The organism is Chitinophagales bacterium, from assembly GCA_017303415.1.
GTDB lineage: Bacteria > Bacteroidota > Bacteroidia > Chitinophagales > Chitinophagaceae > SpSt-398.
On sequence record JAFLBJ010000001.1, the window covers coordinates 2,825,899 to 2,883,569 of the forward strand.

At 45.5% G+C, this 57,671-nt stretch carries 50 protein-coding genes and 2 tRNA genes (2 of these 52 only partly in view); 24 read left to right on the plus strand and 28 right to left on the minus strand.

Going from position 1 to position 57,671, the window contains the following annotated elements; translation table 11 throughout:
- Window positions 1–219, minus strand: partial view of a glycosyltransferase family 2 protein gene (locus tag J0M30_12235; GenBank protein ID MBN8668263.1) — the 5' end (the start) only. The gene continues 840 nt to the left of window position 1, outside the view; only the first 219 of its 1,059 coding nucleotides appear in the window; the start codon lies at window positions 217–219; its stop codon lies off the left edge, out of view.
- Between the two features lie 28 nt (window positions 220–247).
- Between J0M30_12235 and J0M30_12240 the strand changes: the two genes are divergently transcribed.
- Together J0M30_12240 and J0M30_12245 are read left to right on the plus strand one after the other, a co-directional pair.
- Complete coding sequence (locus tag J0M30_12240) at window positions 248–1,411, plus strand: HAMP domain-containing histidine kinase (protein MBN8668264.1); 1,164 nt, start codon at window positions 248–250, stop codon at window positions 1,409–1,411.
- A gap of 36 nt (window positions 1,412–1,447) precedes the next feature.
- A tRNA-Leu gene (locus tag J0M30_12245) sits at window positions 1,448–1,531 on the plus strand.
- A gap of 36 nt (window positions 1,532–1,567) precedes the next feature.
- Here J0M30_12245 and J0M30_12250 read toward each other — a convergent pair.
- The 13 genes from J0M30_12250 to J0M30_12310 all read right to left on the minus strand — a co-directional run bounded on the left by J0M30_12250 (window position 1,568) and on the right by J0M30_12310 (window position 22,922).
- Complete coding sequence (locus J0M30_12250; GenBank protein ID MBN8668265.1) at window positions 1,568–2,515, minus strand: glycoside hydrolase family 5 protein; 948 nt, start codon at window positions 2,513–2,515, stop codon at window positions 1,568–1,570.
- A 6-nt stretch (window positions 2,516–2,521) separates the two neighbouring features.
- Complete coding sequence (locus tag J0M30_12255; protein ID MBN8668266.1) at window positions 2,522–4,519, minus strand: glycoside hydrolase family 97 protein; 1,998 nt, start codon at window positions 4,517–4,519, stop codon at window positions 2,522–2,524.
- A gap of 1 nt (window position 4,520) precedes the next feature.
- The gene (locus J0M30_12260; GenBank protein MBN8668267.1) at window positions 4,521–5,603 is read right to left on the minus strand and encodes a hypothetical protein; all 1,083 of its coding nucleotides are present in this window, start codon (window positions 5,601–5,603) and stop codon (window positions 4,521–4,523) included.
- 10 nt (window positions 5,604–5,613) lie between these two features.
- Window positions 5,614–8,472, minus strand: a complete 2,859-nt coding sequence (locus J0M30_12265; protein ID MBN8668268.1) for a DUF5110 domain-containing protein — start codon at window positions 8,470–8,472, stop codon at window positions 5,614–5,616.
- Between the two features lie 24 nt (window positions 8,473–8,496).
- Entirely contained in the window at window positions 8,497–10,236 is a 1,740-nt protein-coding gene (locus tag J0M30_12270; GenBank protein ID MBN8668269.1) for an alpha-L-arabinofuranosidase, read from the minus strand.
- A 12-nt stretch (window positions 10,237–10,248) separates the two neighbouring features.
- Window positions 10,249–11,457: an AGE family epimerase/isomerase gene (locus tag J0M30_12275; GenBank protein ID MBN8668270.1), complete on the minus strand. Its 1,209-nt coding sequence runs from the start codon at window positions 11,455–11,457 to the stop codon at window positions 10,249–10,251.
- A complete protein-coding gene (locus J0M30_12280; GenBank protein ID MBN8668271.1) occupies window positions 11,457–12,680 on the minus strand; it encodes a glycosidase in 1,224 nt (407 codons plus the stop codon). The genes J0M30_12275 and J0M30_12280 overlap by 1 nt, the downstream gene beginning before the upstream one ends.
- A 17-nt stretch (window positions 12,681–12,697) precedes the next feature.
- On the minus strand, window positions 12,698–14,527 hold the full coding sequence (locus tag J0M30_12285; protein ID MBN8668272.1) for a Na+:solute symporter: 1,830 nt from the start codon (window positions 14,525–14,527) through the stop codon (window positions 12,698–12,700).
- Window positions 14,528–14,564: 37 nt separating this feature from the next.
- Window positions 14,565–15,680, minus strand: a complete 1,116-nt coding sequence (locus J0M30_12290; GenBank protein MBN8668273.1) for a beta-mannosidase — start codon at window positions 15,678–15,680, stop codon at window positions 14,565–14,567.
- Window positions 15,681–15,706: 26 nt separating this feature from the next.
- Window positions 15,707–16,996 (minus strand): hypothetical protein, encoded by a 1,290-nt coding sequence (locus tag J0M30_12295; protein ID MBN8668274.1) that lies wholly within the window; start codon window positions 16,994–16,996, stop codon window positions 15,707–15,709.
- A gap of 98 nt (window positions 16,997–17,094) precedes the next feature.
- Window positions 17,095–18,129 carry an IPT/TIG domain-containing protein gene (locus tag J0M30_12300; GenBank protein ID MBN8668275.1) on the minus strand — a complete coding sequence of 345 codons (1,035 nt, stop codon included), beginning with the start codon at window positions 18,127–18,129 and terminating at the stop codon, window positions 17,095–17,097.
- A 36-nt stretch (window positions 18,130–18,165) separates the two neighbouring features.
- Window positions 18,166–19,734 (minus strand): RagB/SusD family nutrient uptake outer membrane protein, encoded by a 1,569-nt coding sequence (locus tag J0M30_12305; protein ID MBN8668276.1) that lies wholly within the window; start codon window positions 19,732–19,734, stop codon window positions 18,166–18,168.
- Between the two features lie 26 nt (window positions 19,735–19,760).
- On the minus strand, window positions 19,761–22,922 hold the full coding sequence (locus J0M30_12310; GenBank protein ID MBN8668277.1) for a TonB-dependent receptor: 3,162 nt from the start codon (window positions 22,920–22,922) through the stop codon (window positions 19,761–19,763).
- A 218-nt stretch (window positions 22,923–23,140) separates the two neighbouring features.
- Here J0M30_12310 and J0M30_12315 point away from each other — a divergent pair, with 218 nt between their 5' ends.
- The 3 genes from J0M30_12315 to J0M30_12325 all read left to right on the plus strand — a co-directional run bounded on the left by J0M30_12315 (window position 23,141) and on the right by J0M30_12325 (window position 25,884).
- Window positions 23,141–24,019 carry a helix-turn-helix domain-containing protein gene (locus J0M30_12315; protein ID MBN8668278.1) on the plus strand — a complete coding sequence of 293 codons (879 nt, stop codon included), beginning with the start codon at window positions 23,141–23,143 and terminating at the stop codon, window positions 24,017–24,019.
- A 197-nt stretch (window positions 24,020–24,216) separates the two neighbouring features.
- Complete coding sequence (locus J0M30_12320) at window positions 24,217–24,654, plus strand: hypothetical protein (GenBank protein ID MBN8668279.1); 438 nt, start codon at window positions 24,217–24,219, stop codon at window positions 24,652–24,654.
- A gap of 33 nt (window positions 24,655–24,687) precedes the next feature.
- Window positions 24,688–25,884, plus strand: coding sequence for a DUF2130 domain-containing protein (locus J0M30_12325; GenBank protein ID MBN8668280.1), 1,197 nt, complete (start codon window positions 24,688–24,690; stop codon window positions 25,882–25,884).
- Between the two features lie 59 nt (window positions 25,885–25,943).
- Here J0M30_12325 and J0M30_12330 read toward each other — a convergent pair whose 3' ends face one another.
- The gene (locus tag J0M30_12330; GenBank protein MBN8668281.1) at window positions 25,944–26,558 is read right to left on the minus strand and encodes a 4'-phosphopantetheinyl transferase superfamily protein; all 615 of its coding nucleotides are present in this window, start codon (window positions 26,556–26,558) and stop codon (window positions 25,944–25,946) included.
- Between the two features lie 63 nt (window positions 26,559–26,621).
- Here J0M30_12330 and J0M30_12335 point away from each other — a divergent pair, with 63 nt between their 5' ends.
- The gene (locus tag J0M30_12335; GenBank protein MBN8668282.1) at window positions 26,622–27,158 is read left to right on the plus strand and encodes a dCTP deaminase; all 537 of its coding nucleotides are present in this window, start codon (window positions 26,622–26,624) and stop codon (window positions 27,156–27,158) included.
- Window positions 27,159–27,423: 265 nt separating this feature from the next.
- Here J0M30_12335 and J0M30_12340 read toward each other — a convergent pair whose 3' ends face one another.
- A complete protein-coding gene (locus J0M30_12340; protein MBN8668283.1) occupies window positions 27,424–28,506 on the minus strand; it encodes a DUF3810 domain-containing protein in 1,083 nt (360 codons plus the stop codon).
- 157 nt (window positions 28,507–28,663) lie between these two features.
- Here J0M30_12340 and J0M30_12345 point away from each other — a divergent pair, with 157 nt between their 5' ends.
- From J0M30_12345 to J0M30_12360, 4 genes are all read left to right on the plus strand, one after another.
- A complete protein-coding gene (locus tag J0M30_12345) occupies window positions 28,664–29,212 on the plus strand; it encodes a DUF177 domain-containing protein (GenBank protein ID MBN8668284.1) in 549 nt (182 codons plus the stop codon).
- 26 nt (window positions 29,213–29,238) lie between these two features.
- The gene (gene rpmF / locus J0M30_12350; protein MBN8668285.1) at window positions 29,239–29,430 is read left to right on the plus strand and encodes a 50S ribosomal protein L32; all 192 of its coding nucleotides are present in this window, start codon (window positions 29,239–29,241) and stop codon (window positions 29,428–29,430) included.
- Window positions 29,431–29,521: 91 nt separating this feature from the next.
- Window positions 29,522–30,463, plus strand: a complete 942-nt coding sequence (gene plsX / locus J0M30_12355) for a phosphate acyltransferase PlsX (protein MBN8668286.1) — start codon at window positions 29,522–29,524, stop codon at window positions 30,461–30,463.
- Between the two features lie 9 nt (window positions 30,464–30,472).
- Window positions 30,473–31,249: a hypothetical protein gene (locus tag J0M30_12360; protein MBN8668287.1), complete on the plus strand. Its 777-nt coding sequence runs from the start codon at window positions 30,473–30,475 to the stop codon at window positions 31,247–31,249.
- Here J0M30_12360 and pcaF read toward each other — a convergent pair.
- From pcaF to J0M30_12405, 9 genes are all read right to left on the minus strand, one after another.
- The gene (gene pcaF / locus J0M30_12365) at window positions 31,246–32,448 is read right to left on the minus strand and encodes a 3-oxoadipyl-CoA thiolase (GenBank protein MBN8668288.1); all 1,203 of its coding nucleotides are present in this window, start codon (window positions 32,446–32,448) and stop codon (window positions 31,246–31,248) included. The genes J0M30_12360 and pcaF overlap by 4 nt on opposite strands.
- Window positions 32,449–32,492: 44 nt before the next feature.
- Window positions 32,493–34,172 (minus strand): FAD-dependent oxidoreductase, encoded by a 1,680-nt coding sequence (locus tag J0M30_12370; protein ID MBN8668289.1) that lies wholly within the window; start codon window positions 34,170–34,172, stop codon window positions 32,493–32,495.
- 82 nt (window positions 34,173–34,254) lie between these two features.
- Window positions 34,255–36,291, minus strand: coding sequence for a family 43 glycosylhydrolase (locus J0M30_12375; GenBank protein ID MBN8668290.1), 2,037 nt, complete (start codon window positions 36,289–36,291; stop codon window positions 34,255–34,257).
- A gap of 880 nt (window positions 36,292–37,171) precedes the next feature.
- Complete coding sequence (locus J0M30_12380; GenBank protein MBN8668291.1) at window positions 37,172–39,271, minus strand: DUF5110 domain-containing protein; 2,100 nt, start codon at window positions 39,269–39,271, stop codon at window positions 37,172–37,174.
- A 5-nt stretch (window positions 39,272–39,276) separates the two neighbouring features.
- A complete protein-coding gene (locus J0M30_12385) occupies window positions 39,277–39,783 on the minus strand; it encodes a DUF4968 domain-containing protein (GenBank protein MBN8668292.1) in 507 nt (168 codons plus the stop codon).
- 29 nt (window positions 39,784–39,812) lie between these two features.
- On the minus strand, window positions 39,813–42,242 hold the full coding sequence (locus tag J0M30_12390) for a DUF5110 domain-containing protein (protein MBN8668293.1): 2,430 nt from the start codon (window positions 42,240–42,242) through the stop codon (window positions 39,813–39,815).
- A 114-nt stretch (window positions 42,243–42,356) separates the two neighbouring features.
- Window positions 42,357–43,085, minus strand: a complete 729-nt coding sequence (locus J0M30_12395; GenBank protein MBN8668294.1) for a hypothetical protein — start codon at window positions 43,083–43,085, stop codon at window positions 42,357–42,359.
- Window positions 43,086–43,101: 16 nt separating this feature from the next.
- Entirely contained in the window at window positions 43,102–44,040 is a 939-nt protein-coding gene (locus tag J0M30_12400) for a hypothetical protein (protein MBN8668295.1), read from the minus strand.
- A gap of 164 nt (window positions 44,041–44,204) precedes the next feature.
- Window positions 44,205–44,777: a hypothetical protein gene (locus tag J0M30_12405; protein ID MBN8668296.1), complete on the minus strand. Its 573-nt coding sequence runs from the start codon at window positions 44,775–44,777 to the stop codon at window positions 44,205–44,207.
- A 432-nt stretch (window positions 44,778–45,209) separates the two neighbouring features.
- On the opposite strand from J0M30_12405, the gene J0M30_12410 reads away from it, so the two are divergent.
- From J0M30_12410 to J0M30_12420, 3 genes are all read left to right on the plus strand, one after another.
- Complete coding sequence (locus J0M30_12410; GenBank protein ID MBN8668297.1) at window positions 45,210–45,824, plus strand: hypothetical protein; 615 nt, start codon at window positions 45,210–45,212, stop codon at window positions 45,822–45,824.
- A 234-nt stretch (window positions 45,825–46,058) separates the two neighbouring features.
- The gene (locus J0M30_12415) at window positions 46,059–46,352 is read left to right on the plus strand and encodes a nucleotidyltransferase family protein (GenBank protein MBN8668298.1); all 294 of its coding nucleotides are present in this window, start codon (window positions 46,059–46,061) and stop codon (window positions 46,350–46,352) included.
- Window positions 46,353–46,380: 28 nt separating this feature from the next.
- Entirely contained in the window at window positions 46,381–46,674 is a 294-nt protein-coding gene (locus J0M30_12420) for a DUF86 domain-containing protein (protein ID MBN8668299.1), read from the plus strand.
- Between the two features lie 239 nt (window positions 46,675–46,913).
- Here J0M30_12420 and J0M30_12425 read toward each other — a convergent pair whose 3' ends face one another.
- Complete coding sequence (locus J0M30_12425) at window positions 46,914–48,149, minus strand: DUF4440 domain-containing protein (GenBank protein MBN8668300.1); 1,236 nt, start codon at window positions 48,147–48,149, stop codon at window positions 46,914–46,916.
- Window positions 48,150–48,188: 39 nt separating this feature from the next.
- Window positions 48,189–49,268 (minus strand): aldo/keto reductase, encoded by a 1,080-nt coding sequence (locus tag J0M30_12430; protein MBN8668301.1) that lies wholly within the window; start codon window positions 49,266–49,268, stop codon window positions 48,189–48,191.
- Between the two features lie 278 nt (window positions 49,269–49,546).
- Here J0M30_12430 and J0M30_12435 point away from each other — a divergent pair, with 278 nt between their 5' ends.
- From J0M30_12435 to J0M30_12470, 8 genes are all read left to right on the plus strand, one after another.
- Window positions 49,547–50,443: a helix-turn-helix transcriptional regulator gene (locus J0M30_12435; GenBank protein MBN8668302.1), complete on the plus strand. Its 897-nt coding sequence runs from the start codon at window positions 49,547–49,549 to the stop codon at window positions 50,441–50,443.
- Between the two features lie 102 nt (window positions 50,444–50,545).
- Window positions 50,546–50,902: a VOC family protein gene (locus J0M30_12440; protein MBN8668303.1), complete on the plus strand. Its 357-nt coding sequence runs from the start codon at window positions 50,546–50,548 to the stop codon at window positions 50,900–50,902.
- A 156-nt stretch (window positions 50,903–51,058) separates the two neighbouring features.
- Window positions 51,059–51,979: an alpha/beta fold hydrolase gene (locus tag J0M30_12445; GenBank protein ID MBN8668304.1), complete on the plus strand. Its 921-nt coding sequence runs from the start codon at window positions 51,059–51,061 to the stop codon at window positions 51,977–51,979.
- Between the two features lie 262 nt (window positions 51,980–52,241).
- Window positions 52,242–53,030: a sterol desaturase family protein gene (locus J0M30_12450; GenBank protein MBN8668305.1), complete on the plus strand. Its 789-nt coding sequence runs from the start codon at window positions 52,242–52,244 to the stop codon at window positions 53,028–53,030.
- 164 nt (window positions 53,031–53,194) lie between these two features.
- Complete coding sequence (locus J0M30_12455; GenBank protein ID MBN8668306.1) at window positions 53,195–53,557, plus strand: hypothetical protein; 363 nt, start codon at window positions 53,195–53,197, stop codon at window positions 53,555–53,557.
- A gap of 133 nt (window positions 53,558–53,690) precedes the next feature.
- Window positions 53,691–54,278 carry a hypothetical protein gene (locus tag J0M30_12460; protein MBN8668307.1) on the plus strand — a complete coding sequence of 196 codons (588 nt, stop codon included), beginning with the start codon at window positions 53,691–53,693 and terminating at the stop codon, window positions 54,276–54,278.
- Window positions 54,279–54,342: 64 nt separating this feature from the next.
- Complete coding sequence (locus J0M30_12465) at window positions 54,343–54,837, plus strand: VOC family protein (GenBank protein MBN8668308.1); 495 nt, start codon at window positions 54,343–54,345, stop codon at window positions 54,835–54,837.
- Between the two features lies 1 nt (window position 54,838).
- A complete protein-coding gene (locus J0M30_12470) occupies window positions 54,839–55,420 on the plus strand; it encodes a YdeI/OmpD-associated family protein (protein ID MBN8668309.1) in 582 nt (193 codons plus the stop codon).
- 188 nt (window positions 55,421–55,608) lie between these two features.
- On the opposite strand, the gene J0M30_12475 is transcribed toward J0M30_12470, so the two are convergent.
- A tRNA-Lys gene (locus tag J0M30_12475) sits at window positions 55,609–55,681 on the minus strand.
- A gap of 169 nt (window positions 55,682–55,850) precedes the next feature.
- Between J0M30_12475 and J0M30_12480 the strand changes: the two genes are divergently transcribed.
- The 3 genes in view from J0M30_12480 to J0M30_12490 are tightly spaced (at most 12 nt apart) and all read left to right on the plus strand, a layout consistent with a single transcriptional unit that may run on beyond the window.
- Entirely contained in the window at window positions 55,851–56,660 is an 810-nt protein-coding gene (locus tag J0M30_12480) for an SDR family oxidoreductase (GenBank protein ID MBN8668310.1), read from the plus strand.
- Between the two features lie 12 nt (window positions 56,661–56,672).
- A complete protein-coding gene (locus J0M30_12485) occupies window positions 56,673–57,500 on the plus strand; it encodes an SAM-dependent chlorinase/fluorinase (protein MBN8668311.1) in 828 nt (275 codons plus the stop codon).
- A gap of 12 nt (window positions 57,501–57,512) precedes the next feature.
- Window positions 57,513–57,671: the 5' end (the start) of a 5'(3')-deoxyribonucleotidase gene (locus J0M30_12490; protein ID MBN8668312.1), read on the plus strand. 372 nt of this gene lie beyond the right edge of the window; 159 of the gene's 531 nt are visible here — the first part of the coding sequence; it begins with the start codon at window positions 57,513–57,515; the stop codon falls past the right edge of the window.

Genomic DNA, 57,671 nt, shown 5'->3' on the forward strand with positions numbered 1-57,671 from the left:
CTTAAACCGGATGAGGCGGAGAGACGGGAATTGCTGATCCAGAAAAGCGATCGAATCATCGGTGGATGCATTGTCCGCTATCACCACCTCGGCGATCCCTTCTGCAGAGCTGACGACAGCAGGAAGAAACTGTTCCATGAATTTCCTTCCATTGAAATTCAGGATGACGATCGCGACCTTGGGTTGTAATGGATTCAACGGGTAAAATAATTTGATCAAAAATAACTATCCTTCCTAAATTCGAAATATGTTTCAGACATTTTGGAATTGGAGGACCCTGCTGGCTTTGGTAGCCATGATCATCGTAACGGGTACCATTTTTTATTCCAAATACCTGAGTGAAAAGATCGATCGTGAGGAAAAGGTCAAAGTGACCGCATTCGCGGAATCACTTAAAATAAAAGCTTTGTCCAACGATGAAAATGTGATCCGGTTTACCAACCAAATTGCGGTAGATAATACCGAGATTCCGATCATTGAAACAGATGAAAAGGATAACCCTTCCGGAATTTACGCCAATCTTGACTCCCTGAAAGTAGCCAATGATACCCAGTATCTGCGAAAAATGGTGGCGGAGTTCAAGTCCATTCACGATCCGGTACGGGTAGAGATCACTAATGAGCCTGTTACGTACAATAAATATTACTACGGAAACACGCGATTGCAACAGGAAGTACGGTATTATCCCTTGGTTCAGCTCCTGATCGTAGCCTTGTTTATTCTGGTGACCATTCTAGCCTTGCGCAGTAGTTACCGTTCTTCGCAAAACCAGGTTTGGGCTGGCATGGCCAAGGAAACGGCCCACCAACTGGGTACGCCGGTTTCCTCTCTGGAGGGTTGGGTGGAAATGATGAAACAGGACCCTAACAACGAAAAGATCGTCTCCGAACTGGAAAAGGATGTCAATCGCCTTCGCCTTGTTTCCGACCGTTTTGGCAAGATCGGCAGCATCCCCCACCTGGAAGAAAGGGATATTATAGGCCAGGTACGGGAAATGATGGAATACATGAAAAAACGGGCTGCCGGGAAGGTTCAATTTTCGCTCAACACCCATGGCGAGAGCAGGTTGATAGCCCCCATTTCAGGCCCGCTGTTCGATTGGGTGATCGAAAACCTGCTCAAAAATGCCCTGGATGCATTGGAAGGAAAAGGCGCCATTCATGTAGATATTCATAAACACCATCAGGATATCCAGATCGATGTCAGCGATACGGGTAAAGGGATAAGCAAACAGCATGTTGCCCGTATCTTCAAACCCGGTTTCACCACCAAGAAACGCGGGTGGGGACTGGGGCTCAGTCTTTCCAAACGGATCATGGAACAATACCATAAGGGTGAGATCTTTGTAAAAAGCTCTGAACCCGGAAAAGGAACTACGTTCAGAATTGTTTTGAAAGCCGCAAATCCTTAATTTTGCCGTCCCTTAACCTGAAAGGGTTGAATTGGGGCCCGGGTGGCGAAATTGGTAGACGCACCACCTTGAGGTGGTGGCGCTGGAAACGGCGTGCTGGTTCGAATCCAGTCTCGGGCACAAAAAAACCTTCAGCAAAACTGAAGGTTTTTTCATTTAATATTTCTGTAGGTACTGCCTTACTACCTTCCCCCATTTTTTTATCACCTCATCATTCCATTTTCCATTTGAATTTGCAGCAGGCAAAAGCACTGAGCATGTCTCATTCTTATCGGATACGGACCAGGCTACCCAACTTATTCCTCTTTCATCCATCCAACGGACATACGCATCCCATTCCACTTCATCAAGGGGGCCATCCCCTGTAGCTTCCATACCGGCACATTCGGAAACAAAAATGGGAAGCCCGGCTTTAATGGCTTCATCTGTACGATCACGCAACCACTTCTTATGTGTACCTGCATAAAAGTGCATGGTGTACATCAGATTTTCATATCCTTTGATGGGATCGGCTGCGGGCAACAGGATGTCCTGGTCCCACTTAGGGGAACCTACTAAAATGATATTATCCGGGTCATGCTTTCTTATCGCCGCGATCACTTTTTCTGAATACGCTTTCACCTCAGGCCAGGTTTCATAATCAGGTTCATTGAAAATTTCCCAAATGACATGGGGATTGTTCCCATAGTCTGAGGCTAATCTGGAAAAAAAATCAACAGCCTCTTTCTCGTGAATATTGTGGTCATGCCAATCCACTATCACATATACATTCTCCCGGATACAGGCTTCGATCACCCGACGCATCAGCTTTTCTGAATAACCAGGGGATTTGAGATAACCACTGTCATTGAGTTGTATACCCATAGAAGCACGCACGACCGTGCTTTTCCATTGGGTGACCAATTCATGTACGGCATTCTTATTGTAAAAACGAGGCCAGAGATTGTGCCAGCCAAAACTCATTCCATGCAATACAACAGGCGCCCCCTTTTCATCAACAAGCTGTGTTCCTTTTACCGATAATGCTCCATGTTCCTTAACAGGCTGTCCAAAAACGGACAGAAAAAGAACGGCAGACAAGAAGGTCAAAAGTGCTTTTCGCATGATCGATTAATTTAAGGGTGTTAGTTTAATCGCAAATCCTCCACCGGGGGCCAGGTGAAAGGTATATTTCCCGGGTGTGATCGTCCTTTCTTCGCGAATAAAATCTGTCGCATCGCGGGTGGCATTTATTCCATCCCTAAAAATCAATGCCTGGTATTTTCCGGAAGGAAGAAAAGAAAGATCCAATACCAGGTCTCTTTCTGTCCAGTTACCCAATGCACCAACATACCAATCCTGTCCTTTTCTTCTGGCCATCACCACATATTCTCCAAATTTCCCATCGAGGGCATTGGTCTCATCAAAAAAAGTAGGCACTGCCGCGATAAAATCTGTACAGGCCTGCTCTTTGGAATAAATAGTGGGATTGTCGGATAACATCTGCAACGGTGCTTCGTAAACAATATACATGGCCATTTGGTTACAGCGGGTACCCAGGCTCTGGGGAAGGGAATTGCTCGGAACAGCATTTTTCCTCGTGCGGTTTCTAAATGCACCGGGGGTATAATCCATCGGGCCTGCCATCATACGAAGAAAAGGAAGCCGTACTGCATGTTCAGGCACCCGGTCATCGGCACTCCACTTCATGTATTCCATTCCCCGTACTCCTTCAAAATTGACCACATTGGGCCAGGTGCGTTGTAAACCTTGCGGGGCAAACATGCCATGAAAATCGAGCATTAGTTTGTTGCTGGCGGCTACAGAAGCGATCTCGTAGCAGGACCTGATGGCTTTCTGGTCATTGCGGTCGATAAAATCAACCTTAAAACCTTTTACACCCATCGCGGCGAATTCCGCGCAATACTTTTCAAGGTCACGTGTAATGGCATACCAGGTAGACCAAAGTATGATGCCCACATTTTTACTTTTGGCATGCGCAATGATCGCCTGAAGGTCGATTGATGCATTTCGTTTTGTAAGGTCCCAATCATCACTCCACCCTTCATCCAATATCACGTATTCAAGTCCGTTTTTCGACGCGAAATCGATATAATGTTTGTATGTTTCCGTATTGATACCGGCCTTAAAATCAACCCCTGTTATATTCCAGTCATTCCACCAGTCCCAGGCTACTTTACCAGGTATTATCCAGGTGGGGTCCGTGATCTTGGAAGGTTCTGATAATTGTTGAACCAGGTCATTATTCAGCAGTTCAGCATCCCTGTCACTGATGGCAATGACCCGCCAGGGAAAGGATCGGGTTCCACTGGTTTTGGAAATATATTTCTCCCGGGCAGTCACTGCATAATTGATCCAGTACTTTGCTCCGGCTTCCTCCCTGGCTGGATAAGGTGCAAACACGCCTTTAAGGGCATCGGGTCCTGTTCCATCTTTCTGTATAAACATAGCCGGGTAATCCTGAACATCAGCTTCAAGCAAAACAGCTTTGAGGGAATCATTCACCACCACCATCATGGGAAGATAACCCAATGTATCACTCGGAATAGCGGACACCGGCAGCCGGGTATAGAATTCCTCAAAGGCACAAGAGTACCTTTCACCCTGTCGTATATCCGACGTAAATGGGATAAACATCGTTTTATCTCCGTCAAAATTAAAACTTACATTTTCCTGCATCACGACCTGCTCACCTGGCTTCCTGGTAACAAAGCGATAAGCTACCCCGTTGTCATAGGCCCGAAAAATAATACTATGGTCCCCTTTGCAAAACAATTCCATTTCATTGAATTGGTTCACCACAATAGATTTCTTGTAGGCAACAGTCCGGATGGTATCTGTTACCGATCTGTATTTAACCTTGACCACCGGCGCGGTACCAGGGTAAATATCCCAACCCTGTCCTTCCAGGGAAAGGGGGGACGGCTTGAGGATCCTTACCCCATCATGGGTTACAGACCATTTAATGCCCCCGTCAAATACAACCTGGATCTGGTTCCCCTTATCAGGCGAACTCAATTGCCATGTCTTTTGCTTTTGTGCCTGTACCCCGGTCAGGGTTAACAAAAAAAAGGTGCTGAGTACAGCACGGAATAATATTCTTTTCATCCTATTTCCATTTCATGAATGATTGAATGACAGGTACCAGCTCCGCGGCGATCTGCGCATGTTCATCGACGGAGGGGTGGTAGTCACATCCGCCAATGTAGGACTTCTCAAAAATATGAAACCTGATTTTCCTCTCCCCCTCCCCTGTTTGTTGTTCCACCACAGCCTTTAAACTTGACCGGTGGAATTCGCGGAGCCTTGTGTCCGCCATGGGACTGCTGAGTAATAATATCTTCGCTCTGGGATAATATCCCCGTATCCGTTTTACAAACAGGATATAATTGCTCACAAAGCGGGCAGAATCCTGAATGCCATCATTTTGCCCCAAACAAATCGTAACCAGGTCAGGTTGATAACGACTAAAATTCCATTGAATCGTATCATTGCGCATACTCACCTTATCATACACCTGCGGCATGAGAATCTCCATATTGCAACAACTCCTTATCAACCCGATTCCGGAAACCGAAGAAAGGTGAACATTGGCGTTCATTTTACGGGACATCACCGCACCATAACTCATCCAGGCATTGTGCTGGTCCTGCCATTTTCCTTTCCCACACGGCATACCCGAGAGATCAGCGCTGGCCCCGCAGGTAATGGAGTTTCCGATACATTCGATCTTTCGCTTGGGGGATTTAGTGGGTTTTACCAACCGCGCGCAACGGACCCCGGCAAATTCAAGGTAGCCGATATTGGCCTCTGTATTCTTACAAAGTATGACCGTGTGTACGTCTACATCCATTAGCCACTCCTTCACAGAAATAGTGTCTCTTTTCCCTTTAGTTTGCATCCTGATCTCGCGCCCATCCACCACCAACTCGAGGTAATTCTGGTTAGTTCCCCACAATTGTTCATCCTGCAGATAGATCAGGGCATCCTCCCCTATGAATCGAAACGAGACGGTAACACCGGGTTGCCAGAACCTGGGTAATTGGGGGTTGGTAAAATCAATTCGACCCATATACCGGATACGCGGGTCATCAGGTGCATAGTAGTTCAGGTCGGAGGCGAAAGTCTTTGCGCATAGGCCACTGACCAAAAGCAAAAATAAAATCCGTTGTAATGGAGCAGTCGTTTTCATGATCCGTTCCTCATTTTAATTTGACCACTATTTTCTTTCCATTATAGCTGATCTTTTTACCTGGCGTACCTGCCAGGTCAAAACCTGCCGGTTTCTGCGGGCTTATCAATTTTATATAGAAAACACGGTTCCTGAGCATACCTTCAAATTCTCCTGACCGGTCACCAATGGTCAGTGTTTTGGTCGCCTGATCGAAGGTGAATACTATTTGTGCGAATTTGCCTTTTTCATAATTGTAGTTCACCCCTTCATCTTCATAAAGTGTAAAGGAGGCATCTTTCCCACTATACACATAAAGCGTCAGCGGGTCGGCGGGTTTCTCATCCGTATACTGCAGGGAAGGCCCGGCAGGGATTATCGATCCTTCTTTTACAAATACAGGCAACTGATGGTAGGGCGCCTCTGCCTGAATGGTTTGTGCTCCTGCATAAAATCTTCCACTATAAAAATCATACCATCCCTGTCCGCCAGGCAGGTAAACAGATCGAGATACCGCTTTGTATTGATAAATGGGATTGATCAACAAGGAAGGCCCGCACATGAATTGGTCGGATACGGACAAGGCGGCCCTGTCAACACTAAAATCCATGTTCAACCCACGGAGAATGGTATAATCCTTATGATAGGCCCATCCGGCAAGCGAATAGTAGTAAGGGAGTAAACGATAACGAAGTTGGTTATAATACAACATGCTTTGGTAGGACTGATGCCCTTCGGGAGCGATGTTAAAAGGCTCGCGTAACGGAAATTGTCCGTGAGAGCGGAACAGAGGAAGGAAACTTCCCCATTGATACCACCTTGTTTGCAGTTCACGCCACTCTTCTTCATCCCCTTTATCCATCGGTACTTTATTGTACCGGGTCTCTGTAGCAAAACCACCGATATCCAGGGTCCAGTAAGGTAATCCCGACATGGAATAATTAAGGCCTGCAATGATCTGGGTACGCATATCTTCCCAACGTGCGCCGATATCACCACTCCAGATGCTGGCGGCATAGCGTTGTGAACCGGCAAATGCCGAGCGGGTTAGCAGGAAAACACGTTTGCTGCTGTCACTTCCCCGTTGTCCTTCATATATACCTCTTGCATTCATCAGCGGGTAGGCATTCATGAATTCGGCTGCTGTTCCCGATGCAAGTGGCTGCATCTGTTGTTTTCTTTTCTCAGGAGAAACATTGGATAAAATATCAGGTTCACTGGCATCCATCCACCAGGCATCCACATTCTTACTAAACAGATTCTTTTCTAATAATGACCAAAAGCCTTTCCGGGCATTTTCATTAAATACATCGTAGAAGGTGGAAATATAACCCGGGCCAACCCAGTCTTTCTGGCGGTCGGCTATGTTGCGTGTATAGAGCCATCCATTTTTCATAAAGGCCTCGTAATTGGGAATGCCTTCATAGAACTTAGGCCATACAGAGATCATAAACCGTGCATGGTATTTATTATGCAGGGTGGCGATCATGCTGTCCGGTTGTGGAAAACGTGCTGGGTCAAATGACTGGCTGCCCCACTCATTTTCCTTCCAATAAAACCAGTCCTGTACTATATTGTCAATGGGGAAACGCCGCTTTCTGAATTCGGCCACGGTATTCAGTACCTCATCCTGCGACTTATACCGTTCCCGACTTTGCCAGTAACCCATCGCCCACCGAGGAACAATGGGTGCCTTACCGGTCAGGTTACGGTATCCTTTGATCACCGCATCTGCATTGGCACCCTGGACAAAGTAATAATCAATTTGCTTTGCTGCTGTGGATAAAAAGGCAAACGTATGGAGCGCTTCGTCCACCGCCGGTGGGAGGAATTGGGCCGAGAGATAGGATTCACCTCCGTCTGGTATCCATTCCAGGCGGATATCATACTTCCTCCCCTTTTCCATAACCAGGTCAAACAGCGCTGTGCCCGGGTTCCAGGCCTGACGCCATTTATCAAAGGTCAATTTCTCATTAACATATGCTTTGAAATATCCGCCATAGGTAAACCGGAATTGATAGTTACCGGATTGTCCGGCGGACATTTTTCCTTCCCAAACGATCTTTCCTGTTGCAGGCTTGAATTCCTTTGGCATTTTTTGAAGCAGGTCATTGATATAAGGATAATCGATCTCCGATTCTGCTTTTTCAAAAAGCAATTGCCCCCGTACATTCTTATCGTTATAATAAGAGGCGGTCAACCATCCGGGTTCCCCATATTTACTTTCGAGCTGAAGGGCTGAAAGCGGTCGAAGGGGACGCACATCACCGGCTTCCCCATACGAATAATTATCCCAGAGAAGGCCATAATTCTTGCTGGATAAAAGAAAGGGTACAGCGACCTCTGTATTATTTTGAAAAAAAATTGTTTTTCTTCCCTTGTAATTCCAGACATCATCCTGGTGTTGTCCCAGGCCAAAATAATATTCATTGGGGTCGGAAGAAAAATACTGAGTCAATTTATACAAGGGCTTTCCTTCTTCCATTACAGGAACGGCTATCCGGCCCTGGTTTCTTTTTTCCGCAAGGATTGTTTCACCCGCCAGGTTCTGAAAGGTGACCGCTCCCGATGCCAGTTGAACCAATACCCGAAGCTGTTTTCCGATAAGTTCTACCTGGTTATCGGATTTGACCACTTGAAATTCTGTGTTTAGGGGAGACAGGGTAACCACTTCGCTTTGCGCTGTTGCTAAAACCACTCCGGGTGCTGCTGTTACGCGTACGATCTGGTCATTCACCCATTGTACACGCACGATACCAATACTGCCCGACAAGGACTGATCCGGATAAACGATCACTCCATCAGATGTAGCTGTGTATCTGGGCGTCTGGCCCCAGGCTCCTGTCAGGGTAAACAGACAAAAGGCCATCCCCCAAAAAAATCTCTTCATATTGCTTGCTTTGAAAGGTTATGATCATGGTTTGGCTACCACCACAAACACTGCAGCTCTTGCCGGCACGGTCACCCGAATGCCATTGGATGTAGGAGCTGAATAGGGACTTAGTGCTTTATAATTTGCCGGGCCACCCGCTGCCAGGCTGGTTCCCGTTCCATTGACCAGCGTCTTTCTCGAAAATTCACCATTGTCACCACCACCCGTCAATGTATAATAATAGAATCGGCTACCCTTCTTGAAATTCCTGATCACGATCTCCACGGTTACTGGATTAGCGGATTTATTGACCAATGATACGCCTGTTTCTCCAGAACTAAAAGAAGAAGCATAGGATACTATATCGGGTTGACTGGAGGTAGAGGACACCAATCGGTCGCCCAGGTATTTTTGAAAGAAATACATATGGTAAAAAGCGGGACGTGGGTTCCACTTGGGTACTCCATCAGGTTCGTCTCCAATATTGAACATCCCATGATCATCACCGTTACTCCAACCATTGGCGAGGTCCCAGCGGGCCGTAAGCCCAAATTTGTTCTTGAGTGATTCACCCAGTACCATCACGGCATGCAAGCCATTGATATGAGACACGGCTTGTTTGGATCCGGAGGAAAAAATATTCCACTCACCCAGGATCATGGGTTTTTGGGTGATCCCTGCCCCGGAAATCGTTTGTTTCACATAATCCATCATGGTTTGTGTAACAGGTATGGGGGTGTTCAGGATCACATCGGCATTGGCATTGGTCAGGTAGGGTGTGTAGTAATTATGTACAATATAAAAATCAGGAGAATTTCCCGCCGCGGACAATAAACCACTGTTCCAGGTGGTGGCTGTAGGTGTCCACCAGGATAAGGGTGCAGATTCAGACATCACCGCACCGATATAGATGGTCTTTCCGATCTCCTGCGCTGCTTTGCGCATGGAATCCGCATATACTTTAAAGTGTTGTCCATAGAGCTGACCGGAAAGAAATTCAGGTTGACCATCCTGATTAGTGGCTGTATTGATGCGATATCCGGCTTCCCAATCTCCAAAATTCTCATTCCCGATCTCCCAGTATTTGGTACGGCCATTATCATATCTTACCCAATCTGCTGCCAGATGGGCCGCACTGGCTACCGGGTTTGGACCGGTTCCATACCGCGCATAACCATAGTTGATGGTGATCATCCCCTTGTTGCCTGTGGTCTGGAGCATGCTGTAGTAATTGTCGACAGAAAAGGTCCAGCTGGCAGTATTCTTTCCATACCAAAACCCAGCCGCAGAAGATGACCCATTGGCTTGCACCAATTGAGCCGGCGCATCGGCCGGTGGTGTATTGGGTTGGGCATTCCAGAAAAACACATCGCTGATACTTCCTCCCGGGAAACGAATGATATGCGGATGTATTTCGGTGATATGATTCAACAGGTCCGTTTCGGTCACCATCTGTCCCATCCATATATTCGAATTATTCGCCGCAAAGGACCTGGGAATTTTGGTGATCACATTGCTTCGGTCAACCGTTACCGTTACACCTGCCCCGGCAGGCACCGTTGTATTGGTAAAGGTGCCGGGTAAGGTAAAATTGCGGGGTTCCCAGTCATCCAAAAAGAAACCGATGGTAGAAGCAAGGGCCGGGTCAACCTGGGGATTTACCGTGGTAGTATCTCCTGGATCTGTTGGAATGGGTGTACTGCTCTTCTTTTTGCAGGCATCCAGCAAGGGCCAGCAGCAGAAAAGAGATGCGGATAGAAAAAGTGCATGGATCGTTTTCATATGTCAGTTCCTTTATTGGTATTCTTTCAATAATTCAAGCATGGCCCTGCTATTGTGATAGGGGCATTTCCAAAATCCGGCCTTGTCTTTTTTCATGATCGTGTGGTCCAGCATAACTCCCCAATACCACTCCCCTGCTTTTTTATCCTTTATAAATTCCTGAATGAATTGCCAGGTTTGGCGCATATTAAACAGATATTTGCCTGTGCCGCTTTGTTTCCATGCATGATAAAAACCCAATAATGCTTCTGCCTGGGGCCAGGAATGTTTTTCCATGACAAGCTGTTGGGTTTCCGGATCAAACTCATACCAGAGCCCTCCATCTTCATCCACCCCTCTGGCAGCGGCATCCGTAATGCGGACAGACAATTTATTAAAATGGTCCACCCATCCTTTATCCCCAATAACTGCAGCACAATAAGGCAATAACCAAGCCGCTTCTATATCGTGACCATAAGAAATGAGTTTAGACTTTGATTCCCAGTCATCATTAAAGAACAGGTGAAGGTGGCCGGTTACGGGATCCACAAAATGCCGGTCAAACAAGGCCAGCAGGTTCTGAACTCTTTCCCTGAGTTTATCATCGGGCCATACGCTGTACAGATTAGCATAGGCTTCCACCACATGCAGGTGGGTATTCATCGTCTTTCGTTCATTCTGGTCCTTTTCACTCAGCCGCAGGTCTCCCATCTCCATCCATTGCCGGGTAAAGGCTTCGATATAACCATTCTTTTCTGTATCAAATCCATACTTTTCAATCAACCGGTACAACTGTTTCGCCAGCTCCAGCGATTTGGGGTCCTGGCTTATGCGATAGTATTCTGAGAGGCCATAAATACAAAAGGCCAATCCATAAATCTGTTTCTTACCATCTATGATATTACCGTTTCGTCCAACAGACCAGTAAACACCTCCGTACTCCCCGTCCAGAAAATCACGGATGATCCCTTTGAGGGCCAGTTCCGCCATGACCTTATACTCGGGCTTTCCTGTATGTCCAAAGGCTGCGGAAAATGCCCAGAGTACGCGACTATACATGACAATTCCACGTGGAGCGGAACGATCAGGTATATCCTGAAAATCGACTGAGCCAAACAGGTTTCCCGTTTCGGGGTCTACCACCTGCCGCAGCCAATAGCTTAGGATACTGTCCAACTCGGCAGACAATTCTTCCCGACTGATGGGAAGCTCTCTTTTTTCATTTTTGGTCAGCGCTTCCATTAATTGGTCAACGTAGATCCATTGCCCTTTCCGGAGGCGGTGGATAGTTCTGAAAGGTTTTTCCCGATCAATTGATTCAAGGTGTGTACCGAAGCTGCGGAACTGTGGCCATCTGGCTGGGTGTTCATTACATAATCCAGCAATCGGTCTACTGTGGAGGTGGCCACATGCATTCTTGTATCGGAAGAAGCATAGTAGATGAAAACCGTTTCATCTTCATCTACGATCCATCCATTACTGAATACTACATTCGATACATCCCCGGTTCTTTCCTCGCCTTCCGGGGCCAGGAAATAACCGGCGGGTTTATAGATCACCTTGGTGATATCAACCAGATCGGTCATGAACAGATAAAGTACATAACGTAAACCGGCTGCAGTATTTCGAACACCATGTGCCAGGTGCAGCCATCCTTTTTCAGTTTTTATCGGTGCGGGGCCCAGGCCATTCTTCATTTCATAAACAGTATGATAGACGCGCGGGTCGATCACTGATTCCTCCTGGATAACAGCCGGGTTCATACATTTACTCAGACCAAACCCGATACCACCCCCTTTACCGGCTTCAATGAAATTATCCTGTGGCCGGGTATAGAATGCGTAACGGTCTTTGAAATATTCCGGATGGAGTACCACATTCCGCTGTTGGGGTGAGGGTGTTTTTAAGTCTGGTAAACGTTCCCAGTTGATCAAATCCCGGGTGCGTGCGATACCACATTGGGCGATTGCGGCAGATTGGTCGGAAGCAGGTGCGGCAGGGTCACGGCGTTCGGTACAGAACAAACCGTAAATCCAGCCATCTTCATGCTGGATAAGGCGCATATCATAAATATTCGTATCGGGATCTTCTGTTTCAGGCATGCTGACCGGATAATCCCAGAATCGGAACTGGTCAATCCCATTGGGGCTTTCGGCCACTGCGAAAAAAGATTTTCGGTCGGCCCCTTCCACCCGGGCCACCAACAAGTATTTGCCATTCCATTTGATGGCTCCTGCATTCAATACCGCATTGATCCCAAAGCGTTGCAACAGGTTTGGGTTTGAATCCGGGTTCAGATCATATCTCCAGAACAAAGGCGTATGGGCGGCGGTCAATACCGGATACTTGTACCGTTCAACGATACCATTACTCCATTCCTCCAACTGCCTTTCATTTTTTCGCCCGATCAGCGATTGATGGGCCTTTTCCATGGCGGCCAGACGGCTGTAAAAATTCTCTTGCATAAAAACGAATTAAAAATTCAATCTTCCAATTTATCCCACCAGGTTTTCTTTAGGATCAGTATGATTATTAATAAAATAATGACCGTGACCACCAAAGGCAGGTGCATAGATAATACGATATACATAGGGAGGATCGTCATGCAGAGCTGGGCGATGATCCCCAGCACTACATTGAACATATCCAGTTTAAAACGTCGATTGGGTTGAAATCCCGGGTTGTCTTTTACTACTTCATCATGCACCGGCTTCCAAAATCCCCAGGGGCGTACCGTTGCATAGAATTTCTTCAGGGTCTCCATATCTGTGGGTGGCGCCATGAACGTGCCTGCTATGCTACCGATCACCGACAGGAGGAATAACAAGGGGAAATAATACAGAAACTCAATGCCGGTGAATAACCTGGAAAAGACCAGGGCGCCGGCAATACCTGTCAGCATACCCCAATAAAATCCATTGGCATTAAAACGCCACCAGTACCATTTCAGCACATTCGCAGCGATATAACCTCCGTAGAGTGCTGAAACAATCCATTGGAGGATGCTGTTCACATCCTTGGCAAAAAATCCAAGTACTACGCCGATCGCGACCACCACAACCCCCACGATATAATTCATCCGTATCACCGACCGGGTAGAGGCAGATGGATTGATATGTTTAAGATAAATGTCATTAACGATATAGGCCTGGGCAGCATTCAATGTACCGGAGAATGTGCCCATGAACGCGCCTAATAAGCCGGTGAGAACCAATCCCAGAATTCCAACAGGCAGAAAATTATTGATGGCCCCGGGAAGTATCCGTTCAAAATCCACACCACCGCTTCCGTTGCTTAAATTCAGTTGGTTAAAATACAATAACCCCAATACGGTCAATCCGATCACCATTGCGTACCTCACGGGTAACAGGACAATGGAAACAAATCCGGTCATTTTGGAGGCTTCTTTGGGAGAGCGGGTAGAAAGGATCTTCTGCATATCGTAATTGGGAGCAGGACCTGCACCGGCAGCGAATACTCCTTTGAACAGCATCATCATAAAGAGAAGGCCAAACAAATCATATCCGTCATCCTTGATCTTCTGGTTGGCTGAATCTACGATACCACCCCAGTCAAGTCCCAGGTTCCATCCAAAAAAGGGGTCTGACCAACCTTTCGGCACATTCAAGGATTGCCCATCCAGGTGGATCATGGCGATCACCGCAATGGCGATACAGCCAATGGTCATGATCGCGTATTTGATCAGGTCGCCAAGTACAATGGAGTGCATTCCCCCCAGAATGGAATAGAACATGGCAAACAAGGTAAAAATGATGCCATAGAAATGAGGTACATATTGGGGAGATACGGAGAAGGGAATATAGTCCTTCACCAGATCCCAGGGAACAAAAATCTCAATGAACTTTCCTAATCCGATAAAGCCATAGGCCAGAAAACCAAGACAACCAATCAGGGCAAAGGCCACCACAATGCTATGCGAACCTTTTACTCCTCGTCCTATTGAGCCAAACCGGGTTGCGAGCCACTCGGCTCCGGTATTCGCATTAGACCGGCGAAGCCATTTACTCAGGTACATCATATTGAATACCTGATTGAAAACGGGCCACAGCCAGGGTATCCAGATACTTTTCACCCCGTACACAAAACACAGGGCTACCATCCACATGGTACCGCTAATATCAAACATATCCGATGCGTCACTCAACCCGAGCATGTACCAGGGCAATTTCTTTCCTCCCATCAGATAACTCTCCTTGTTCTCCCTTGCCTTGCGACGCAGGAACCAGCCCAGCATCAGCATCGTGATCAGGTAGGCAACTATGATACTTATATCGATCCAGGTTAAATGCATGCAAGTACTTTATGGGTGCTGATTATCATTTTTACTTTCATTGGTACAGGTTCTCCTTCTTAGCATCCTTTTCAAAAAATGTTCTTTCCAATTCATAGAATTTCCTGAAATCGGCTTCTGAAACCTGTCCGTGATAAGGCGCATAATAATGCATTTTTCGCGTATCGGCCATCAGCCCATGGTTTCGCCATACCAGCACCCACGCGATCTTGTTTTCACCAATGGCATCCACCAGGGTCTTGGTCCACCATTCCGGATAAGGAATGGCTTCATAACCGGTCTCCGCCAATGCAAATAATTTATTCTTTTCTTCGGCTATTTTCCCAATAATATTCAGTTTGGTCTTTGTTTGAACAGCAAACCAGTCTTCTTTTGCCGGGTCGCCATACTGGTAGGTATCAAAACTCAGGGCATCACATTTATCATCACCCGGGTATCGCTCAAGGAATTCTTCGGCGTTATTAAATTCTCCCCCGGTATTATACACCCAAAGCAGATTATGTAATTTCTTTTCCTCGGTCAGGTAATAGTAGGTAAACCGCCACAGGGTCTGATATTCAAAAGGGGTGCAATGGGTTTTGCCCCACCAGAACCAGCCGCCCGTATGTTCATGAAAAGGCCGGAAGAGAACGGGGATCATTTCTCCCTTTGATCCCTTGAGCGACGAGAGGAAACCGGCCACGCGGTCAAGCCATTCTTTATATAATACATGATTGCTCCCGCCTGGATTGACAGAAGCAACAGATCCTTTCGTGGTATCCCATGCTCCGGCAGGAGCACCAAATGGGCTGGCCAGATGCCAACTGATCGTGATCACACCTCCCCTTTCATATCCTTGACGAATGAATTGTTTCATTTTCTTAAAAGGCACTCCATCCAGATTCACATCTCCTTTTTCTATTCCTCCCAGGTCCCAACCATAGATGCCAGGATAATCACCGGCCGATTCCAATACATCACTTCTGTTTTCCTTGTATCTCCACTCTACTCCATAGGCCAGGTCATCCTGATGTCCAAAGAGGTAACCTTTCTGTGATAATTTTTTCAGGTTTCGAAATAATTGCACTGTTTCACGTGTGGCATTTTTATCCGCGGGCAGGTTCTCCTGCGCATGACAAGCATAGCCGGGCAGGATAGCGATCAGAAAATATATGATGAATCCCTTTTTCATGTGTATTACTATTTTTTCAACCGCGATGAACAGGAATATACAATATTCCAGGTGCTTCTGTCTGTATCAAAAACTGAATTTAGGCCTTGCTCTTCTACAGGCGGATCACCCAGCCAGTCATCACCTTTTGACCAGAGTAATTGTTTATGCGAAGCCCTGCCGATTCCACTAAAGGTCCAAAAATTGACACCAGAAACAGGGCCTCCTTCGGTCATATCATTTAATAAAAAATCAAATACAAAAGAAAAATACCGATCGCGAAATGCTGTGGTGGATCCAGGATCAAAGGCATGTCCATCTCTGGGCAAACCAAATTCTTCAATCACCAATGGTTTTCGGATCGCCCTGGCCACTTCCTGGTGACGACGGATATACTCACCTGTTTTCAATAAAACATTGTCAAATCCCGCGGCAATGGCCGTATCCTTAAACCAACTCCAGTTCTTGGGCCAGATATGAATAGTGAGATAGTCTATAACGGGGTCCTTATGAACTGTTTTAAAATTATCCATCGTTTCACTCCCCATCTCTCCTTCGGAGCCGGTCGTGACCAGATGGTTCTTATCCAGCTTGTGAATGAGAGAGGCCGTGTGATGGATAAAATGACGATACGCTTTTATGGCGTATGGCCGCATGGGACGAGGTTCGTTGGCGATCTCCCAGGACATGATGGCGGGGTCATCAGCATATTTCTGACCGGTCAATTGATTGACTCGGTTAATCAGCTTCCGAAGTTGAGCTTCATATTGCTGCATACAGGGCATACAGGAATAGAACTGGCTCACATAATCCCGCATCTCATCCCAGCTAAGCTTTCGCCGGAGGATGGAATCGGGAATGAGCCCGTTCCAGTTCAGGTATTGTAAAAAACCTCCACTCCATTCCCAGTTGTTACTGATGAAGATAACGGCTTTCATCTGGCGCTTGTTCATTTCAGCCAGAAGGTAGTCCAACCCATTCAGCAGGTCATCATTAAATACTCCCTGCGTGGGTTGAAAAGCTGGTTCCACTCTGGGAACACCATTGATCTGGCCTGTACCTTCAGCACCGGCAAGTACCCGTAGGTTTTTCACTCCCATTGAAACCAAAAAATTCAGCTCCTGCTCAACTCTTTTTTTACCGGCAGGATCATTTCCAATCAACCCGCCATACCAGTAATTCACACCCACGTAACGGTAAGGTTGCTCTCCCTGCATGAACCGTCCATCTTTAATGGTAACAAACGGGGATTGCGCGAAACTACTGAGTGATAGCCACCCGAGCAGCGCCAACAACCATATGTGCCGATAGTTGATCATGGTAAAAGAAAAGCCATTTCTGGCATCGCAAAGGCGTTCAGAAACGGCTATTTCTATTGACTGCTTATGCCAAAGTTCACCCCGCTTTCGCGGGATTATTATTTAAAGAAAATGATGTTATCAAAAAAGATCGTCTTACCCGCATCAAAAATCTGGAAGGTGACATTATTGATCGGGTTGATCCCTGCATAATTGGTCGCCAGTTCATATTTGAAATAGGTCCATTTATTGGCGGGGATCGTGATCACTTTTACATTTGACCAATTGAGGTAGAACTGAACGTTCTTGTCCACATCGGCTCCTTTTGCCCAGAAGGCAAAGTATTTGTAGCCGGAGACATCAATTGAACCTCCATTGCCCAACTGCATACCACCCCAGGCACCACCCGGGTCATAAGCGGCTTTCAGGCCATTGGTACCAGTGATCTTATCTTCCGGAGAAGCGGCAAAGGTTCCACCCCATCCCCAGTTCTCAAAGCCATTATCCAGTTGCTCTCTGAAAACGGAAAGGGCTCTGTCGACATTGACAAATTCCATATCTGTGATCCGGTTACCGGATGAATTGGTGATCTTCAGTTTGGCCCGATCCGCTGTGCTGACGGGCATACTGATCACCATTTGCCTTCTTGACTGAGATACGATGGTGCAGGCATCCGTAGTTCCTTCCAGCAATACCTCGGTTACATCATCCAGGTTGTTACCGGTCAGTGTGATCTCCGAACCAGCCTGAAAATCGGTGGGGAATGCACTGGTTACATTGGGCAGGGCAATGACGCTGAAAGGCACACTGAGAGTCTTGCCATCTGCATTCGTGAAAATAACATTCTGTGGTCCACCATAGGCTGTATCAGGGACCCGGAAGATCAGGTCACTGGCTGTATTAAGGGTGGAGGTAAAGGGAGCCGGCACATTGTTTTTATCAAATACAATGGAGCGGATCTGTCCAATACCAGAGCCTGTAAGAGTAACCACCTGTCCGCCGGCCGCAGAGCCGGGGTTAAGTTCGCCGGAGGACATGGATCCGGTGTCCACTTCCGGACTGCCATCCTTATCCTTTTCGCAACCGGTGATAACCAGGGTGCTGAACAGGAGGAATAACCCGAAGCTCAGAAGGTTTTGAAAGTATTTTTTCATGATTTGCATCTTTATTTGGTATGAATGGGGTTCGTATCAATAATAAGGTACTGGTGGTAATCCCAATGCGGGATCCTGTAAAACCTCACCAGCCGGTATCGGCAGGTGCATATAATTTTCGGTGAAGGTCACGTAGGCCGGAAATTCAAACGTTCCGCGGTTCTGTGCTTCGATGATCTGTTTTGCTTTGGCAAATCCCTGACGTTGAATATCGAACCAATAATCTCCTTCAAACGCAAATTCTACCCGACGCTCATGGAGAATATCATCCATGGTGATGCTGGTCAGTGTATTCAATCCGGCGCGCGTTCTTACCTTATTGATCGCAGCAAGGGCAGTGGCATCCGATGTGGAGGCACTGGAACCAAGTACCGATTCTGCGTAGATCAGCAGGATATCCGCATAGCGCAACATCATGGTGTTGATACCGGTGTTCATACCCAGTACCGACTCTCCACCATAAGCCGCGCCAGGCCCTACCACATATTTCACGATATTGGCACGAACGGCATTCTTTTGTCCGCCATCTCCCACAGGTTGGAGGGTATCATATTTATATCCACCCGCCATAAAGGAATTATACGCCGCATTGCTGTTCTTTGGTTTCCATGCCAGGTTTTCCCAGCCATGTTCCATGATCGAACCTTTTCGGCGAAGGTCACCGGATTCATATTCTTCGATCACGTCGCGACTTGGTGTGTACAGTTCCCACATACTGGCTTCCGAGGTTTGCAGGTTGGCTGGTCCACGGTCAGGGTTCTTCTGGTTACCGGAACCCCAGGGGTTACCAGTCAACTGGTGTTGGATAGAGAAGAGGGATTCGATGTTGTTATTATGCGCGCTGGACATGAACATGGCTCCATAATTGGGGAAAAGGTCATATTTCCCGGAGTTCATCACCTCGAGGGCTTTGGTCTTGGCGCTATCATAATCTTTGCGATAGAGGTATAATTTGGCCATCATCCCTTTGGCAGACCATTTGGTTACGCGACCAGGAATATCTGTATCAGGAAGACCGGCTTCGGCTTTTTTCAATTCCTCCAGGGCAAAACGAAGTACATCCGCTTTGTAGTAACGGGGGATATTGAAGTCACCCGACAAAATAGTACCTCCCGGATCGTTTACGATAGGGGCATCGCCCCAGATACGGGCGATATAGAAGTAAACGGTTCCTTTGAAGAAATGACATTCGGCGATAGCCGGATCAAGAATGGTAGCATTCCCACCTTTGGATTTTTTCAATTCCAGGGCGTTCATGTATTCACTTGTCCAACCGCCTATTTTATAAAATACTTTCCAGGCATCAGCGATGCGCACAGAAGTGGAGGCAAAAGAAAAATTCAGGAAGGGAGGATCATCTGCCCCACCGGTATATTCATTTCCGGCCATCACATCACCGATGGCATCCATGGCGCGGTTCTCATACCCCGACCATGGTAATCCGTAAAGCGTGCTGGTAAGACCACGCACTTCCTCCGCGGTATTGTAATAGTTGTCCAGCGTCGTGCTGTCCTGTGCCGGTTTATCCAGGAATTGCTTCCTGCAGGATAACAGGAGGGCCACCGGCAAGATCAGAATGGCTGTATAACGAATCAATGTTTTCATATCAATGGTGTTATAGAGTTATTGTATTAGAATTCAAGGTTAATGCCTGCTGTAAAGCTCCTCGGATTCGGATAGTGACCGGCATCCACATTCGTCAACCGGATATTATTATTGAATACCCCAACTTCCGGATCATATCCACTGTATTTCGTGAAAGTGTGCAGGTTCTGAATGGACACATACACACGGGCAGTGGTGATCTTCAGTTTAGATACATAACGCGCGGGGACACGATAACCGAGCGAAATATTCTGGATACGCAGGTAAGAACCATCCTCTACATAACGGTCTGACATGTACACGTTGTTTACGTTGGTATTGGTAAACCGGGGCAATGAACCATCCGGATTAGCATCGGTGTAACGATCCAATACCGAACGAAGTTGGTTGTAGTATGGATTGTCCATTTTTTCCAACTGCCAACGAAGGAAGTTGAATATTTTGGCGCCATAACTTCCTTGCAGGAAGATCGAGAAATCAAAATCCTTATAGTTCACCGTATTGGTAAACCCATAGGTGAATTTGGGAAGCGGGCTGCCTATGAATGTGATATCGCTTTCGTTGATGATACCATCAGGTTTGCCATCTGTACCACCGGCGATGTCTTTGAAACGGATATCACCCAGCCAGGTATGGGTTTGGTCAACCGGATATCCAAACTGGGGCAGACTATTATTAAGATCATCCTGTGTACGGAATAAGCCGTCTGTTTTCAAACCAAAGAAAGAACCCACGGCATACCCGGGAATGGTACGGGTGATCAGGTAGTTGTCGTAATAGATCCGTCCATACAGGGCGGCCAGGTCACCTGCCACTTTCTCCAATTTATTCTTGAATTGAGAGAAGATGATATTGGTCTTCCAGGACAGATCCTTTGTTTTGATATTGGTAGAGGTGATGCTGATATCAATACCTGTGTTTGACATGCGTCCGGTATTGATCACGGGTCCTTTCAGGTCATCCCATTGGTCACCCACGCCGATCAAACGAGGACCGGTACCGATCAACAACATGGCAGTAGTTGTTTTCTTATATACATCAAAGGCAGTTTCAATACGGCCATTGAGGAAGGAAACATCAAGACCTACGTTTTTGGTTACCACCGATTCCCAGGTCAGGTTCGGGTTGGCTACACCAAACAGGTAGTTGGAGCTGCCAAATCCAACTGGGCCAGGCCAGAATGAAACAACAGAAGTATAGGGAGGATTGGGAGCCCCATTGGGCAGGTTGGTATTCCCGACCTCACCGTAACCAACACGCAGTTTCATGAAATTGATCGTCTTCTTCCAATTCTCGGCAAATCGCTCATTGGTGATCGTCCAGGCCACAGAAGCACCCGGGAAATTACCCCACTTATTATCTCCAAAGAAGCGCGAAGAACCATCGCGACGAAGGCTCAGGTTGAGTGAGTAACGATTATCGTACGAATAGGTAGCGCGAATGAAATAGGACTCAATGGTATTGTCTGATTTACCACCACCGAGTTCCCAGGTGTCACGGTCACTGCTACCGGCATTCAGGTCAAGAATATTATTCTGGAGGTCAACTTTTTTACCGTTGATACTTTCCCAATAATTGTACTGTGCCTCATGGCCTGCCGTACCTGTAACTGAATGTTTGCCAAAATTCTTATAGTAATTGAAATAATTTCTCAGGGCATAGTAGTATCCATTGCCGCGGTAATCGAATAACTGACTACGGAGACTGGTATTACCAAAACTTCCTGATTTCTGGAAAGCCAGGTTATTATAAAGACTTACGCTGTAGGCAAATTCATTCCGCAGCGTGAATCCTTTAAAGAATTCAACATCGGCATAGAGCTGGCCAAATACATTGGTACTGGTTGACTTGTTTCCCCGGTAATAGCTCCGTGCGATCGGGTTGTCCTGACCGTATTGAAAACCTCCAACGGTTTGTCCGCCACCACCCCAACTTCCATCCAGGTTTTTCACGGGGATGAGCGGGCTTTGGATCACACCCCACCAGATGGTACCTTCTGCCGCATCGGCAAGTGTTACATTCTGGATACTTCTTGAAGCATTGGCACTTACCCCGATCTTCATCCAGCTTTTGATCTGGTGGTCGAGGCTAAAGCGGGTTGAGTAACGTTTAAAATCGGATCCGATAAGAATACCCTTCTGGGTAAAATATCCGGCCGACAGATAATAATTGGTTTTATCCTTTCCTCCACTAAAACTAAGTTGGTGGCTTTGCACTGTACCTGTGCGGAACATGGCATCCTGCCAATCGGTACCTGTACCCAGTTTTGACAGATCGGCAAACTCATCACTGGGGGTTTGTCCCAGTAAGGGTGCTACTTCGTTCTGATATTGGGCAAATTCGCGGAGGTTCATGACGTCGAGTTTCTTCTGGACCATCTGATTTCCCGCATACATTTCATAGCTCACTTTCCCTTCGCCTGTCTTACCTTTTTTGGTGGTGATCAGGATGACCCCATTGGCGGCCTGCGAACCATAAATGGCCTGGGCAGAGGCATCTTTCAGGATATCGATGGACTCAATATCATTGGGGTTGAGGGTGGCGAGAAAACTGTTACCGGTTTGACCATCGGAACCACCCAATCCGGCATAACCGGAACTGAACTTGGTATTGCTGGTAAAGATCACCCCGTCCACTACGATCAGTGGATCATTGGCATTAATGGTGGTTACACCGCGAATACGCAACGAAACACCACCACCGGGCTGACCACTATTATTAATAACGGTTACGCCAGCTACCTTTCCCTGGATGGCCTGGTCAATCCCTGCCACAGGCAGGTCCTTCAGGTCCTTGGCCTTCACCGATGATATCGCAGATGATACATCGGCCCTTTTGGCAGTACCATAACCGATCACCACTACTTCACCGAGTTTATTATCGGTGACGTCGAGGGTAGCGATCACATTGGACTTACCTTCTAGTGAAATTTCTTTGTTCTTGGCCCCTACGTAGGAGATGATCAGGGCGCTGGCATTCGACGGAACGGTGATCTTGAAGACCCCGTAATTGTCGGTAACCACAGAAGTGTTTCCTCCCTTTACAGAAACAGTAGCACTCGCCAGGGGAACTCCGCTCTGGTCGGACACCACACCTGTGATGACCCTGTTCTGTGCGCTAAGTGTAAAGGAGAAGAATACAAACGCAAGGAATATCACGTTTGCACGGAAGAATCGTGTCTTTCTCATACAGCAAGAAGATTTAGGTACAAAAGTACTCCAGCCCCTTTGTCAATAAGTAGTATCATTTTATCTACTTTTTGTATTTTATGTCCATTAAACAAGCACAAATCAAAAAAAATTATTATTTCCTCTATGAATAATGCAACAAACTCATAAATTTGTTGCACTGAATGATGATACTATTTTGACTTAGCGCTTGTACCTTTACTCCAATTGCGGCCATTATGAACAAGAATATCATGCGGGAGATTATCCCGCTTACCCCGGCAGATTGCTTTACAATCTTTACCCGCGTTAAGTCTGATTTCGATTTTCCCCTGCATTACCACGAAGAACTGGAACTCAATTTTGTCCATAATGCCAAAGGCGCTCGTCGTGTGGTGGGTGATCATATTGGAGAGATCGATGATTTCGAACTCGTACTGGTGGGTTCAAACCTTCCACATGTATGGCAAACCCACAAAACCAAGAGCAAAAAGATCACGGAGGTGACCATTCAGTTTCATAAGGATCTGTTTGACGAAAAATTCCTGCGGCGAAACCAACTTAGTTTTATCCGGACCATGCTGGAACGGTCTGCAAAGGGCATCCTGTTTTCCAAATCCACGGCCCAGCAGGTAATGCCCCGTCTATTGCAATTGGGACAAAAACAGGGCTTTGATTCTGTACTTGAACTGATTTCCATCCTCCACGATCTTTCTGTTTCAAGAAATATGCATACGCTCTCGGATTCCACCTTTAGCAATGCCGAACTGTCTTACAATAGCCGACGGATCGATAAAGCCCTGGAACATATGCATCAGAATTTTCACCGGAACATTACCTTATCCGAGGTGAGCCGGCTGGTCAATATGACCGATGTTTCATTCAGCCGTTTCTTTAAAGCCAAGACCGGTATCAATTTTATCGACAGTCTACTGGAATTACGCTTAGGCCAGGCCTCGCGCCTGCTCATTGATACTTCCGATTCAGTCTCCGAGATCGCCTATGATTGCGGATTTAATAATATCTCCAATTTCAACCGGCTCTTTAAAAAGAAAAAAGGCTGTACCCCCAAAGAATTCAGGGAGAGTTATAGTGTGGGGACGAGGGTGTTTATTTGAGGCGGATTTCGCGAGTTTCGTGAGGTGTGAGGCGTGAAACGTGAGTTTCGTGAGACGTGAGTGGTGAGGTCTCTCACGATTCACGTCTCACGTCTCACGTCTAACGTCTCACGAAACTCACGTCTCACAATTCACGCCTCATATCTCACGATCGGTATTTTCCCCAAAACGCCTATATTTACGACTAAAGAAAACCTATGTCCTCCCCTGCTCCTGCCAAGACCAGCCGCTTCCTCCTTTTTCCCTGGGGTCTCCTCAGCATTGTGGTCATTTTGATCCTGAATTCCTCGGTTAGCAGCACCTGGTTCTCCCGGAACTGGGGATGGGTAGCTCTTGTCCTGATCATACCGGCGGCCATTCTGGAAAACCTGAAAGTGGGATACAGCAATATGCGGATCATGTTCCTGAAGACCTTGTATACGATGCTTTCCTTTCTGGTGGTAGGACTGGCTGGCGGATTAGCAACCGCCGGATGGTATTATGAAAAATTCAAAGATTATAAGGGCATCCCCCGTCTCGATATCCCCTGGTATGTATTACTTGCACTCGTTGTACTTTTGCTGATCGAACTGGTCCAGATATTCAGTATGTTAAAGGCCGTCAAACGGGAGTTCATGCAGTTCTCCCCTGAATAGATCCTGGATAACAGCGGTACAATCATTTTTTTCATCCAAAAACGAAAGGTCTTGGAAAGTATCAAGTGCCCCAATTGCAATCATGTGTTTGAACCCACCGATACCATCCGTGATGAGGTGGAACGTGAATTACGTACCAAAATGATCACCTGGCAAAAAGAAAAGGAGAAACAATTTTCGGAAGAAAAGAATAAGCTCCTGAAAGAAACAGAGGAATCCATTCGTAAGAATATCGCGGGTGATTTTGAAAATAAACTCCGACTCCTGGAACAGAATAACAAGATCAATGAGGAGAAACTGAGACTATCGCGGGAAAAGGAATTGGAATTTCTGCGTAAAGAGCAGGAACTTCAGACAAAGGAAAAGGAACTGGAAATTGAAATTCAGAAAGTATTATTGGCGGAAAGGGCCAGGCTGTCGGAAACGATCCGGAAAGAGGAATCCGAACGCAATTCCCTTAAAGAAACAGAGTTTCAACTCAAGATGAAAGAGATGGAGGAGAAACTGGAGGCCCAGAAGAAACTGGCCGAGGAAATGAAACGCCGGGCTGAACAGGGACTTACGCAGTCGCAGGGAGAAGTACAAGAATTATTACTGGAAGAAATGTTACGTACCAGTTTTCCTTTCGACCTGGTGGAAGAAGTGGGCAAAGGGGTAAAGGGAGCTGATTGTATCCAGACCGTGCGAAATAGCGTTGGACAGGATTGTGGTAAGATCATTTATGAAAGTAAGAGGACCAAGGAATTTGTGAATGACTGGATCGATAAATTAAAACATGATATGCGGAGCCAGGCTGCGGATGTGGCTATTCTTGTAACCCAGACCTTCCCGCGGGGCATGACCTCCTTTGGTGAACGCAATGGTATCTGGATCTGTGGATATGCAGAAGCCCGTGCTGTGGCCTTCCTCCTTCGTGATAGTTTAATCCGTGTAGCTAATGCCTCCCGTAATGAAGAGAACCGGGGCGATAAGATGCATATGTTATATGGTTATTTAACCAGCAATGAATTTGCCGAACAATGGAAGGCCATCCGGGAAGGCTTTATGAGTATGCGATTGTCCATTCAAAAGGAAAAGGACATGATGGAAAAGATCTGGAAGGCCCGGGAAAAACAATTGGAAAAGGTATTACTGAATGCCGCACACATAAAAGGCTCAGTGGAAGGCATCGCCGGACAAGATTCGGTGGATTTGAATTTGTTGGAAAGCGGGGAGGAAAGTGAGGCGTGAGTTTCGTGAGACGTGAGACGTGAGGCGTGAGGCGTGAGATGCCTCACGTCTCACGAAACTCACGTCTCACGCCTCACCAGCCAACACACCGCCAACCCCTCCAGCCAGGTAAACGCTATATCAAAATTTAAGTTTGTCTTTGTAAAATAGCCAGATATCTGCTGGTTAACCGGGTCGTATTTCTTCAGTTGAATATGCTCCCGAAAATCTACCTGGCCTTTACCATACCATTTGAACACGGTTTCCTTTGCCGACCAGATAAGGGTCAGGTTGGATAAGCTTTCATCCGGGAAAAGGGCCCTTTCTTCCACGGTAGAAAATTTTTCCTTTAAGTTCACCAGTTTTCCTACCGGTTTTTCGATATCGATACCCACGCGTTGGTCGGGGCTGATGATCACCGCAGCAAAATCACCACAATGAGAGATGGAAAAATGAAAGGCATCGTTGGGGAGATAGGGTTTCCGTGTATCTGCGATCTGGATCAGTTCGTAAGGAAAGGAAGGGAAAAGGTAACGTAGAAGAAAACGTCCCGCAAGATGCTGTAATCGTTTATGCGGATGACTTACTTCCCGGTGTACCGGTACAGAATCCTTGAAGAAACCTTCGGATTCTTCGATTTTCCATACCCCGATCCGGGTGCTATCGTTGACAGTATGTTGAAAAAAAATGGGCATGGGACAGGAATCAATCCTTACTTTGCTGGCCTGCAAATTGATAATTAAAAAGCATAACAAAAAATGATCCTTTCTGACCTGCGGATTTTGGAGGAAATCAATAAGGGAACGATCAAACTCGATCCTTATGACCGGGAATGCCTCGGAAGCAACAGTTATGATGTGCATTTGGGTAAATGGCTGGCCACTTACCGCGAGCATATCCTGGATGCCAAAAAACACAATGAGATCGAGTACTTCGAAATACCCGAAGAGGGTTTTGTTCTCTATCCCCATGTCTTCTACCTGGGTGTAACCCTTGAATATACCGAGACCCATGCCCATGTTCCCTTTCTGGAAGGAAAATCATCCACGGGACGCCTTGGTATCGATATCCATGCTACCGCTGGCAAAGGAGATGTTGGTTTCTGTGGTCACTGGACCCTTGAGATCTCCGTAAAACAACCAGTGAAAGTGTATAAAGGAATGCCGGTGGGCCAATTGATCTATTTTCCGGTAGATGGCGAGATCGAAATAGCTTATAACAAGAAGAAAAATGCGAAGTATAGCATGCAGGGGGATAAGCCGGTGGAGAGTATGATGTGGAAGAATAGGTTTTGAATTCAGATGACGGATGACGGAGGACAGATGACAGATGGCGGAGGCTTGCTGTGCGAGACCTCTGGTCTTGCACGATTGTCTTGTCGCCTCTGGCGACTCGAATTACAACCTTTTCTTTTTTTATCTAATCTGCGATAGCCGCCGGAGGCGGCATTCTAGAAGTGCGAGACCGGAGTTCTCGCACAGCAAGCCTCCGCCAACTGTCATCTGTCCTCCGTCATCTGTCCTCTGTCATCTGTCATCCAACCTCCGACCTGCCTCCCTTTCACAACGCCTCTTCCCCGAATTTTTTCCCATACGCCACCAACCAGGCCACGATCCGGTTATAACTCCGCTTTCCTTCGGGTTGTCCATTGGCTTTCAGGTATTGTCCATATAAATTGGAGATGACCGGTTCGATCGGGTTACGATATCCCTTATAAAAATTCACCAGGTCCTTTCGGTGTTTCTTTACCAGCGGGTCCAATTGGTCAATGTACTTTTTAGCCGCCACACTGTCCTGTCTATACAGATCATCAATTGTATAGTGAAGCATATCAAAATAGAGGGAATACCGGAAAACAGGATTATCATAGTTCCGGCAAGCCAGAAAGGCAATGAAATTGGCCTCATATTCCCGGGCATACCCCAATTGATGCCCGATCTCGTGACAGGCTACAAAGGGCTCCAAAAATGGAGGGATCGTGGTATTGACCTGCCCCTCCCCGGAAAAAGGATTGTAATAGCCTTGAAAACCGAGGTAGTTTCCCAGGTAGCTGTAAAGGGAGGGTTTTATGGATTTGGGTTCATACCGGAGAAAGGGATATGTTTTTTCCAATTCCCTGAATGCTTCCCGGCTTTCCTGAAACAGTTTACGCTTTTTTCGGAAGCCTGAAAGCTCTTCATCCGATACCTGGACGGCATATTGGTTCACCCGCCCAACCAGGGTTTTGGTAAGTGAATCCAGTTCGGCCACCTCATACTTTTTAATTTCCAAACCCAATTGGTGGGAAATACCTAACCGACTGTAATTCAATCCCCAAAGTCCATAAAAGAACACATAGATCAGCAGAAAAAGGAAGATCGCCTGTTTGAGGGCAGACAACAGATAATCCTTATCGAATTTCTTCTGATAAATGACCCGGATCAGTTTCCCGACCCGGAAAAGGACCACCAGGATCAGGAAGGCATAGAGCAGGTCACCCATGCTGATGGGTATCCAGCCCAGGAGGAAGCGCTGTACGGTGGAAATCACCGGGTAAACCCCATAGGTGTAATATTTCTCTACGAATGGGGGGTAGAGAGAAATCCATTTAATGGCTATGGCCGACAGGACAAGGAAGACCCAGGAACGGGCCTTCATGGCCATTTGAAAAAGACTGGTCAGGTATTGCTGCACCCGGAAAAAATTAAATATCTTTAAATCAATTCTTTAAGCTCTGGTCGGGGGTAAAAATAATCACAAAACACATATCATTTTTCCCGGATTTCCCCTACCTTTGCAAACTCTTTAAAAAAGTTGTACCATGGGCAGAGGTCGGGAATATGAGATCGCCTTTGTGGGACTGAAACCCGGACCCCATGAATATAACTACGAAATAACAGATAAGTTCTTTACAGCCTTTCAGCAGCAGGATTTTCGGAACTGCCAGGCCCAGATTAAACTGGTACTTGACAAGAAAACCGGGTTTATGCTCCTGAAATTTGTAGTAGGTGGCAAATTGGAAGTGACCTGTGACCGGTGTAGCAATAATCTTCCCCTCGAACTTTGGGATGAATTTACGATAACGGTCAAAATGGTAGAGAATCCGGAAGAGATGAACGACCAGGAAGAGGATCCGGATGTGTATTATATCGGAAGAGGAGAAAGCCACCTGCATGTTGCCAATTGGATCTATGAATTCATCAACCTGAGCATCCCCATGCAAAAGAGTTGTGATTTTGAAAAGATGGATGGCCCCTATTGCAACGCCGCTGTACGGGAAATGCTTAACCGATTGGAGGAAAACCCGGAAAAACCGGTGGAGAACCCGATCTGGAAAGGCTTAGACAAGTTTAAAAATTTAGGAAAATAATCATTCATACAGTAAACAGTTAAGATATGCCTAATCCCAAACGACGCCATAGCCAGCAACGCAGCGCTAAACGCCGGACCCATTACAAGGCTACTGCCGCTACACTGACCACCGATAGCACTACCGGGGAAACCCATGTACGCCATCGCGCACACGTGAGCGAAGGAAAGCTGATCTACAAGGGTAAAGTAGTAGCGGAGAAGTCGCCTGTGAAGTAAACTAATTACTAATAGCCAATAGCTATTAGCTATTGGCTATTAGCTCAAATTACGACTTCCTCAAGTAGCCAGTTTTTCCGACATTTGCCTCATGCAAATCGGAATCGACCTCATGGGTGGAGATTATGCCCCGCTGGAAGCCATTAAAGGCATAAAGAAATATTTCACGGAGGCCCCTCAACCCGCCCAACTTATTCTCACTGGTGACGAATCAGTCATCCGACCTCTGCTCGCTGAATATCAAATTCCCGAAGACAAAATACTTCTCATCCCCACCGATCAGGTCATTGGTATGCATGAGCATCCCACCAAGGCCCTGAAGGAAAAACCCAATTCTTCCATTGCGGTTGGATTTGGCTTGCTGGCCAAAGGAAAGATCGATGCTTTTATCAGTGCCGGTAATACAGGCGCCATGCTTGTCGGTGCCCTTTTTTCCATTAAAGCCCTGGAAGGGGTATTACGCCCAACCATCTCCACCATCATACCCAAAGAAAATGGAAAGACCGGTTTACTGCTTGATGTAGGTATCAATGCCGACTGCAAACCGGAGCAACTAAACCAGTTCGCCATCATGGGTACAGTTTATGCCCGGCATATACTGGGTATTGCTGATCCTCGTGTTGGATTGATCAATGTGGGCGAAGAGGAGGGCAAAGGAAATATACTGGCCCAGGCCACTTATCCCCTGCTCAAAGAAAACAAACACATTCATTTTATCGGGAATATAGAAGGCCGGGACATCCTGCTGGACAAGGCCGATGTAATGGTCTGCGAAGGCTTTGTGGGAAATATCATCCTGAAAATGGCCGAATCCATCTATGAGGTCACCAGTCAAAAAGATATACACCACCCCTATCTCGATCGCTTCAATTTTGAGATCTATGGTGGCACACCTGTACTGGGAGTTTCCAAACCGGTAATTATCGGCCATGGTATCTCAGGCGAAACCGCTTTTAAGAATATGATCCTCCTGGCCCAGAAAATGATCGAGAAGGAAGTAATGGATCTGATGAAAAAAGAATTGGTGGATTAAGCCGAAGGCATGGCATCCGCGCGTACTATATTTTTTCTCCTGTTGATCACGGTATGCTATGGACATACTCGTCCAACACCCCTCGAAAAAATTGTGTTTCACAAGATCGGTGACCGAAAACTTTCCCTGGTCACCACCAGGTTTGGCCCTACCAACAACGGCACCGTATTCGTCCACTTGCATGATGATGAACAAACCGCTTTGCAAGCTACCCGGTCAATTCTGGAAAAGCAGGGTGGTCAGTTGGTCCGTATCCAGAACTGGAACAAACGATATATCCGTTTCCGGGTGAAAGGAAGATATTATTCCTTTGACCCCAATGGAATGTTCACGAAAAATGGCATTGATCGTTCCCTGCGACTGATGGGACGTTTCCATCCCGATGCGGCCAGATCGATCGGACAATTGGGGGAACGTTTCTTACAATTACTTCCTGAATCGCTTACTTGCGTAATTTCTTTGCATAATAATACCCCGGGGTATTTCTCAGTACTTACCTATGCTGCTGAAGGGGAAAAAAGCAGGGACGCAAAGAAAGTATTTATCAATCCGGATGAAGACCCGGATGATTTCTTTTTGGTGACCGAAGAGTCCCTGTTTCAAACCATTAAAGCAAAAGGGTATAATTGCGTGTTGCAGGATAATGAGGGGTGTACGGATGATGGATCGTTGAGTGTGTACTGTGGTAAAAAAAATATCCCGTATGTAAACTGCGAAACAGAACATGGCAAGGTGGAGAAATACAAAGAGATGATGGATTGGTTACTGAATACCATTTCTCACTAAGGGCGCTCAAGAACGACCGCATATCCTTGGCCAACACCGATGCACATGGTTACCAGTGCATACTTCTTCTGCTGTTCGTTTAACTCCATCGCTGCCGACCAGGTGATCCGTGTACCCGACATCCCCAATGGGTGCCCTAAAGCAATAGCTCCGCCATTTGGATTGATACGCGGGTCATCATCCTTTAAGCCCAATTGCCTTGTACAAGCCAATACCTGCGCGGCAAACGCTTCATTTATTTCAATGATGTCCATTTCATCCAATGTGAGTCCCGCTTTTTGAAGTGCTTTTTGTGAAGCCATTACCGGACCTATACCCATGATGCGTGGCTCCACTCCCACTACAGCGGAGGCAACGATACGGGCCATGGGTTGCAACCCAAATTTTTTGACTGCTGATTCAGAAGCGATCAACGTTGCTGCCGCCCCATCGTTCAATCCCGAAGCATTTCCTGCAGTAACCGTTCCCTCTTTCCGAAAGGCGGGTTTAAGTTTGGCAAGTATCTCAGGGGTTGTAGTTGGTTTGATGAATTCATCCTGATCAACCAGGGTTATTCCCGCCCTTCCTGAAAGCTGAACCGGCATGATCTCCTTGGCTAAACGCCCAGAAGCTTGTGCACGGGCCGCTTTTTGTTGTGACCAGTTGGCAAATCGGTCCTGGTCTTCCCGCGAAATTTTATACAGATCAACCAGGTTCTCGGCCGTTTCTCCCATGGCATCGGTGCCATATTGTTCCTTCATCTTTGGATTGATAAACCGCCAACCAAAGGAGCTGTCCTCCAACCGGGCATCGTTTCCAAAGGCCTTACTGGCTTTTGACATGACCCAGGGGGCCCTAGTCATCTGCTCAACGCCTCCGGAAATAAAAATATCGCCATCCCCCGACTGAATGGCCCGATGGGCATGAATGATGGCCGACATGCCTGAAGCGCAAAGCCGGTTGACTGTTTCACCGGGGATAGTAATGGGCAAACCCGCGAGTAACAAGGCCATGCGGGCTACATTACGGTTATCCTCCCCTGCCTGGTTAGCACAACCAAAAATGACCTCATCGATATCGGAGGTAGGGATAGCCGGGTTTCTGTCTGTTATGGCTTTGATCACATGCGCTGCAAGATCATCTGCCCTGACTGGTGAAAGGGCACCGCCAAAACTACCGATGGGAGAACGTATGCCGTCAATGAGAAAGGATTGGGGCATGGGGAATTTTTGGAGTGCAAGTTAGGGAAATAGGAGCTTGCACTTTATACCAGTTCTTCTACCCTAAGTAAGTCCTTTTCGGTTGTACAGGCATCCCACAACCGATACCCACCCGACAAACTTCGAACATCCTCAAACCCATGTTGCATCAAAATCCGGGAAGCCAGATAACCTCGCATGCCTACCTGACAAAACAGATAAACTGTTTTATCTGTGGGAATCTCATTCAGGCGCTGTCTCATTTCATCGAGGGGAATATTGACCGCTCCGGGGATCGAACCTTTGCCGAATTCCTCGACCGTGCGTACATCGAGTAGATAATCCTCTTTGGTGAGCTCCTGAATTTCGGGCCAGTAGAAAGGCTGCACTCTTTTCTGCAACACATTTTCGGCAGCAAACCCGGCCATATTCACCGGATCTTTTGCAGAAGAATAAGGAGGTGCATAGGCATGTTCCAGTTCAGTCAGATCATAGATTGTGCCTCCATTCTTAATGACAGTAGCCAGCAGGTCAACCCGTTTGTCCACGCCCTCATAGCCAACTACCTGGGCACTCCATAACTTTCCCGTTTCTTGTTCATAGGCCAATTGAATTGTCATCTTTTCTGCTCCGGGATAGTATTCTGCATGTGAACCATTAAAAGTGGTTGATACGAGCGGCTCCATACCATTGGCCTTGAGCTTCTTCACGGGGACACCGGCGGTGGCCACGGTCATATCAAACACTTTTGCAATGGCTGTATTGATCGCACCCTTATAGGTACGCGAATTACCAAAAACAATATTATTGGCGCAGATACGGCCTTGTTTATTGGCGGGACCTGCTAAGAAAGTATTCGAAGGTTTATGCGTAATGGGACAATTAAATTCGATCACATCCCCGACCGCATAGATGTCGGGATTGGAGGTTTGGAGAAATTCATTGACAAAGATCCCACCTGCTTTCCCGATCTCGAGTCCGGCTGCTTTGGCCAGCCGGATATCGGAACGTACTCCAATCGAAAGAATCACTACATCGGCTGGCAGCGGTTCCCGATCCTTTACCATTACAGTTAAACCACTTTCTGTCCGTTCAAAACCAGTAACGGCTGTTTCTAAATATAAATGAACTCCTTTCGATCGGATATGCTGTTGTACCAACGCGGCCATGGAATAATCCAGCGGTGCCATCACCTGGTCACCCATTTCCACAATGGATACATCCATGCCTAAATGGTGCAGGTTCTCGGCCATTTCAAGACCGATAAATCCGGCACCAATGATCACGGCTTTTCCTTTGAGGAAACCTTGTACATAGTTTTTGATACGGTCTGTGTCACCCACATTACGCAAGGTGAATATCCCTTGTTCCTGGATACCGGGCAATGGTGGTCGTACCGGCTCGGCGCCTGGAGACAGGACCAATTTATCATAGGTTTCGATATATTCTTCTCCGGTGATCAGATTTTTCACCGAAACATTTTTATTGGTTGGATCAAGGGCGATCACTTCCGATTGCACCCGCACATCGATCGCAAAGCGGTTGCGAAAACCCGAAGCGGTTTGCACAAACAATTTTTCTCTTTCCGTGATCACATCCCCGATATAATAGGGCAATCCACAATTGGCGTAAGAAACGTATTCTCCCTTTTCAAATAAGATGATCTCTGCGTGTTCATCCATTCTTCTGAGTCGGGCGGCTGTGCTGGCTCCACCTGCAACGGCGCCAATGATTATGTATTTCATGATGGGACAAAGGTCGTCCGGGAAAAATCTATATTACGTGACCTCCATCACGAATGCAGTTGACGCAAGTTTGTGACAAATCTCACTCACGTATGCGGAAATAATCAAAATCTACATACCCACCCGCCTGTTGGGTAGCATAATTAAAGAGGGCAAAGCGGTAACCTGTAAAGTGGGGAAGTGTATAGGTCATTTTCAGCGGAGCGCCAATGGGTTTCCAGTTCTTTCCATCCAGGCTGTAAAAGAAATAGCCGGTGTCGGTTCGATCGGTGAAATCACAGCTGATCCTGAAGAATACGGTGCCTTGCTCCAGGGGTATTCTTTCCCTTTCCACGGCATTCTCTGATTCTGCACTCACCATTACGATCCATTTTTTGCCTGCTTCCTGTTTTACCCCTACCTGTCCATATCGTTTTTGATAGAGGGCCATACCGGCAAAATCACCATCTTTCATTTTCGTTACATCCAATGTGGTGGTGCCCGTGCATACAGGGCCTATGGTTCGTTGGGTCAGCAGATTGCGGACCAGATAAAAGGAGGTATCCACCCTTCCGGTTGTCAAACGCAAAAAACCTTTTCTCTTTTCCAAAGACCATAGCCTATTATCTGGGTTATGGTTCCATTGCCAGACAAGAGGCAATTTGGGTTCTCCCGTTTTTCGAACAAACTCATCGGAGGCTACGATCCCGGGAATCAAACTTTTCTTAGCTGGCAGGTTCAGCAGATCCGGGACCTTCCCCTCTTCTCCCAGTACCGGCCATCCATCCACCCATTTTACAGGAACCAGGTAAGGAATACGACCCACTGAGCCATTATCACGAAATAGGTAGGAATACCAGTTACCGTTAGGCATATCGATCAAACCACCCTGTGCTACCCCCAGATGTTGGAGGGCAATACGCCCTTCATAGGGGCCAGTGATTTTATCCGCCCGGTGTACAACCACCGTACGCATGCCGCCCCTGGGCCAGGTAATATTGAACAGATAGTATTTCCCATTTACTTTAAATAATTGTGACCCTTCCCCAAGTCCACTGGGTGCTATCCCGTCAGTAGGTTGTGTTGAATTTTCAACCACCACCTGGTTAAGGCCTCCCGGTTTGAGACCAGACAGGTCAGCCTTTAATTCCACCAATGTCAGTTTCTTGTTTCCATACAGCAAATACACCTTCCCGTCATCGTCAAAAAAAAGGGAATGATCGTGCAGGCTGGGGCCAAACTCGATACGCTTCCATTTTCCTTTCTCTATATCTGAAGTAACAAAGATGTGGGTCTTATTGGTGGTTTGAGCAAAGGTGCTCACGTAATACAAACCCTTATGATACCGGAGAGAACTGGCCCAGGAGCCCCGGCCATAGGTACTCTTTCCGTTTTCAAGGTTCAACTCATCCAGGTTGGCCAGGGTATCATACGCATAGCCGATCAGTTTCCAATTGACCAGGTCTTTGGATTTCATGATCGGCACACCCGGGTTATAATGCATGGTGGTGCTACTGGCATAATAGGTATCCCCCACCCGGATCATGGACATATCTGGCACATCGGCAAATACAACCGGATTGGTAGCCTGAGCCGGTTCAAACTGGATCCAATCCAGTTCTATCTGACCTTCGCTCACGCTTTTTACTACTAGATCATTGATCCCGGTAGGAGAAATTAGTACCGGCCATTTGTAGGTGTACCAGTTTGCACCAGGATCCAGTTTCCCTTTAGCTAATAAGGCGCCACTGGCCGATTTTGACCTGATCTCCAGGGAGCCCCCATTCAATGAACGGGCCCTGACCCACACATGCGTGAATTTCTTTTTGGCAAAATCCACTGTATTGTATTTCACCCAGGCGCCTTGTTTTTCAAAAAGGGTCTTCCATCCCAGGAACCGGTTGGTTGTGTCGAGGAAATCGACAGATGTACCGACTGGGTTGATTTCACTATACCTGTCCAATTGAATTTTCTGGTGCGCTGCTGAAACCCCGATTCCTCGCAGCGTAGGAATCACTTTTCTGATGGTACCATCCTCGTTAAAGAAAAGGCTATCGGCGCGTATCGAACGTGCTTTATCAAAGTTGGGGGAAAGGTCCTTATCATGATAAAACAGATACCATTGACCTTTAAAATTCATGATGGATTGGTGATTGGTCCAGCATCCCGAAGCCGATTCATCCATGATCACCCCGGTTATTTTGAATGGGCCAAGCGGGTCTTTGCTGACAGCATATTCCAGTCTTTCAATTTTATTCTCCACATGTGGGTAGGTCAGATAATACAGGCCATTTCTTTTAAACACAAAAGGCCCTTCTTTCAAACCTTTGGTAGGCAGGTCACCCAGTATTTTCACTTCCGAATCAAGCTCCAGCATATTGGGCTTAAGTTTGGCCCCATAGATATTTCCGGCTGACCAATACAAATAGGCCTGTCCATCATCATCAATGAGTACATTGGGATCGATGCCATGCACACCAATGATCGGTGTTGGTTCGGGTACATAGGGCCCCTCGGGGCGATCGGCGATGGCAACCCCAATGGAAAAGCCCCTCCCATATTTAGTGGTATCTGCAGCCGAAGTGGGGAAGTAAAAATAATATTTCCCATTGCGCTCAATACAATCAGGCGCCCACATGCTATAGCTATCCGGACGTACCCAGGGCACTTTGTTCTGTTGAACAATAACCCCATGATCGGTCCAGTTGGTTAGGTCACCCGAAGAAAATACATGGTAATCCTCCATGCAAAACCAACCTATCCTTCCTTTTCCCTCCTGGGCCAGGATATCGTGCGAGGGGAAGATGTAAACACGGTCGCCAAAGACCCTGGCAGTTGGGTCGGCCGTGTATTGATTTGTAATGAGCGGGTTTTGTGCGAAAAGAAGGTTAACAGCTAATACCCCCAGAAAGAGGGCAAAGAGGGGTTTAAATCTATAAGGCATAGCAAAGGCTTTAAGCCCTAAGGTAAGAAATTATGGCAACCGATTGCACACAATTTTCTACCACTTAATAACATCCTTATTTGCGGACAACTAATTGCTTTCCAATGTAGTTCACCGTTTTAACCTTGGCGGGACTTCCCGTGGCTCTTTTGTTTGACTCATCCACCCACACGATGCGAAATACCATTTTTTCCAGTGGGCCTGTCCATTTGCCTTCCCGGTTACCAATCGTTAAAGTATGTGCCAGGTCATTCCAGGTCATAGGTATAAGACCGTAAAGCCCGTTTTCGTAATTATAATTATCGCCTTCATCCATGTATAGCATGAACTTTGCATTTGCGCCGGTATAAATCCGAAGTTCAACTGTATCCATTGGTTTTTCAGATGTATACTGTAAAACCCTACCCATCGGGATTATGGATCCGGCTTTAACGAATAAAGGTATCTGCACAAGTGGTGCAGCAGCTAGAACCGTTTGGCCACCGGCATATTTTTTTCCTGTCCAGAAGTCATACCAACCTGCAGATTTGGGCAGGTACACATTCCATTCCTTCACTCCGGGTGCTGTAACAGGGGCCACCAGCATGGACTTCCCAAACATATATTGATAGGATTGGCTGATCGCCATGGTATCATTTCCAAAATCCATGACTAAAGGCCGCATCATGGTGCTGCCGTATTTTGAAACCTGCCAGGCCTCCGAGTAGATATAGGGCAATAACCGGTAGCGCAGGTTCAGCATGCTACGCATATGGCTCATGACCGTATCGCCATATTTCCAGGGTTCGGTTTCAGTTTGATAACCATGAATCCGGAAGATCGTATTGAATGTCCCGAATTGAAACCACCGGGTAAGAATATCATGGTACAAGGTATCCGTGTATTGGCCGGCACCGGGACGAAAGAAACCTCCTATATCGGTGGTCCAGTAAGGCATCCCGGTCATGGAGTAATTTAATCCGGAAACGATCTGTCGTTTAAAGGCATCCCAGTTCCAGCCAATATCGCCTGACCAGTTGATGGTTCCATATCGTTGCTGTCCTAAGAAAGCAGATCGGGTGAGTATGGCCACCCGCTTGGAAGGATCGGTGGCACGCTGCCCTTCATAAACAGCCTTGCTTACAAACAAGGGATAGGTAAGCCGGTAAAAATCGCCCCGGCCAAAATAGGTGTCCTTCCCTACCAGGGCATCATTTTCGGGCTCGGTGGCATCCATCCACCAGGAGTCCACGCCCAGTTTGAATAAATTTTTATTCAACACATTCCAATGTGTTTTCTGTGTTTCGGGATTGTATATATCGATCCAGGGGCTATTGTTCAGGTAAAGGTTTTTATCCAAATACTCTTTTGCTACCTCCGATTTTTTATCCAGGTTCTCCCACACAGAAATGGAAAAACGGGCATGGAGATCATGCAATTTTTTTATGAACCTCTCCGGCTCGGGGTAATGCGTGGTATCAAATTGGGGAACACCCCAACCATGTTTACCCCAATACTGCCAGTCCTGTACAATGACATCCATAGTAAGTTCTCTGCGAGGAAACTCCTCCACCGTTTTTACCAGATGATCACCCGAGGTGTACCGTTCCCGGCATTGCCAAAACCCATAGGCCCATAAGGGAAGCATGGGCGCCTGTCCGGAAAGTTGGCGATGGGTGTGGATCACATCATCTGCATTTTCTCCATAGAAGATCACATAATCGAGAGATTTTGCATTTACAGAGCGTAGTACTGTTTCATTCTCCACCCGCTTCCAGGTCAATCTTGGAAAATTAGTCGACTTACAAACAACCTGCACCTTATGTTCTCCCACCTTTAAATGCACTATTTTGCTGGCCGCTGGAGGAAGCCAGAGATTTGTCTGGTCAACACAGGGAATGCCGTCAATCACCAGCAGGTGTCGGCTTTCCATATTCCCCAGGTCCAGCATCATGGTATAATCGCCCTCCTGTTCAACGGTGAAATTTCCACCATAAAGGGTCTGTTGCCGTGAAATGCGTTGGGTTCCGGAGGTGGTGGTAACTTCGACCTGACTGACCTCGCTTGTTGCTGTAACCTGTTGAGAGAGGTGAACGAAATTATCTGCCGGGTTTAATTCTGTGAGGCCATACTGGTGCCATAGAAGCCCGAATCCCCTGCTGGAATAAAGAAACGGAATCGCGATTTGCGAATTCACCTGGATCAGTTTTCGGCTGATGTTCCTGAGGTTAAAATGCCCGTCCTGGAACTGTCCGGTACCAAACAGATATTCGCCTTCGGCGAATCAAACCCTTGTTCTGCCAAATAACATTTCTCTCCGCCAATGGTATCTGCGATCAACTTTCGGCTACCGGCCTTCTCCTGTAAAAACAGGTTCCCCTTATTATCACGGTATTCAATCGCCCCCGTTTGCTTGTTAAATGTTAAACTGATCATCTTTGTGTTCAACTGAATGGCCTCCCCGGATGCTGAAACCTTAAATGCCGGAACAGGCATCTGATTGACCAATACAAACTGTCTTTCTTCCTTCAATTCCTTTTCCCATTGTATTCGAACCGATTTTTCGGTTAAAGGGATAATATTCAAAACCCCTTCCGAAAGTTGAATGGATAAACGATCCTGAAGAATACGATGGCTCTTGTACTCCTGGGCGGTTAACACCGCAGGCAGAATTGCCAATAACAAGACCAGTTTAAAACGATAGCTCATTACCTGATATGAATGGTATATTAAACGCATTAATTTTTTCTAATCGCTATTACTTGTTTTTGACCGGTGTAGGTGACTATCTGGTCGGGTTGGTCAACCAGGTTCCCTCCCCCACCCGTCTGCGGTCCTACCACAACGATCCTGAATTTCCGGCTCTCCAGCATTCCTGGGAAAGAACCCTTTCTGTCGCCAATCGCCAGAACATGTTTCTTATCGTCCCAATTAAATTCGATGGTAGAGAAAACACCTTTTTCATAATTGTAATTATCATTCTCATCTTCGTACAACACAAACTTTCCATTGGCTCCCGGATAGATCCGCAACTCCAATTCATCCCATTTCTTTTCTTCCGCGTATTGCACCGATGGGGCGAGAGGCAGAATGGAGCCCGATCTTACATAAAGAGGCAGAATATCCAATGGCGTTTGTTTGGACACTTTTGTTCCACCCGACGATTTTTCACCTGTCCAGAAATCAAACCAATCAGCGCCTGCAGGCAGATAGGTTTCTTTTGAACCGATGGAGCTGAAATCCTCTACCTGTACGGTATCCTTTCCATTCAATCCAGGTTTAACATACTGAGGTATGGTAACCGGGCTTACCAGGATCGATTTCCCAAAGAGGTATTCATCGTTGATGTCCCATGCATTTTTATCCGTTGGAAAGTCCATCACCAGCGCACGCATCATACTTGAATGATTAGCTGTAACGTCCCGGGAAGTGGAATAGATATAGGGAAGCAATCGGTAACGAAGGTGAATGTATTTTTCAATCGCGTCATAGTATTTGGTGCCTTTTTGTCCGAATTGATAGATCTCGCGGGGTGCATCGGCACCGTGCGAACGCATCATGGGCGTAAAGGCGCCAAATTCCAGCCATCGAACATACAATTCCCGATACTCAGGGTCTTCTAATTTCCGGGGAAACCGGTTCAGGAAAAATCCTCCAATGTCCGCATTCCAATAAGGGATGCCACTCAGCGAGAAATTCAATCCTCCGGAAATCTGGTTACGCAAGGCCTTCCAGGAAGAGGTAACATCACCCGACCAGGTATTGGCGCCATATCGTTGTTGTCCCGCAAAGGCAGAACGTGTTAATATGAATACTCTTTTGCCGGAATCCACGGCCCTTTGGTGTGTATAGACTCCGCCAACGGTCATAAGCGGAAAGGCATTACGCACTTTTCGGAAAGAGCCAAGATGGGTTTTATTGTCCAGATCAGAGGGTTTGAAATCAAGATGATCCGGTTCGGAGGAATCCATCCACCACGCATCGATACCCAGGTCATGCATATACTTCAGGTATTTCCAATAAATATCTCTGGCTGCCGGATTGTATGGATCATAAACCCGGACACCGGAAGGGTAATCGCGGTTGGGTGGCCACTTATCCGAACCAGACTGAGGCCAGGTGGCAAAATTCATAAGCGCCCCGATCTTTTCCAGTTCCTTATACTGCTTTGTTTGAGGGCCAAAAGAGTTCCAGATAGAAATGGTCAGATGGGCTTTTAACCGGTGAACATCATTAACCATCTTTTGTGGATCAGGAAAATCCGCATTTAAAAATTCCATGGCATTCCACAAATAATTACTCCCCCAGTATTGCCAGTCCTGGATGATACCATCCAGCGGAACGCCCAATTGGCGGTATTTTTTCACCACACTCAATAATTCATCCTGGCTTTTATACCGTTCTTTACTTTGGAAGAATCCGTATGTCCACAAAGGGAACATCGGCGCCTGTCCGGTAAGCTCCCGCATATTGGCAATGACCCCATCGGCATTACCACCGTACATGAAATAATAATCAATACAATCGCCCACCTCTGACTGGAATGTAGTGCCTTCCTGATTGTCCTGAAATTTGGTAGGAGAATAATTATCCCAGAATAAACCATACCCCTTTACGGATTGAAAGAAGGGAATGTAGTCGTCCGTATTTCCTTGTACCATGTTCAACGACACATTTCGCTGGTTCATGCGACCTTGTTGTTGAATGCCCAGTCCATAGATGGCCTCTTCGGGATCCAACAGGTATGACTGAACCACATTGTACGTTTGATTACCCGCATCGTCGAATGGGGTGAATTTTGCACTCCCCTCCTTTTCTTTCAGTAGTAATCCGCTCTTACTATCGGAAAAGGAAATAGTTCCCGATTCCAGGTTTATGCCCAGTTTCAATTGGGAGGTTTGCAGGTTTAGCCAGTTCCCTTTTTGCTTTACCGTGAAGGCTACTTGCCGTGGTGTCTGGATAACAGAAAGGCTCTGCTTTGAAAACTTATTTCCAGCGGGTGATTTAATGACCCTTACTGTGGAGGGACTAAAGAATTGCAATTCCAGCGAAAGAGATTGCATGTTGGCTTTAATGCCAAGTTCTGTTTTTTGCCAGTCTTGTGACAGGCTGAAACGGGGGATGAAAAATAATGCCAGTAAAAAGAAACAGGCGCCTCTTTTGATCATGTCATTTCATTTTGGGGCCAATTAATCTTCAGGATTTCTAAATGTACATCAAAATGAAATGACAATAAAAGCCACACAAATTAATACACCCACGACTGGAATAACTCAATTTTCCTACCGGCTTTCCCGGCGTCCTTCTGCCACATGGATCACATCAAATCTTCTGGTGGATGAGTAAGAACCCATGTCTGTATCGCTATTGATCAAAATGGCCCCCATAAGGATGACGTATTTACAACTAAAAGAAGTATTGGCAACCAGTTCGTTGATACGCGCATCTATTGCTTCGTAAATTACTTCCGTTGCCTCCTGAATTGGAATGGCCGCTTTCAGGATACGGTCCTTCTCTTTGAGCAATATTTGCTCGATGGTATTCATTTGATAATCCAGTTCTGTGATGAGTCCTGGCTGGATCTGATCATTCAGTAATTTATTCAAGGCCCCTCTGGCCGCGCCACAACAGCCACTGCTATGCGTTTGTCCATGCCGGTGAATCTCTCCAATGATCCCTCCTTTAGTGATACCAATATGGGGTCCATAATAAATAAAAACAGCGCCTTCTTCCGGTACATGGCTGGCAAAGGCACCCATTCCTGTTAGCCCGGTAAAAGGAAAGCCATCGAGTCCACCCATTTTGAAAGGTCCCAGGAATTCTTTTGTCCGGGCCGGGTATTGAATACTATTCACATCATCACTGCAAATACTATCCGCCAGCATGATCTGCGTGGGATCCAGGTCCAGATCAGATTCCACAAAATCGATCAGGTTATTGACGCTATCGATCGTTGTGATCGCGTTGGGGTAATATTTGCGCATGATATCCAGTCGGACTCTCTTCTTCATAAGCAAAAATGATTTTTTAAAGAATGATACTGTTTTTTGGTGTCAGAGCGGGAGGAAGATCGGTTTCTCCCAGCATCTCCCGCATATCGATCTCAATGGTCCGGCTGATCTGGGAAATGGGGACATCGTTGGCGCTCCCTTCAAAGGGGTTCTCTGTACTTTCCCCCACCTGGTCCAGCGAAGTAAATACACAAGCGATCAACACACTAAAGGGTACGGCCAACCAGACCATATGTCCCTGCAAAAGGCCGGTAACCCCTTCGTTAAGTTTATCAAACTCTTTCAGCAGGCTAAACGGGAGCATGATACAGAACAACCAGACCAGGAATTTGCTGATGGTAGAAAACTGGCGTGGGTAGGGAAAATTCTTGATACGCTCGCTCCTGCCCTGCGCATCAAACAAATCCTTAATGGCCCGTTGAAGTTCGACAAACCGATATTCATCGATCAGCTTATTATCAAAAAGTTCGCGGGTGGCTTTACTTTGAAGGCTGAGGAGTTGGGCTGCCTTGTTCTTTGTGTTCAGGATATAGGTCAATTCCCCGGGTTCGAGGTATTTGCCGAGTTCTTCCTCCAGGGAAGTAGCTCTTTCCGGAATATCATAAAACTGTTGGTATTCTTTATTATGCTCCAGGTTAACGGTCTCCCAGGTACGGCTATCCCGCATGGCATATCGTAAGGCGGTAAGCCAGGCAAAGTGGCGATAGATTAGCTTTCGGGAGGCATCCGGATTATGGATAAAATCCCTTGACATGGTACCCCAGGACCGGCTCAGGTTTAAAATCGAACCCCAGATCTGACGTGCTTCCCAGGTACGGTTATAGGTCTGTGAATTCCGGAAACCAACGATAAAAGCGGCGGCTGTACCTACCATGGCTACGATGGCCCAGGGCAGGGCAATCCACTTCTGATCAAATACCTGAAACAGGACAACCGGGATAATACTTATGATCATGGATTTGTAAATATTCCTCCGGGTCCACAACAGAAACTCTGTCAGTTTATATGATTTTCCGGCATGCATTACTTTTCAGATTTTGAAACGAATTTACTGACCAAAATACCAACTAAGACCACCGAATAAAATTGGCCTGCAATACCAAATACCGAGGCAATAAGTTAGGTATAGTGGGCATTGGGCAAGATATCCCCATATCCGATACTGGTCAGTGTAATGGAGCTGAAATAAACGAGGTCCATATACACCGAGGCTGGGTTATAGGCATCAATTCCCTTAAAACAGTTGGGATCCTGGTAATAAAAAAACTGGAATAGAAATGTGGCGATTTCAATAAAGAGAAAGTACCCACAGGCCGAGGCCACGATGATATCGACATTGATATACCCTGGTTTGATCAGAAAACGCATTAACTCCCATAAAATAAAGGAAAAAAAAGCCACATAGGTCAGGTTTAAATAGATGTAATAATCAGGCAAATTTCGAAAAAAGGGCAATCCGATCGGCAGGGCCAGCACCAGGAGGAAAAGCACCCAGCGGATCCGGTTCTTCCATTTTCCTTTATCCATAAAAATGCCTACACTGGCGGGTCCCAGGATAAGCATGTTGATGGGCCAGATTACGGTTGTATAAAAAGGGAGGTCTTTCAGAAATATTCCAATAAAGAGGTGCTGCGCCAGGGCAAAAAGGAGCAACTCATATTTCCATTTTTGAAGGAATAAATTAAGTTTCATATATATACTGGTGTCAAAACCAAGAATTGTAAATATAGCTGAAAATGAAATTTGAGTTTTTCCACTGTTATACTCAATATGTGGATCTCATCATATTTTAAATAATAGCTAAATATTAAAATCCATAACCAAATCTCTCAAAATTTCTTACATTTAAGAGGCCTTATCCAGATCCTGCAAAACCCCACCATCCATCCCCGTAACTATTGATTTAGAATACATTAAAAACTCGGCCTGTGACTGAGGTGCACGAAGTGCGCAATTTTAAGAAAGGGAGTCTGAACCAAACATTTTCCATAATTGAAAACAATCTGTGCCCGATTGTTACAATAGGAAATACAACAATCCAACCAGCAACCGAGTGAGGATTAATTGATTAATTTTTTCAATTTTGCAGCCAATTACATAAATCGATGCGTTGGGCGTAACCTTATGTGGAAAGAGTATTATAATTTAAATAAGCATAAGCCTTTAAAACCTCTTATCATAATTTGGGCGACCTTTTTGTTGTTTATTACAATATTGTCACAAGTACTTCCAGCAAGAGGGGACAAAGTATCCATTTCGACCGGATTTTTATTTGGACTTATTTTTTCAACTTTCATTGTTGTCTTTTCTATAACATTTGCGTTTTTATTGGGACTTTATAACTTTAGACGCAAAAGAATAAGATTTAACAAGAAAAATCTTAAAAGCTTTTTCGATCAGTCAAATTTTAAGAATTCCTATATATATCAAGAGACAAAACTTAGGTTTACCGAGGAGGTTAAGTTTGGGGTAATAAATGATATTCCTGTAATAGCTGACATAATAGTTGGCGACTCTAAATTTGTCCGATTTCAATTCTTAGTCGACTCCGAGCCTATTCCTAAAAAGAGATTCAAAGAACTGACAGAAGAATTTAAAGATCATAACGCCTTTTTTGACATTGGCTACATATTTAAAAAAATATCCAGAGAAAGTTCTGCAAGCAAAATTGAAACCGAACTTAAAAGCTTTTCAATATTTTTACTTTCTGAAAACTTTAAGCCTCTTGAAGATAAGTAAAGGCTACGCCCAACATCCGGCTCGGCAGCAAGGCTGGCTGGACGAATAAGCAATCATCTTCAAATCGCTATTAGGCTTTGGTTCCGGCTGGACGGAATTCTGTTCGGCTTCAGTACAAAATATCATCAAATAACAACCATCGGCTGAGGTTCCGGCAGACAGATACGCTGACCAACACCCTGCGCCAAGCCGCCACGTTATGGGCAATCAGGAACAAACACTATCTTTGTATTAATGACCAATCTAGTTATCATAAAGGAGCAGTTACAACGAGTCAAACCCGAACTTGTTAACAAATTTCATGTCAAAACAATTGGACTCTTTGGGTCTATAGTACGAGACGACTTCTCCCCATCAAAAAGTGATGTGGATATCATAGTTGAGTTCTCGCAACCAATTGGGATTGAATTTGTTGACTTGGCGGACTACTTGGAATCCCAAATACAGCGAAAGGTTGACCTGGTTTCAAAAAATGGGGTCAAGAAACCCTTTTTCCGAGCAATAGAAAGGGAAATTGTTTATGTCTAAGCGGAATGCACAGCTATTAATTGGAGACATGATCGATAGTTCGCAAAAGATATTGTCGTATACGGCTGGACTCACCTATGACCAATTCCTGTCAGACGCAAAGACCTTGGATGCCGTAATCAGAAATTTTGAAATAATTGGAGAAGCAGCAAACCGACTACCTGAAGACTTTAAAGATGACCATCCCGATATAGAATGGCATAGAATAAGAGGCTTTAGAAACAGAATAGTCCACGACTACTCTGGCATTGACTATGCCATTGTTTGGCACATCAAAGAAACTTTTTTACCTAAAACTCTTCAACAGTTACTAGAACTATAAACCTAATTGACTGCCCATAACAGGGCGGTTTGGTGCAAGCCTAAAACCGTGCTGGCTCGGCCCCTGGTAAAAACTCTTTGTAGTGAGACTGCGCTGGAAATAACCTTAAAACAACGGCCTGCGCCAAGCCGCCACGTTGTATGTCACCTCAAACAGCAGCCCACTCAGAATGAAATCATCGTCTATGATTCCTTCTATTTTTTTACTTTTTATGACCCTAAAAATTGAAAGAAGTTTGATTAGTAAAAGTATTGCACTTTGTAAGCAATCACCTGGTTTGTTCTAAATGAAGGGACATACAGCGTTTTTGTTTTGCTGTTAAAACTAATATCGTTGGACATGATTCCATTTGCACGTGTATCTAACAAAATCTGTTTTGTTCCATCTGTTTTAACATGGTAAAGGATGCCCCGATAGTTACTGATGACAAACTCATTTTCGGCAAGCATCACAATACCGTCAAGGCCACTTTCAAAATCGTCCGCAATGGTGGTGACTGATTTACTGACATCCACTTTTAAAAAACTGGTTGAAGTGAGAACAAACAAGTCCGTACCAACCGTCAACAAACCGTTTGCACCGGACATGCTTTCGAGGTAAAGGGCAGGCTTGTTGCCTTCTATCCGGTACACCTTACCTGCACGGGTATCGGTTACGTAAATTGTTCCTTTTGAATCTATTGCCAGGTCGTTCAACATTACAGCTCCTTCTACCGGAATTCGTTTTACCACCATTGCAGTTTTAGGGTCAACAACAGCCACAGCTGTTGTTTCGGCTGTATAAAAAAACCCGTTGTACAAAGCCGAGCCTTTATTGGATAAGAGCCCGGTTACCCAATCCTTCTGTATAATCTTTCCGGAGGTATCCAAAAGGACGATGGCACCCGCATTCATGCTGGAAGCATACAAGGTGTTTGATGTCGAATCATAAAGAACAGACTCCGGTCCTTTCAGGCTAAGCGAATCGGACTCCCAAACCTTTTCCAGCGTCATCTTTTTCGTTATCCGGAGCGGTCGTATAAGCCTGGAAAAAGTAAGTGACCCCATTTTCCAGCCACTTTTTTCCTTCAGGTACACTTCTGTAACCAGAAACGGATTGGCCACTTCATTCCCGCCCACCACGGCCACCAGGTCGATGTCGTTTAGCAAAATTGCCGTGTTGCCAATTATATTCACAGTCACTGAATAAACCTGAGCTTTCTTGTACCAAATAGTACCGCTTTTGATAACCTCTAATTCCTGGTCTTTTCCCCAGCTTCCACCCATGTGTACGAACATGGATTTTTCATGAAACAAGGCCGATAGGGGTTCCATATTCTTATTGGCCATCCAATTCCACTTGGCATTTGACAGCTTGATGAGTTCCTGTTCTGACCTGCTGTATTTCTCCTTTGAAACGCTGTCACCTGCTGATTGTGCAAAGGCGGATGGTTTACCGGCCAGTAAAAGAAAAAGCCCAATGAGAGGTAATTTCATATGTATCGCTTCTTTTCGTTTTAAAATCGCTCTTTCCAGTTATTTTTTTATGGGTGCTTCCACGCCGGAGAAAGCCAATATCGCATCCGGCAGACGCTGCCCCTTGATTTCAATGTCTCTGACTGCTGCGTTTAAAACTGTCAATTCTTCGTCCGTAAATTTTATGGTGTGTGCACGACTGTTCTGTTTCATGTGCGTCATGCTGGTTGTTCCGGGTATGGGAACAATCCAAGGCTTTTGAGCCATTAACCAGGCAAGGGCAATCTGTGCCGGAGCAGCACCTTTGCGCTCCGCCCAGGTCTTTATCAAGTCCACCAGCTTTAAATTCTGCGGTAAATTTTCCGGTGCGTACCTCGTGGTGCCTGCCCGTATGTCACCAGGAGCAAATCTCGTGTTGGCATCTATCCAACCAGTCAGCAATTGGCAAGCGAGCGGCCACCAGGGAACAAAGCCAATGCCTAACTCTTCGCACAGCGGTATCACCTCCTTCTCAGGCTCCCGCCATATCATCGAGTATTCGTTTTGTATAGCGGTTAGTGGCAGTGTAGCATGAGCCCTCCGTATTGTTTGCAGTCCCGGCTCGGATAACCCCCAATGAAGTACCTTGCCTGCATCCATCAGGTCTTTAACTGCGCCAGCAACATCCTCAATGGGCACATCTGGGTCTACCCGGTGCTGGTACACCAAATCAATACGGTCGGTACGGAGCCGTTTGAGTGAACCCTCAACCGCAAGCCTGATATGCTCCGGCTTGCTATTGTGCCCAGGAAGCCGCCTGCCGGTTTCGAGGTCAATGTTCCAGCCAAATTTGGAAGTAATCACCACTTTGTTCCGAAAAGATTGAATGGCCTCACCCAGTATCCGTTCATTTTCGTGCGGGCCGTAGGCTTCTGCACAATCAAAAAATGTGACGCCCTGGTCATAAGCAGCCCGTAGAATTTCAATCATTTCAGGACGATAAGGCACTTGTGTGTGGAATTGTCGATGCATATTCTGAACACCCATTCCAATGCTTGACACTTCGAGCTTCCCCAGCTTACGCTTGTCAAAAAGCTTGGCCGGTTGATTGCCGGAAATATTAGTTTGGCTGTTTGTCTGCACAGAACAAGCGGTAGGCATCAAGGCCCCACCTGCAAGTACTAAACTTGTTTTAAAAAGGTCACGGCGGCTGAAGCCTGTTTCTTTTTTATTTACATTATCCATATATGTTTCTTAGGGAGATTTAGGATAGAAAAGTTCAATCAATAGCCTAATGGCTTATACGCAAAGGTTACCATAATTATCTGAAGAACTTGTATACAGATTACGGTTTTGCATACCATTTTCGCTGATTGGGGAATGCCTATCAATGAGAAACTCAGGAAAACAGTAGCTTTAACCTTTGAAATTGGAGTTTTATGGAAAAAATAAGACGGTTCGAGATAATCACAGAATATAATATTTTCAACCAAAAAGAAACATTGCATCCGCTGGTGAGCGTTATTGATTTGTCGAAAGCGGCACCAAGGCAAGCTTCCAATATGTATTTTGGTTTTTACACCGTTTTCTTAAAAGATGTAAAATGTGGTGACCTGCGATACGGCCGGGCAATGTATGATTATCAGGAAGGGACAATGGTATTTATTGCTCCGGGGCAGGTTGTTACTGTTGACAGCCATGGCGAAACCTATCAACCCAAAGGGTATGCATTGGTTTTTCATCCCGATTTAATATATGGCACTTCTCTTGGCAGGAATATACAGGATTATACGTTCTTTTCCTATCAATCCAATGAAGCACTGCACTTGTCAGAGCGTGAAAGAAAAATTGTGTTAGATTGTTTTTCAAAAATAGAATACGAACTGGAGCATGCCGTTGACAAGCACAGCAAAAAGTTATTGGTGGATAACATTGAATTGTTACTTAACTATTGTACCCGTTTTTACGACAGACAATTTATTACCCGCGACAAAGTACATCAGGGAATTTTAGAGAAATTTGAGACCTTACTTAATGGCTATTTTCAGAGCGACAAACCACAAACTACAGGCTTACCTTCAGTAGCCGACTGTGCAAAGGAAATGAATTTATCAGCCGGATATTTTGGCGACCTTATTAAAAAAGAAACGGGACAATCAGCGCAAGAATACATTAAAGCCAAAGTAATTACTGTTGCTAAAGAACGAATTTTTAATGTTAACAGATCTATAAGCGAAGTAGCATATGAATTAGGTTTTAAGTATCCGCAACATTTTACAAGACTTTTCAAACAAAAAACAGGAATGACGCCAAACGAATTTAGAGCACAGAATTAATTAGCCGCCGCACCAAGTCGGACACATTTAATCCATTCAAATTCCCAAGATAAAAAGCGAACATACAACCGGAGATATCCTAAAATAAATTTTTTAAAGTTTATGAAAATGATCCCGCTTTTTCGCTGTACCAGCATGAAGAAAGCTATAGCCTTCTATACTGAAACCCTGGATTTTGAACTATCCGCAGAAAGTACACCAGATGATGTCGTTGTTGTTCTATCAAATGGGAACGCTGAACTCATGCTGTCAACAATCGACGGGTTATCTGGTAATGTGACCAATATAGTTGTAGAAAATATCGACTCGCTTTTCCAAAAATATATTCAAAGAGGTCTGGATATCTCAACTAAGTCAGAATCACCAATTCATCAGGGGCCATTAAACCAGACCTGGGGAACCAGGGAATTTTATGTAACAGACCCTGACTGCAACACACTAAGATTTCAGCAGAGATAGTGGCAAATTTAGTTTTAACACAAGTAGTTTGCTTGACACTTTCGCATAACATTGGGTTTGGCAGAAAAGCAGAATACAAAGAAGAAGGCAGCAATTAAGAAATTCGCAAGAACTGTTACTAAATAAATATAAAACTGATTCTAAAAGATAAATCATATGAGACGTTCTATTTTAATCATTCTAATCATTTGCTTATTTACTTCTATCCGGGCTCAAGAAGAAATTAAGCTAAGGTCTGGTAATATAGAAATGTATGGAACTATAATTACCCCCGCAAAACAGACAAACAGAGCAATACTTATTATTGTTGGCTCAGGTTCAACAGATAGAGATGGAAACACAAAACCTGTATATGTTAACAATTGCCTTAAAATGCTTGCAGAAGAATTATCGGTTTTAGGTTACTGTACATTAAGATATGATAAAAGAGGAGTGGGTAAGAGTAATTCCGACTCTCTGAAATCGGAAAATTTACGCTTTGAACAATATGTCACAGATGCGATTGAATGGATTAATTTTTTAAAGAAGAAATATGCTGATATTACTGTTATCGGCCATAGTCAGGGAGCGTTAGTAGGTATGATGGCTGTTCAAAAAACCAAAGTGAACAGATTCATATCTTTGGCGGGCTTGTCAGAAGATGCCTATACTACAGTCAAAAGACAATTATCAAACCAGCCAAAAGTTGTAAGGGATGCCGCATACCCAATACTTGACAGCCTGAAAAATGAAATAAAAGTAAATGAAGTGCCCGCCTATTTAAATAGTTTGTTCAACCCAAAAACGCAAGACTATTTTATCTCATTCATGAGATATAACCCAAGGGTGGAAATAACTAAAATAAACTGCCCAATTTTAGTAATACAAGGTACCAGCGACTTACAAATAACAGTAGAAGGTGCAACTGAAATGAGCAATAATTCACAGAATTCTACATTGAAAATTATTGAAGGTATGAATCATGTGCTTAAAAAATCTTCAAATGATGTAAGTGAAAATATGAGTACCTATAATAATGCAGCACTTCCGTTACACCCCGATTTAATTATGGCAATTAATCAATTCTTAGAAAAGTAGTTTTTTTAAAGCATTGCAGACCCGGTACTCGAGGGAAACCTTTCCAACAAACAAAGAGCACAATATCTCCTTATGATTTGGTGGCTTTATATACCCCTGCAGAGGTGCAACGACGATTGTCACCGAATCTCCCTTCAATCCAGATGCCCCAGTTTGCGATAGCCAGTGGCTACCCTGCTTTTTATTCCTTATTTTCCATTTCTTATTCCTTATTTTTACTCCCTTCCTCCAAAATATTTTAGACCAACCAAAACCAACGCATATGTTTGAAAAACTTTCACACCTTCCCACCCCCTGGCAGATACTGACTGACCCGGCTTCCATAATCGTCATTTCGATTTTCCTGGTATTACTGATCGCCGAAGCAACTGTGCCGGGACGAAAATTACCTACTATAAAATATTGGAAACTAAAAGGGATAATAGCCTTTACTATTTATTTCTTTGTATCGTCCTACCTTCCACTTATCTGGAACGACTATTTAGCCGCCTACAAGATATTTGACCTTACCCAACTTGGTCATTATTGGGGTGGTTTGATCGCCCTGTTTCTTTACGAACTTGGTGTCTACGTCTGGCATAGAGCCATGCATAAAAGTCATTTGTTGTGGCGTGTATTCCATCAAATGCATCACAGTGCAGAGCGAGTGGATACATATGGCGCTTTCTATTTTAGCTTAATGGACATGATTGGATTTACATTCTTAACAAGTCTTGCCATGGTTTGGATTGCCGGATTCACCCCACAGGCAACTATATACGCCATCTACGGTGCCACATTTCTGGCCGTTATTCAACACACCAATATTAAGACCCCCCAATGGACAGGTTATATTTTCCAGCGACCAGAATCCCATTCTTTACACCACGAAAAAGGGGTTCACGCCTATAACTATTCCGACCTTCCGTTATTCGATATAATATTCGGAACATTCCGCAATCCCAAAGAATTTGTAAAGGAAACAGGCTTTTACCCTGGGGCTTCATCCGAGATAGGGAAAATGCTATTATTTAAAGACATTACTTCAGAGCCTGCCAAAAGGAAGGAATAATAAAACAGCAGCAACAAGATGCAAATGCCACTATGAACTTTATAGTCCTATGGCCTTTGAGGTCAGGCAAACCAAATATTTAAATTTCTGGACAAACACAAAATCCGACTCCAGGAAATTTAATTTGGCATAATCGACCTAAATAAAGGCGAAAACTTTTATCAATGAATTTTGAAAAGCTTATTCCGAATGTTTATTATGTTGATATAAACAGTGGATTGAAAATGTTTGTCGACTGCCTGGAATTTACCATTGGCCACAATGAAATAAAATCCGACCAGCCATTTTGTGTGCTGAACAAAGACGGATTAAGTATTTTTCTTTTTGAACACCCCAAACTGGCAAAAGAACATAATCCAGAGTTTAGATTGGTCACCCATAATATTGAAGAGGTATATGAAAAAGTGTCTGCCTCTCATCCGGAATTTCTTCATCCCAATCTGAAAGAAGTATCCGTTCGTCCATGGGGAGCCAAGGAATTTGCCTTACGAGATGATCAGGTTTGTATTATAATTCAACAGTGGTAAACCTGGCTATGTACTTTATACCTTTAATAAATACAACTTCTATTAAAAGATAAATCTACCTTCGATTACGGATAAATTTCTTGTTAATTTCCAAACTTCGCCATGACAAATTACTGAACCATATAGTTAAGAAATGCCCTATAATAAAACCCTTTTCCGAACATACATTTCCTTACTTTTACTTTTTGGCGCTTTTAATTATAGCGTAGCACAGCAATTGGGTCACTTTGAAATTCACAGAGGAATTTCTCCCTTTCTCTTAGGCAAGGTTCTAAATATCCAGGACAGCACCAGTCTACTTAAAGAAGTTGGAAAGCTTGAATTTAATGGTCAAACTGAATATACTTATTCATATCCAGTTGCAATAAATGACCCTTACATGCTGGGAGGAATATCTTTTAGAGTCATTGCCGTCACAACTGTATCTGATACCATAATTAGAATTATGATCAGCCAAATTTATACACCCTCGCTTTTTAAAGACTTTGAAAAGAAGGCCAAAAAGGACTTTCGTCAGCTCTGCCAATATTTTAAAGAGCAGTGGAAATCTTCAGGCAAAAAAAAGAAATTCTTACAATCGCCGGACAAAAGAATCATTTCGGAAGGTTTACAATGGCATTCCGACAATGTCAAAATGAACTTAGCCTTATATGAAGATAAAAGTGAAACTAAAAGGCTTTTTGATATCTCAATTACCTTGGAACGATCTGGAAATTATTAAGCCTGGCAATAAAAAAAATTGAGAAAATCTATAACTTGACAACTTAATACTTAAATAAAGCAAAATGATACACCAAAAAATAACTCCTTGCCTATGGGTTGAAAAAGACGCCAAGGCCGTAGTGGAATATTATCTCTCCATCTTTAAGGATGGAAAGCTAAAAGACTACCGTCTGTTCACCCAAATGCCAAAAGATGGGAACCCTGCCAATTCCGCTGATGATAATTTATCGGGCGAATTTGATACGGCTGTAATGGAAATAGCCGGGGTAGAATTCAGCATATTAGCCGCAGGACCCATGTTTAAATTTACTGAAGCTATATCCATGGTCATAAACTGCAAAGACCAGGCTGAGGTTGATTACTATTGGGAAGCGCTAACCTCCAATGGTGGAGAAGAAGGACCCTGCGGATGGTGTAAGGATAAATATGGGCTATCCTGGCAGGTGGTACCCACTGAATACTTTGACCTGATTCACCATAGTGACCCCGCCATCAGCAGAAAAGCATTAATGAACACGTTTAGTCAAAAGAAAATAATCATTGCAGATTTAAAGTAAAATGCAGGAGAAAAAGATAGACGTATTTTACCCTAAAAGCCAAACAGCCTGGAGAAAATGGTTGGAGAAAAACCATCTTTCCAAACAAGCTGTTTGGCTTGTTTATTATAATAAAAAATCAGGTAAAAAATCCATTACCTGGAGTAATGCGGTGGATGAGGCCTTGTGTTTTGGCTGGATTGACAGCAAAATAATCAAGGTTGATGAAGATGCCTCCCATCAATATTTCAGCAGGCGAAAGCCGAAAAGCACCTGGTCAAAGATCAATAAAGACAAAGTGGAGCAGCTGATCGCCAGTGGCCAGATGGCTGAAGCAGGATTGGCCAGTATTGAATTGGCCAAACAAAATGGCTCCTGGACCATTTTAGACGATGTGGAGGCATTGATCATTCCCCCCGACCTGGAAGCAGCGTTGGCAAGAAAACCTCGTTCCAAAGCATTCTACCATAGCTTAAGCAAATCGGCACAAAAATCAATCCTTTCCTGGCTGGTGTTTGCCAGGACGCCTGAAACCCGGAAAAAAAGAATTAGTGAAATAATTGAAAGCGCCGCAAAGCAATTAAAGCCGGTACACTTGCGCTAGGATACATCCCACTTTCAATTGGTTTAATAAGTTCCTATCGACATTTAATCGCTGCGGGCTGTAATCTTTGGGTGGACAGCGACAGCCCATTCAAATTAAGTTGACAACAGCCAATTCAGGAGGAGACCACCATATTCTGTCAATAAAAAAGGGGCAAACTGGTCATTTTACCATTTTGCCCCTTTTTGTGATCCCGCTGGGACTCGAACCCAGGGCCCATACATTAAAAGTGTATTGCTCTACCAACTGAGCTACGGAATCATCCCTCAAAATTTGGGAGTGCAAAAATAAGGGGGATTCTTTTAGTTGCCAAAAAATAATCTGTCTTATTTGATTGTCTTACACCCCTTTAAACGGAAGGGTTATCCACAAACAAGCGTTCGAGTCTGGACAAATTAATTTAGGTTTGCATACCAACAACTTACACCCCATGAACTCCTTCTTTTCCAATAAAGTCGTCATTGTCACCGGAGGTACCGATGGTATCGGTCGCGCCATGGTTGACCAGTTGCTCCAATCGGGGGCCAAAGTATCCACCTGTGGCCGTAATCCGGATAAACTCTACCAACTCCAGTCGCAATACCCCTCCTCCCCTCTTCATACCATGATCGCGGATGTGAGCAACGAGAACGATTGCCGTCGCCTTGTGGAAATGACCATAAAAATGTTTGGGGGCGTGGATATACTGATCAATAATGCAGGTATCTCGATGCGGGCAGAAATGACGGAGGCCAGTACCGAAGTGATCCGTACGGTCATGGAGATCAACTTCTTTGGATCGGTGTATTGCACGCATTATGCCCTGTCCTCCATATTGGAACGGAAAGGCACAATCGTTGGAGTTTCTTCGATCGCAGGATACCGGGGATTGCCCGGCCGTAGCGGCTATTCCGCCTCCAAATTTGCCCTCCGGGGATGGCTGGAAGCCCTCCGCACGGAAATGCTCGAAAGCGGGGTAAATGTGATGTGGGTTTGCCCGGGATTCACTACCTCGAATATCCGGAATGCCGCCCTGAACAAAGAGGGCCAGGCCCATGGGGAAAGCCCTATGGATGAAGGGAAAATGATGACGGCCGAAGAATGTTCGCATATCATCCTGAACGGGATCCGTAAACGGAAGCGCGAGATCGTGATGACCTTTACCGGGAAAAGGGCCGTTTTCCTCAACAAATTCTTTCCCTCTTTCGCCGATAAGATGACACGAAAATTCTTTTACAAGGAAGGCAAACTAGTTAAATAACGGGATTCACGGATGGCATTGATCACATTAACTTCGGAAATGGGTCACCAGGACTATCTGGTGAGCGCGGTGAAAGCCACCCTGCTGGGGATCGATCCGGGTTTTACGATCGTGGATGTATCGCACTCGATTCCGGCCTTTAATTATCCTCAGGCGGCCTATGTCTGCCGCAATGCCTTTAAACATTTTCCTGAATACAGTTACCACCTGGTCCTCGTCAACCTGTTTGACCGGAAACCGGAACAACTTCTCCTGGCCTTTCACCAGAACCAATATATACTTTGCGCCGATAACGGCTTACTGACGATGATTTTGGAAGAGAAACCGGAAATGATCATTGGAATACCCCTGAAATCGACGGAAAAAACCACTATCGGTATTGCCGCGGCAATGGGCCGGGTAGCGCATGAACTGGTCAATGGGACTTCGATCAAGGATATCGGTGTGCCGGATGTGAACTATCTTGAAAAGAACCCACTGAGACCGGTGGTGGATGACCTGGGTATGGAAGGGAAGATCATATTCATTGATCAATTTGAAAATGTGGTGGTGAATATCACCCGCGAAGAATTTGAGCGGAACCGGAATGGCCGGAAATTCCAGATCATTTTTAAACGGGACGAGGTGATCGACCGGATCAGCCAGACCTATGCGGATGCCCCTGAAGGGGAAAAACTGGCCTTGTTCAATTCAGCCGGTTACCTGGAGATCGCCATTAACAAAGGCAATGCCGCAGGCCTTTTTGGTTTAAAAGGCTATAACGAGAAGAATGGCCGGGTATCCGCGATCCTGCAAAACCAGCTATTCTATCAAACGATACGCATCCATTTTGAACCTTAACCCTGTTTTCAGATGACAAATCCCCGCCTTCGCATTGCTGTGGACATGGATGGTGTACTGGCCGATGTGGCCGAGCAGTTTCTGCGCTATCATGAACGGGATTTTGGAGAAAGAAAATCCCTGGCCGAAGTAGCCGGGGTAGAAGAATTGGATGCCTTCCCGCATAGCCGA

Excerpts from the sequence above, each read along its gene's own strand:
- J0M30_12330 (MBN8668281.1), bottom strand. The coding sequence starts at position 26,558 with ATGCCCATTTTTTTTCAACATACTGTCAACGATAGCACCCGGATCGGG.
- J0M30_12445 (MBN8668304.1), top strand. The coding sequence starts at position 51,059 with ATGAGACGTTCTATTTTAATCATTCTAATCATTTGCTTATTTACTTCT.
- J0M30_12450 (MBN8668305.1), top strand. The coding sequence starts at position 52,242 with ATGTTTGAAAAACTTTCACACCTTCCCACCCCCTGGCAGATACTGACT.
- J0M30_12420 (MBN8668299.1), top strand. The coding sequence starts at position 46,381 with ATGATCGATAGTTCGCAAAAGATATTGTCGTATACGGCTGGACTCACC.
- J0M30_12275 (MBN8668270.1), bottom strand. The coding sequence starts at position 11,457 with ATGGAAGCGCTGACCAAAAATGAAAAAAGAGAGCTTCCCATCAGTCGG.
- J0M30_12295 (MBN8668274.1), bottom strand. The coding sequence starts at position 16,996 with ATGATCAACTATCGGCACATATGGTTGTTGGCGCTGCTCGGGTGGCTA.
- J0M30_12340 (MBN8668283.1), bottom strand. The coding sequence starts at position 28,506 with ATGGCCATGAAGGCCCGTTCCTGGGTCTTCCTTGTCCTGTCGGCCATA.
- J0M30_12320 (MBN8668279.1), top strand. The coding sequence starts at position 24,217 with ATGTCCTCCCCTGCTCCTGCCAAGACCAGCCGCTTCCTCCTTTTTCCC.
- J0M30_12390 (MBN8668293.1), bottom strand. The coding sequence starts at position 42,242 with ATGATCAAAAGAGGCGCCTGTTTCTTTTTACTGGCATTATTTTTCATC.
- J0M30_12285 (MBN8668272.1), bottom strand. The coding sequence starts at position 14,527 with ATGCATTTAACCTGGATCGATATAAGTATCATAGTTGCCTACCTGATC.
- J0M30_12470 (MBN8668309.1), top strand. The coding sequence starts at position 54,839 with ATGCAGGAGAAAAAGATAGACGTATTTTACCCTAAAAGCCAAACAGCC.
- J0M30_12370 (MBN8668289.1), bottom strand. The coding sequence starts at position 34,172 with ATGAAATACATAATCATTGGCGCCGTTGCAGGTGGAGCCAGCACAGCC.
- J0M30_12400 (MBN8668295.1), bottom strand. The coding sequence starts at position 44,040 with ATGATCATAAGTATTATCCCGGTTGTCCTGTTTCAGGTATTTGATCAG.
- J0M30_12270 (MBN8668269.1), bottom strand. The coding sequence starts at position 10,236 with ATGAAAACGATCCATGCACTTTTTCTATCCGCATCTCTTTTCTGCTGC.
- J0M30_12260 (MBN8668267.1), bottom strand. The coding sequence starts at position 5,603 with ATGAAAACGACTGCTCCATTACAACGGATTTTATTTTTGCTTTTGGTC.
- J0M30_12300 (MBN8668275.1), bottom strand. The coding sequence starts at position 18,129 with ATGAAAAAATACTTTCAAAACCTTCTGAGCTTCGGGTTATTCCTCCTG.
- J0M30_12415 (MBN8668298.1), top strand. The coding sequence starts at position 46,059 with ATGACCAATCTAGTTATCATAAAGGAGCAGTTACAACGAGTCAAACCC.
- J0M30_12240 (MBN8668264.1), top strand. The coding sequence starts at position 248 with ATGTTTCAGACATTTTGGAATTGGAGGACCCTGCTGGCTTTGGTAGCC.
- J0M30_12435 (MBN8668302.1), top strand. The coding sequence starts at position 49,547 with ATGGAAAAAATAAGACGGTTCGAGATAATCACAGAATATAATATTTTC.
- J0M30_12250 (MBN8668265.1), bottom strand. The coding sequence starts at position 2,515 with ATGCGAAAAGCACTTTTGACCTTCTTGTCTGCCGTTCTTTTTCTGTCC.
- J0M30_12480 (MBN8668310.1), top strand. The coding sequence starts at position 55,851 with ATGAACTCCTTCTTTTCCAATAAAGTCGTCATTGTCACCGGAGGTACC.
- J0M30_12335 (MBN8668282.1), top strand. The coding sequence starts at position 26,622 with ATGATCCTTTCTGACCTGCGGATTTTGGAGGAAATCAATAAGGGAACG.
- J0M30_12440 (MBN8668303.1), top strand. The coding sequence starts at position 50,546 with ATGAAAATGATCCCGCTTTTTCGCTGTACCAGCATGAAGAAAGCTATA.
- plsX (MBN8668286.1), top strand. The coding sequence starts at position 29,522 with ATGCAAATCGGAATCGACCTCATGGGTGGAGATTATGCCCCGCTGGAA.
- J0M30_12315 (MBN8668278.1), top strand. The coding sequence starts at position 23,141 with ATGAACAAGAATATCATGCGGGAGATTATCCCGCTTACCCCGGCAGAT.
- J0M30_12410 (MBN8668297.1), top strand. The coding sequence starts at position 45,210 with ATGTGGAAAGAGTATTATAATTTAAATAAGCATAAGCCTTTAAAACCT.
- J0M30_12280 (MBN8668271.1), bottom strand. The coding sequence starts at position 12,680 with ATGCAAGAGAATTTTTACAGCCGTCTGGCCGCCATGGAAAAGGCCCAT.
- J0M30_12385 (MBN8668292.1), bottom strand. The coding sequence starts at position 39,783 with ATGAGCTATCGTTTTAAACTGGTCTTGTTATTGGCAATTCTGCCTGCG.
- J0M30_12310 (MBN8668277.1), bottom strand. The coding sequence starts at position 22,922 with ATGAGAAAGACACGATTCTTCCGTGCAAACGTGATATTCCTTGCGTTT.
- J0M30_12305 (MBN8668276.1), bottom strand. The coding sequence starts at position 19,734 with ATGAAAACATTGATTCGTTATACAGCCATTCTGATCTTGCCGGTGGCC.
- pcaF (MBN8668288.1), bottom strand. The coding sequence starts at position 32,448 with ATGCCCCAATCCTTTCTCATTGACGGCATACGTTCTCCCATCGGTAGT.
- J0M30_12430 (MBN8668301.1), bottom strand. The coding sequence starts at position 49,268 with ATGCCTACCGCTTGTTCTGTGCAGACAAACAGCCAAACTAATATTTCC.
- J0M30_12485 (MBN8668311.1), top strand. The coding sequence starts at position 56,673 with ATGGCATTGATCACATTAACTTCGGAAATGGGTCACCAGGACTATCTG.
- J0M30_12455 (MBN8668306.1), top strand. The coding sequence starts at position 53,195 with ATGAATTTTGAAAAGCTTATTCCGAATGTTTATTATGTTGATATAAAC.
- J0M30_12405 (MBN8668296.1), bottom strand. The coding sequence starts at position 44,777 with ATGAAACTTAATTTATTCCTTCAAAAATGGAAATATGAGTTGCTCCTT.
- J0M30_12425 (MBN8668300.1), bottom strand. The coding sequence starts at position 48,149 with ATGAAATTACCTCTCATTGGGCTTTTTCTTTTACTGGCCGGTAAACCA.
- J0M30_12465 (MBN8668308.1), top strand. The coding sequence starts at position 54,343 with ATGATACACCAAAAAATAACTCCTTGCCTATGGGTTGAAAAAGACGCC.
- J0M30_12345 (MBN8668284.1), top strand. The coding sequence starts at position 28,664 with ATGGGCAGAGGTCGGGAATATGAGATCGCCTTTGTGGGACTGAAACCC.
- rpmF (MBN8668285.1), top strand. The coding sequence starts at position 29,239 with ATGCCTAATCCCAAACGACGCCATAGCCAGCAACGCAGCGCTAAACGC.
- J0M30_12395 (MBN8668294.1), bottom strand. The coding sequence starts at position 43,085 with ATGAAGAAGAGAGTCCGACTGGATATCATGCGCAAATATTACCCCAAC.
- J0M30_12255 (MBN8668266.1), bottom strand. The coding sequence starts at position 4,519 with ATGAAAAGAATATTATTCCGTGCTGTACTCAGCACCTTTTTTTTGTTA.
- J0M30_12460 (MBN8668307.1), top strand. The coding sequence starts at position 53,691 with ATGCCCTATAATAAAACCCTTTTCCGAACATACATTTCCTTACTTTTA.
- J0M30_12265 (MBN8668268.1), bottom strand. The coding sequence starts at position 8,472 with ATGAAGAGATTTTTTTGGGGGATGGCCTTTTGTCTGTTTACCCTGACA.
- J0M30_12375 (MBN8668290.1), bottom strand. The coding sequence starts at position 36,291 with ATGAATTTTAAAGGTCAATGGTATCTGTTTTATCATGATAAGGACCTT.
- J0M30_12360 (MBN8668287.1), top strand. The coding sequence starts at position 30,473 with ATGGCATCCGCGCGTACTATATTTTTTCTCCTGTTGATCACGGTATGC.